The organism is Bacteroides cellulosilyticus (assembly GCF_020091405.1).
GTDB lineage: Bacteria > Bacteroidota > Bacteroidia > Bacteroidales > Bacteroidaceae > Bacteroides.
The window spans coordinates 2,770,210-2,827,880 of record NZ_CP081903.1; the positions used below are offsets into that span (position 1 = coordinate 2,770,210).

The 57,671-nt window shown below is 39.4% G+C and carries 44 protein-coding genes, 1 tRNA gene and 3 pseudogenes (2 of these 48 only partly in view); 14 read left to right on the top strand and 34 right to left on the bottom strand.

Annotation, left to right across the window (positions count from 1 at the left end):
• The 17 genes and pseudogenes from K6V21_RS09840 to K6V21_RS09920 form a co-directional block, all read right to left on the bottom strand.
• Positions 1 to 279, bottom strand: partial view of an Rpn family recombination-promoting nuclease/putative transposase gene (locus K6V21_RS09840; RefSeq protein WP_224321652.1) — the beginning only. Its footprint begins 606 nt before the window's first position; only the first 279 of its 885 coding nucleotides appear in the window; its start codon is at positions 277 to 279; the stop codon falls past the left edge of the window.
• A 334-nt stretch (positions 280 to 613) separates the two neighbouring features.
• A complete protein-coding gene (locus K6V21_RS09845; protein ID WP_224321653.1) occupies positions 614 to 3,952 on the bottom strand; it encodes a hypothetical protein in 3,339 nt (1,112 codons plus the stop codon).
• Positions 3,953 to 4,090: 138 nt separating this feature from the next.
• Positions 4,091 to 5,659: a DUF3868 domain-containing protein gene (locus tag K6V21_RS09850; protein ID WP_224321654.1), complete on the bottom strand. Its 1,569-nt coding sequence runs from the start codon at positions 5,657 to 5,659 to the stop codon at positions 4,091 to 4,093.
• 45 nt (positions 5,660 to 5,704) lie between these two features.
• Positions 5,705 to 6,646 (bottom strand): FimB/Mfa2 family fimbrial subunit, encoded by a 942-nt coding sequence (locus K6V21_RS09855; protein ID WP_224321655.1) that lies wholly within the window; start codon positions 6,644 to 6,646, stop codon positions 5,705 to 5,707.
• Complete coding sequence (locus tag K6V21_RS09860; RefSeq protein ID WP_224321656.1) at positions 6,643 to 7,200, bottom strand: DUF3575 domain-containing protein; 558 nt, start codon at positions 7,198 to 7,200, stop codon at positions 6,643 to 6,645. The genes K6V21_RS09855 and K6V21_RS09860 overlap by 4 nt, the downstream gene beginning before the upstream one ends.
• A 37-nt stretch (positions 7,201 to 7,237) precedes the next feature.
• The gene (locus tag K6V21_RS09865) at positions 7,238 to 7,654 is read right to left on the bottom strand and encodes a hypothetical protein (RefSeq protein ID WP_217718643.1); all 417 of its coding nucleotides are present in this window, start codon (positions 7,652 to 7,654) and stop codon (positions 7,238 to 7,240) included.
• A gap of 440 nt (positions 7,655 to 8,094) precedes the next feature.
• The gene (locus K6V21_RS09870) at positions 8,095 to 9,162 is read right to left on the bottom strand and encodes a tyrosine-type recombinase/integrase (protein ID WP_224321657.1); all 1,068 of its coding nucleotides are present in this window, start codon (positions 9,160 to 9,162) and stop codon (positions 8,095 to 8,097) included.
• Positions 9,163 to 9,563: 401 nt separating this feature from the next.
• Positions 9,564 to 10,340, bottom strand: coding sequence for a retron system putative HNH endonuclease (locus K6V21_RS09875; protein WP_224321658.1), 777 nt, complete (start codon positions 10,338 to 10,340; stop codon positions 9,564 to 9,566).
• Complete coding sequence (locus K6V21_RS09880; RefSeq protein WP_224321659.1) at positions 10,324 to 12,078, bottom strand: AAA family ATPase; 1,755 nt, start codon at positions 12,076 to 12,078, stop codon at positions 10,324 to 10,326. Before K6V21_RS09880 ends, K6V21_RS09875 begins: the two co-directional genes overlap by 17 nt.
• A 2-nt stretch (positions 12,079 to 12,080) precedes the next feature.
• A complete protein-coding gene (locus K6V21_RS09885) occupies positions 12,081 to 13,217 on the bottom strand; it encodes a DNA adenine methylase (RefSeq protein WP_262903783.1) in 1,137 nt (378 codons plus the stop codon).
• Between the two features lie 174 nt (positions 13,218 to 13,391).
• Positions 13,392 to 14,309, bottom strand: a complete 918-nt coding sequence (locus K6V21_RS09890; RefSeq protein ID WP_224321661.1) for a DUF5712 family protein — start codon at positions 14,307 to 14,309, stop codon at positions 13,392 to 13,394.
• A 4-nt stretch (positions 14,310 to 14,313) separates the two neighbouring features.
• Positions 14,314 to 14,897 (bottom strand): annotated as a pseudogene (locus tag K6V21_RS09895) (BfmA/BtgA family mobilization protein).
• A gap of 254 nt (positions 14,898 to 15,151) precedes the next feature.
• Complete coding sequence (locus K6V21_RS09900; protein WP_224321662.1) at positions 15,152 to 15,502, bottom strand: helix-turn-helix domain-containing protein; 351 nt, start codon at positions 15,500 to 15,502, stop codon at positions 15,152 to 15,154.
• A 130-nt stretch (positions 15,503 to 15,632) separates the two neighbouring features.
• On the bottom strand, positions 15,633 to 16,043 hold the full coding sequence (locus K6V21_RS09905; RefSeq protein ID WP_224321663.1) for an RteC domain-containing protein: 411 nt from the start codon (positions 16,041 to 16,043) through the stop codon (positions 15,633 to 15,635).
• Positions 16,006 to 16,245: a hypothetical protein gene (locus tag K6V21_RS09910; protein WP_224321664.1), complete on the bottom strand. Its 240-nt coding sequence runs from the start codon at positions 16,243 to 16,245 to the stop codon at positions 16,006 to 16,008. Before K6V21_RS09910 ends, K6V21_RS09905 begins: the two co-directional genes overlap by 38 nt.
• A 38-nt stretch (positions 16,246 to 16,283) precedes the next feature.
• The gene (locus K6V21_RS09915; RefSeq protein WP_224321665.1) at positions 16,284 to 17,138 is read right to left on the bottom strand and encodes a hypothetical protein; all 855 of its coding nucleotides are present in this window, start codon (positions 17,136 to 17,138) and stop codon (positions 16,284 to 16,286) included.
• Positions 17,139 to 17,213: 75 nt separating this feature from the next.
• Positions 17,214 to 17,780 (bottom strand): Crp/Fnr family transcriptional regulator, encoded by a 567-nt coding sequence (locus K6V21_RS09920; RefSeq protein ID WP_224321666.1) that lies wholly within the window; start codon positions 17,778 to 17,780, stop codon positions 17,214 to 17,216.
• A gap of 219 nt (positions 17,781 to 17,999) precedes the next feature.
• Here K6V21_RS09920 and K6V21_RS09925 point away from each other — a divergent pair, with 219 nt between their 5' ends.
• The 5 genes from K6V21_RS09925 (at position 18,000) to K6V21_RS09945 (ending at position 21,308) form a co-directional block, all read left to right on the top strand.
• Entirely contained in the window at positions 18,000 to 18,314 is a 315-nt protein-coding gene (locus tag K6V21_RS09925; RefSeq protein WP_224321667.1) for a helix-turn-helix domain-containing protein, read from the top strand.
• On the top strand, positions 18,301 to 18,594 hold the full coding sequence (locus tag K6V21_RS09930) for a DUF3876 domain-containing protein (protein WP_224321668.1): 294 nt from the start codon (positions 18,301 to 18,303) through the stop codon (positions 18,592 to 18,594). Before K6V21_RS09925 ends, K6V21_RS09930 begins: the two co-directional genes overlap by 14 nt.
• Before the next feature lie 53 nt (positions 18,595 to 18,647).
• On the top strand, positions 18,648 to 18,941 hold the full coding sequence (locus tag K6V21_RS09935) for a helix-turn-helix domain-containing protein (RefSeq protein ID WP_224321669.1): 294 nt from the start codon (positions 18,648 to 18,650) through the stop codon (positions 18,939 to 18,941).
• Between the two features lie 92 nt (positions 18,942 to 19,033).
• Positions 19,034 to 19,561, top strand: coding sequence for a GNAT family N-acetyltransferase (locus K6V21_RS09940; RefSeq protein WP_224321670.1), 528 nt, complete (start codon positions 19,034 to 19,036; stop codon positions 19,559 to 19,561).
• Positions 19,562 to 19,892: 331 nt separating this feature from the next.
• Complete coding sequence (locus K6V21_RS09945; protein ID WP_224321671.1) at positions 19,893 to 21,308, top strand: P-loop NTPase fold protein; 1,416 nt, start codon at positions 19,893 to 19,895, stop codon at positions 21,306 to 21,308.
• Positions 21,309 to 21,383: 75 nt separating this feature from the next.
• Here K6V21_RS09945 and K6V21_RS09950 read toward each other — a convergent pair whose 3' ends face one another.
• From K6V21_RS09950 to K6V21_RS09965, 4 genes are all read right to left on the bottom strand, one after another.
• On the bottom strand, positions 21,384 to 22,604 hold the full coding sequence (locus K6V21_RS09950; RefSeq protein ID WP_224321672.1) for a site-specific integrase: 1,221 nt from the start codon (positions 22,602 to 22,604) through the stop codon (positions 21,384 to 21,386).
• Positions 22,605 to 22,846: 242 nt separating this feature from the next.
• A tRNA-Lys gene (locus K6V21_RS09955) sits at positions 22,847 to 22,919 on the bottom strand.
• Between the two features lie 80 nt (positions 22,920 to 22,999).
• Complete coding sequence (locus tag K6V21_RS09960) at positions 23,000 to 24,130, bottom strand: AI-2E family transporter (protein WP_117724441.1); 1,131 nt, start codon at positions 24,128 to 24,130, stop codon at positions 23,000 to 23,002.
• Positions 24,131 to 24,155: 25 nt separating this feature from the next.
• The gene (locus K6V21_RS09965; RefSeq protein WP_009131905.1) at positions 24,156 to 24,761 is read right to left on the bottom strand and encodes a thymidine kinase; all 606 of its coding nucleotides are present in this window, start codon (positions 24,759 to 24,761) and stop codon (positions 24,156 to 24,158) included.
• Between the two features lie 100 nt (positions 24,762 to 24,861).
• Here K6V21_RS09965 and K6V21_RS09970 point away from each other — a divergent pair, with 100 nt between their 5' ends.
• The 5 genes from K6V21_RS09970 to K6V21_RS09990 are packed head-to-tail and all read left to right on the top strand — an operon-like array spanning position 24,862 to position 28,536.
• Entirely contained in the window at positions 24,862 to 25,491 is a 630-nt protein-coding gene (locus K6V21_RS09970; RefSeq protein WP_224322023.1) for a hypothetical protein, read from the top strand.
• Between the two features lie 13 nt (positions 25,492 to 25,504).
• Complete coding sequence (gene rsmI / locus K6V21_RS09975; protein ID WP_007219747.1) at positions 25,505 to 26,179, top strand: 16S rRNA (cytidine(1402)-2'-O)-methyltransferase; 675 nt, start codon at positions 25,505 to 25,507, stop codon at positions 26,177 to 26,179.
• A 33-nt stretch (positions 26,180 to 26,212) separates the two neighbouring features.
• Entirely contained in the window at positions 26,213 to 27,091 is an 879-nt protein-coding gene (locus K6V21_RS09980; protein WP_217714823.1) for a hypothetical protein, read from the top strand.
• A 56-nt stretch (positions 27,092 to 27,147) separates the two neighbouring features.
• A complete protein-coding gene (locus K6V21_RS09985) occupies positions 27,148 to 27,840 on the top strand; it encodes a YjjG family noncanonical pyrimidine nucleotidase (RefSeq protein WP_224321673.1) in 693 nt (230 codons plus the stop codon).
• A 51-nt stretch (positions 27,841 to 27,891) separates the two neighbouring features.
• A complete protein-coding gene (locus tag K6V21_RS09990; RefSeq protein WP_007212579.1) occupies positions 27,892 to 28,536 on the top strand; it encodes a MarC family protein in 645 nt (214 codons plus the stop codon).
• A gap of 75 nt (positions 28,537 to 28,611) precedes the next feature.
• Here K6V21_RS09990 and K6V21_RS09995 read toward each other — a convergent pair whose 3' ends face one another.
• The 13 genes and pseudogenes from K6V21_RS09995 to K6V21_RS10055 form a co-directional block, all read right to left on the bottom strand.
• The gene (locus K6V21_RS09995; RefSeq protein ID WP_217714820.1) at positions 28,612 to 29,496 is read right to left on the bottom strand and encodes a hypothetical protein; all 885 of its coding nucleotides are present in this window, start codon (positions 29,494 to 29,496) and stop codon (positions 28,612 to 28,614) included.
• Between the two features lie 35 nt (positions 29,497 to 29,531).
• On the bottom strand, positions 29,532 to 31,127 hold the full coding sequence (locus K6V21_RS10000) for a RagB/SusD family nutrient uptake outer membrane protein (protein WP_217714818.1): 1,596 nt from the start codon (positions 31,125 to 31,127) through the stop codon (positions 29,532 to 29,534).
• A 28-nt stretch (positions 31,128 to 31,155) separates the two neighbouring features.
• Positions 31,156 to 34,131, bottom strand: a pseudogene (locus K6V21_RS10005) (SusC/RagA family TonB-linked outer membrane protein); the annotation flags it as partial.
• A gap of 384 nt (positions 34,132 to 34,515) precedes the next feature.
• The gene (locus K6V21_RS10010) at positions 34,516 to 35,151 is read right to left on the bottom strand and encodes a hypothetical protein (RefSeq protein ID WP_224321675.1); all 636 of its coding nucleotides are present in this window, start codon (positions 35,149 to 35,151) and stop codon (positions 34,516 to 34,518) included.
• Between the two features lie 10 nt (positions 35,152 to 35,161).
• The gene (locus K6V21_RS10015) at positions 35,162 to 36,949 is read right to left on the bottom strand and encodes a M6 family metalloprotease domain-containing protein (protein ID WP_224321676.1); all 1,788 of its coding nucleotides are present in this window, start codon (positions 36,947 to 36,949) and stop codon (positions 35,162 to 35,164) included.
• A 67-nt stretch (positions 36,950 to 37,016) separates the two neighbouring features.
• Entirely contained in the window at positions 37,017 to 37,877 is an 861-nt protein-coding gene (locus K6V21_RS10020; protein WP_224321677.1) for a Calx-beta domain-containing protein, read from the bottom strand.
• 31 nt (positions 37,878 to 37,908) lie between these two features.
• Entirely contained in the window at positions 37,909 to 39,372 is a 1,464-nt protein-coding gene (locus K6V21_RS10025; RefSeq protein WP_224321678.1) for a RagB/SusD family nutrient uptake outer membrane protein, read from the bottom strand.
• A gap of 36 nt (positions 39,373 to 39,408) precedes the next feature.
• Positions 39,409 to 42,156, bottom strand: a pseudogene (locus K6V21_RS10030) (SusC/RagA family TonB-linked outer membrane protein); the annotation flags it as partial.
• A 721-nt stretch (positions 42,157 to 42,877) separates the two neighbouring features.
• A complete protein-coding gene (locus tag K6V21_RS10035; protein ID WP_217714810.1) occupies positions 42,878 to 43,468 on the bottom strand; it encodes a retron system putative HNH endonuclease in 591 nt (196 codons plus the stop codon).
• Positions 43,446 to 44,492 (bottom strand): AAA family ATPase, encoded by a 1,047-nt coding sequence (locus tag K6V21_RS10040; protein ID WP_217714811.1) that lies wholly within the window; start codon positions 44,490 to 44,492, stop codon positions 43,446 to 43,448. The genes K6V21_RS10035 and K6V21_RS10040 overlap by 23 nt, the downstream gene beginning before the upstream one ends.
• Before the next feature lie 300 nt (positions 44,493 to 44,792).
• Entirely contained in the window at positions 44,793 to 46,295 is a 1,503-nt protein-coding gene (locus K6V21_RS10045; protein ID WP_224321680.1) for a RagB/SusD family nutrient uptake outer membrane protein, read from the bottom strand.
• Positions 46,296 to 46,312: 17 nt separating this feature from the next.
• Positions 46,313 to 49,384: a SusC/RagA family TonB-linked outer membrane protein gene (locus K6V21_RS10050; RefSeq protein WP_224321681.1), complete on the bottom strand. Its 3,072-nt coding sequence runs from the start codon at positions 49,382 to 49,384 to the stop codon at positions 46,313 to 46,315.
• A 1,007-nt stretch (positions 49,385 to 50,391) separates the two neighbouring features.
• Positions 50,392 to 51,585, bottom strand: a complete 1,194-nt coding sequence (locus K6V21_RS10055; RefSeq protein WP_217714816.1) for a site-specific integrase — start codon at positions 51,583 to 51,585, stop codon at positions 50,392 to 50,394.
• Between the two features lie 452 nt (positions 51,586 to 52,037).
• On the opposite strand from K6V21_RS10055, the gene K6V21_RS10060 reads away from it, so the two are divergent.
• From K6V21_RS10060 to K6V21_RS10075, 4 genes are all read left to right on the top strand, one after another.
• A complete protein-coding gene (locus K6V21_RS10060) occupies positions 52,038 to 54,998 on the top strand; it encodes a SusC/RagA family TonB-linked outer membrane protein (RefSeq protein WP_224321682.1) in 2,961 nt (986 codons plus the stop codon).
• A 36-nt stretch (positions 54,999 to 55,034) separates the two neighbouring features.
• The gene (locus K6V21_RS10065) at positions 55,035 to 56,498 is read left to right on the top strand and encodes a RagB/SusD family nutrient uptake outer membrane protein (RefSeq protein WP_224321678.1); all 1,464 of its coding nucleotides are present in this window, start codon (positions 55,035 to 55,037) and stop codon (positions 56,496 to 56,498) included.
• Between the two features lie 31 nt (positions 56,499 to 56,529).
• A complete protein-coding gene (locus K6V21_RS10070) occupies positions 56,530 to 57,390 on the top strand; it encodes a Calx-beta domain-containing protein (RefSeq protein ID WP_224321677.1) in 861 nt (286 codons plus the stop codon).
• A gap of 67 nt (positions 57,391 to 57,457) precedes the next feature.
• A protein-coding gene (locus tag K6V21_RS10075; protein WP_224321676.1) for a M6 family metalloprotease domain-containing protein crosses the window boundary here: on the top strand, positions 57,458 to 57,671 show its 5' end (the start). 1,574 nt of this gene lie beyond the right edge of the window; the window shows 214 of its 1,788 coding nt (coding positions 1–214); it begins with the start codon at positions 57,458 to 57,460; the stop codon falls past the right edge of the window.

The window sequence follows — 57,671 nt, forward strand, 5'->3', positions numbered from 1 at the left end:
GGCATTGAACAACACACGTTGTTTGAACTCCGGTGACCAAATCATCTGCATTTCCACAATGAACTGTCTGCCCTGCTTATCCTTGCAACGGACATCAACAATACTGTTCTTACGCAATGGATTTTCGGGAACCATCTCCGAAGGGAGATATTCAATATCGGTTATTTCCTGATCGGCAGTCAGTGGCAGCAAGGCGTTCAAGAGGCTCATCACCAAATCGGGATGTTCGCCAAAGACCCGCTTGAAGGTCAAGTCTGCTTTAGGATTCAAATATTTCATAATTACTTTCTATTTAATGTGAACACATATACTTAAATACATTATAACCGCCCCATAATGAGGATGTTTAATGCTTGACAAAGATACGTATTTATCATCAAGAATACCAGCAAAGTATTATAAAAATCATTCCAACATGTCAAAGAACGAATGTGCTGTTGCCAGCTATGCCCAATGAAGGGATTATCATTTCAAACAGTATTCGTTCAAGCGGATTTGCAATCCGCTTGTGTTTGGTAGTAGGATTTGTAATCCGATAAAAATTAATCTTTTGATCGGATGTGATGTGTCGGGTTACAAATTCGCCAGGACGGAGCCATGCCCTACGTATTGCTCAATCATGTACCAATACATAGCAGGTTCCAAAATTGTGATCTGAGGGTTCAGCTGTATCTCCCCAGCCGTAGCTAATAACATTTCCACTAGTTTGGTAATCCAGCCCATAGCCGTTTCCTGTTCTGCTCGTACTTGTTTCTATCAAGAGATACCTATATTGGTTAATAGCAGGTAGAATATTAAAAAAGTATGAAGGTACACTCTTGGTGTTTACTGTTTTGTCATTTACACTACTAGGCAGAGATGTAAATATAGTGTTACGCACATCACTTGCAGTTGGCGTCTTCCAGCCATTTCCGACCGAGTTGGCTTTCGATCTGGCAGTACTGAGTGATACGTTTAATTCACTGACTTTGCTAAAGAACTTGCCACCTACCTTATACGCCCAATATCCGGCAGTAATCGGTAGCTTGTTATATATTGTTAGCTGATAGTCGTTGTAATATCCACTCTCATTGACGGCACTGAATGTGACTGTTCCGAAAGTATAGTTGCCTTCTGTAGTTGATCCCAACCAGGGACTACCCGGGATAGACAGGTTGAACTCGTCATATTTAGAGTTCGAGCTCCAAACCTTCGTCCGGGAAATTGATAGTATCCCTACAGAACTCGAATTCGCAGAGAAACCACATTCGGAATAAAGCCTGAATTTAGCATTGTATGTTCCATACAAAGATGCATCATCATTCACGTACAGGTAGCCATATGTATCATAACCCGTAAGGTTAAACGCATTGGAGTATCCCGATGCTCCGCTTATGGACGGACGTGAGGACCTAAACTGCATTTTAAGGTTTGTAACTTTACTTTCGTCCGATGCATTCTTTACGGGTATCGTGTAACTTTCAGTACCAGTGTAATTATTCCACGAACTGCTACCAACAGTATAATCGGTCGTGCTATTATTCACTTTGGTCGAAGACTTGTAAAACGAGCTTAGGTTCGGATCTACAAATGTGTGTCCTCCTAATGAATAAATGCGGATCTTCTTCGTAGTCGAAGAGCCCGTTTTCGTATGTTGCAGGTATACGGTATTGCTGGAGAAGGAGTTGGCAGATGGCGTTGCACCGCTTACATCTGTAATTGTAGGCGCTTGAAACACTCTTGTGATATTCACCGTCATCCCTGTACCTCCGGAAGCATTAGTAAACACCAGTTCTGTATCAGCAAAATTTTCTGCATCCTCTATCAGTCTGAAAGTAAAATTCGTCGTTAGGCTCTCCGGTGCGCTGCGTATGGCGGGTGATGTAACTACCTCCAGCCACGATGGTTTCGTACTTAGAGTAGGCTTGCTGTAATTATCCATTGTAAGGGTGAATTGCTTGTCCTTGATGATGGGCATAGTGAGGGTTGCAGTAGTAGTTGTTATATCCGAAAGCTTAATATCCGAAGGTGCGGTTGTTAATTGTAAGTTGTTGATTCGGTTGGGTAGCAACTTTACTTTGATATTTCCTATTTTAGTGTGGTCGGAGTTATTCAATACATTTACGGCAATTTCCTTTTCCGTCAGATCGGAAGCAGTCGTAGCCGCCCACTGAAAGGTGTACTCCTGCGTGGTATGCGTGCTTGAAGTCGGGGTGACAGTGATATCCGAGTTAACGGGAAGTTCTATCTTACTGCCGCCTATGGAAGTGACAGTGATCTTGCCCGTAGAAGAAGTTCCGGCACTGACTACTTGTGCCAAATAGAGTGTGCTCTCTGCTGCATTCCAGTTGCTCACCCCGCTCGGATTCATTTCACCGCCTATGGTTTCTACCTCAGGAATACCATAGGTCGTATCTATCAGTACCACTTCCTCGCTACCTCCTGCCTTGTCCATCAGGCGGAGAATACCACGGGGATAGGAGTCACCGGTATAGTTTTCTTTGAAAGAAACTTTGTACTTCACCTGCTTCGTGGTTTCTGCACGTGTGGTCGTTACAGGTATTTCCTCCCATTTCAGCCATTCGGTTTCCGCTGTACCACCGTAATAGGTAAGTTTTGCATCCACTCCAGCATTGGAACCGGTGGTAACGGTGAAGCTACTACCAGCCTTGAGTAATAGTGTAACGATATTGGTATTGGGCTCGTAAGTGGTCTCATCTACTGGTAACAAATCGGCTACGGTAATGGCTTCCAGTCCGTTGTCCGGTTCATAATCATCAATATAATCGCCAGTTTCCCAGTCCACCAGACGAATATTGGCTGTCAGTTCAAAAGGGTCAGCTTCGGTGATTTGTACTGTGTAGCGGTGGTTATGATTGATTTCAATGCGTGTGCCGTTGCCGTCGCTCACCCGTTCGAAGGGGATGCGGTAAGAAACCTCTTTCTTCTCGTCTGTCAGATTCACCGCATACAGTCCTTTCAATATCAGGAACCCTTCGTCCATTGCCTTGCACGGGTAGCAGTAGAAAGCCTTGGTGGTGGTTCCTATGTTGGCATTCAGCCCGTCAAAAGGACGGTAGGGATATGTAATCAACTGTCCGGGTGTGGCGGGAACGTCGCCTATAGCCCGAATGGGAAACAGTGTTACGCCTTGTCGTCCGTTGCCCATACTGATATCGGTAATAGTAAAATGAGACTTTACGGCATCATTCACCACGTCAAATCGCGCCACGGCACGGCTGAGCGAGACGTTCAGCCGCACGTATGTCCCCATGCTGTATTCCCGCAAGTCAACAGGCTGGCTGCTGGCACCGGACATAGGCAGCGGGGCAAGTAGGATATCCGTATTGAAACCGGTGGGCTCCAATAGCGGGGTATTCAGTTTGATGAAGTCGTTTTCAGTAGGAATACCGGGTGTCGTTACCGCATCGCCCGGCACGCCTGCCTGTTGCGAATTCTGTTGCAACGGTGTATAGCCGGTGTACTCATGTCCTGTCGCATCATTCAGTTCCGTCTGGTTGGCTACACAATAAAACTTGGTGAACAGGCCCTTGCGGGGATAGAACACCACATTCACCCTTCCGGCTGCTTCATCCGATTTCAGGTCGAGTGGGGAAATACCCGTGGGCAGCTTTCCGGCCTCCGCACGGTAGGCGAAACGTTCCTGAAATGTGTAAGGCCCTTCTTCCTTATCGCTGCCGAAAGCATAAATATCAAGACTTCCAATGCGGTTCTCATCGTCTTCGGCTATGCCGTCGCGGGTCATAGGGCGACTCTCTGGTGTACCCTGTACCAGAATCAGCTTGTTTTGTAGTGAGATTACCACCGAACGGCGGTTGGGGTCATTGGCCTGCGGGTTCTCCGGCGTTTCGGGAGTCCCGCCTGTTGTTTCCACCTCCGAGGTGCAAGCTACCGCCAAACAAGGTAGCACCGCCAATGAGAGGCGTAGCAAGATTTTAGCTAATGTTTTCATTACTTGTAGCGTTTTATGCAGTTACTATTTACTTTCATTACTCATCCCGTCATTCTGAACGTAGTGAAGAATCTCTTCTCCCTTGCATACAAAGAGCAGATGCTTCGGCTTCGCTCAGCATGACAGATACTTTATCCTTCATTCCTCCTTCTTCATCTTCTTCAAATTTTTCCTCGCCTTTTCCGGTTCTATTCCCAGCGCCTTGCGAAACCATTCCTCGGCTTTCTTCCGGTCACCTTCCAGATACGCCAGTACACCGAAGTCATTCCATGCACGCGGATCGTCCGCCACCTTATCCAGATATTGCCGGGCACTTATCGGGTCGCCCGCCATAATTACCGCTGAAGCGGCATTGATGTTTGCCAGCGCATCGTCAGGGAAGTGATAAGCGGCTATCTCATAGACTTCACGGTATTGCTCCGTGCCGGGACGGTAGAATGCGGCTACTCGATACATTTCCTGCAATGACAGCAAACGGGGATGTGTGTATATCAGGCTTGCCGCCTCTTCGATATTGAAAGCGCGGGCTTCATAACCCACCGTAACCCGTATGCGCCTTAATTGTGGGAAATAGTCTTGCAAAAGTTCCCTATATACATTTCCTCCATACATATCCATCAACTGCTTTTCGCGTCCTTCAAAGATGCCTGTCCGTGAAATAAGAGTCAATACCTCGTCACCATGCCTCATAGGATGCTGTTTCAGCAGTTCCACCAGCCCGTCCCAATCTTCTGGTATGGAAGATGCTTTATAAAGGTTGTGTCCCGGCATATACGTTGCGCACATATATTCCTTGAAACAGCGGGCGCGGTTGGAAGCAAGTATTTCATTGTCTTTGTATGTTCCGTCAGGCGAAGCATAGCCGCAAATGGAAATTTCAGAGATGCTTGCCAGATTCCCTTTGATGAGCGGTCGCATCAGGCTGTCCAGTTTCTCTAGTTCAGAATGGTTGTTGTGGAACTCCCGGCGGACATCATACACTCCTGTTGGGTAGTCTATATATAAGGTGGCACTTTCCGAACGGTGTTTTTGTGTTTCCACCTCGGGAGTAAGGTAAGTCACCATAGCCGTACATTCAGCACAGGGCATGCAGTCTGCACGACCCTTTGTTTCCCGTCGGTCGGTAGCACCCGTTTCCTGCCTTTCCACAACCGCCTGCGGAATCGCTACTTGTCCTTGCGAACCCGCTGCCTGCCCCTGTGAAATCATTATCTGCCCCTGCGGCACCCGGAAAGGGCTTGCCAAATCAAGGTCTGCCATCAGCGGCTCCACTCCGAGAATCTTCATCCGGCAACAGTCCCGTTGCTCACGCATCAGCACCAGCGAGGCATGTTCCATCCACGGACTGTAAGCGACGGACACATGATAGTTGATACTGTCTTTCCGGTTCCGGGCATAAAGCGTGCGGTAAGGAGGAATATAGCCGGGTGCGGGTTGGAGTGCCTGCTGCCTGTGATCGGCACGGGCACGCAGACGCCCGCTCACCACCACTGCCGGAAGTTCCTGCAAGCGTCCCGCACTGCGCAGCACGGGCGTAAAGCGGTAAGCCTCCGCATTCCCTGCTTTTGTATCGTCCAGATTCAACAGCAGTTCTATATGAAGACTGTCCCCTTGCGTAAAGACATGCGAACTGAGTACCGGAGTTCCGCCCGCCCATGCTTCCGCCGCCAGCAGTACCCCAGCCAATCCTCCTATTATATATTTCATCCTCTCCATCTTTTAATTTTCAATTTTCAACTTTCAATTTTTAATTTATCCGAGTCCTCCTCCTTCCGTCCAGTCCGACGCATTCATTTGCGTTACCACAATCGTCCGCCCTATGGTTACCAGCAGGTCGAATTCCTGTTCCGTGTTTTCGTCCAGACTGACAGGCAGCTTACGAAAGAATAGTTGCAGGTCTATCTCCTTCATAATCCTTTCATTGCCCCGGTAGATACTCAGCAACGGGTGCGAACCCGATGTCAGGCGGTACGTCACCAGTTCCCCCGTCAGTTCGTCATTGTAGTTCATTGCCGCCCGGGTCTGGTGCCACGTCACCGGACTGCCTATGGAGGGGAATGTGAAAGCCCCGTCACCCACAGCCAGCGGTATGTCGTAACCTGCCGGAAAACCGTATTCGCAAGGCACGCCCCGCATACGGAGCGTATATCCGCCCGTTCCTTCCGCAGGATAGTAACCGTCTTCCCAATGTACGGTTATCCGGAGTACGGCGTGGCAGTGTGTCAGGTATACGGTCCTGTTCACTGAAACCCCTGTGGCGGGAACTTCGAATGTGCCATATCCGTAATAGAGCCGTTCGGTGTTGGTCCGGTATCCTCCTGCGGGTGTTCCCGTGGCCGAGGTCATTACCAGTTCACGGATTTTTGTCACACCGGGTTGCGGCGGGGGTAGTATGTCACTTTCATATCTTTGGTTTCCCCATGCCACGAGGGTGTAGCGTCCGGGAGGTAATTCTCCCTGCCAGTATTCCAGATTGTCGCCCTGCAATGTCCAAGTATCCACCAGCACCCCGTCCGCATCGAAAAGGAACTGCCTGATATTATCCACATACATGGCGAGCTGTCCGGCATCGGGTCTTCCGGCATAACGGTAATTCAGCCGTACATTGTAGGGACACACCTGCGGCTCGTCAAAATCGAACGTGCAGGAGGTGCAGAACCAGAGTATGCAGCAGAGAATTACCATAACTTTCATCGTATGAAATAAATGAGTGACACACCGGCCCGTGTAGGCCCGAAATAATTCCTTTTATAATGTCCCATGCGCTCGCCGCAGCCCGCGCACCGGTATTTGTCATATTCCATGCGGGCGTAGCCGCCACCTATCACGGCCTCCACGGAGAAGCGGTCGCCCAGCACCCAGTGATAACCGTAGGTGATGCCCCCGCCATACAGGTCGCCCCGGTAAATGATGTCTTCCATGCCCGAAAAGAAGGGAATCTGCCCCACATTATAATAAGCGTAATGTCCGTGCACGCCGAAGAAATGCCCCTCGAATTTGCGGCAGGGCCAATATCGTAACTCCGGTTGTATCAGATAGAGGTTCAGTTTCATATCATTGCCGAATTTCCATGCATTGTAAGCGCCGTTCAGTACCATTGTGAAATGACGGTTGATGCCGGTTTCCACTCCTGCATTCGGGGTGGTGGTTCCCCATAACAGCAGGTCGGTGCGCAATGCCACACGTTGGGTAAAGGCAGCGGTACTCACCGTACAGAGTAACAGAATCAGCAGATAAAGTCGTTTCATGGGTAATTCGGATTTATATTGGCGTGTCGGATGCGGGTTACGGCATGGTTATGGCATGGTTGCCGGTCAGGCATTCACTGACAGGGAGTTCGGCTATGGAAATCTCCATCAGATAGATACGTGTCATTTGGTTGATGATACCCAGTTTACGGGCTGTTGTCCCGTAGCAAGAATAGAAATCCTCATCGCTGGGACGGTTGAAGTAGATACCTTCGCCCAATGCTTCAAGAATGGAGAGGAGGTTGATTTTATGATATTCGCAGGCAAGGCGGTAAGATTCGGGCAGGTTGTCCGGCTGGTTCTCCGCCAGCGTAATCATATGTCCTTTTGAGAGAGCCTGCAACAGATAGGCTATTTCGGAAGGGGAATAATTGAAGGAAGTGCTCAACTGATAATCCTTATATTGGATGTCGTGTAGTACTGCCAGGGCGAGTTTGGTTCTGAGTGTTAACATAGCGCTTGCTTTTTATGTAGATTATTGTCTGTTTTGTTAAGGATGTTCCGATTCCCGGTAGGAAACGGAACAAACGGCGCCGTAAGCATAGGACAGGCGGATAATACTCGTCTTCCTTTTTAAAAAGGCGGACAATTCTTCGTTTTTCCTCCTTGTATTCTTCGATTTTATAATGAGCTTCCCCCATATTGAGGTATGGGTAAGGGGAGTCGTATCTTCAAATAAAAAAAGTGAAAGCTTTCTAATCTATATAAAGGACTTTCGAGGCAGTATATCATATTATTACAGCAATATCCCATTTCTTGACATGACTTTTCCGGACAAAATCTAACTTTCAGGATAAGAGAGCTGTTTTTGTCGTGTCTGATGTTGTAAACTAACCGATTTTTTACAGAAAACAGGGAAACTTCGATAAGTATTTCCAGTTTTCCTTGTTTATCTCAATTGAAAACAGTTCCTTTACCGCCGGAATCGTTCCGTTTCCTACCGGGAATCGGAACGCCTGTATGAAGCTCATTTTTAGAGCTTTTTCTTTCTTTATCGTTCCTATTTCCTTTTCCCTTTTCTTTTTCTTTCCTCTTCCATTCCTTTTCTGCCATCGGATTCACCAATGCTGCCATCTGCAAATTTACCACTGCCAATTGTTCATCAGAGAACGATCTCAAATAAGTATGTGTTATCTCTTCCGAAGCATGGCTCAATCCTGCACTAATTTTAGCCACCGGAATATCCTCATTATATGCTAGAGTCGCCCACGTATGTCGTGCTACGTATGAAGTTAGCCTCACCTCTAATCCCAATCGTTCAGATAACCGATACAAATGTTTATTGTAAAGTCGCAAGGTACTCTCATACTGACGCCTTTCTTCTGGTATGCTTCCCGGTTGGCGTATAATCCTTAATAAATAGGGTGAATCAAGATCATCACATAAATATCTCTCAATAATTTCCCACATCCACGGTTCAAGTGTAATCGTCAACATTCTCCCCGTCTTGCTGCGGCGATAGCAAAGCACATTATCATGAATATCCGTCTTCCTCAAGTAAACTAAATCTATAAAAGGAATCCCCCTTAAATAATAAGAAAGGATAAACAGATCTCGTGCCATCACTAAACTTGGCTCCTCCAAATCTGCACCTGCCACCATACGAAGCTGTTCAATACTCAGCGCTCTCTTCTTCGTCTCTTCATACCCCATAAACACCTCACAAAAGAGCTTCTTAGCGTCTTTCACCATTCCCTGCCTCTCAGCCCCTTTACAAATAGCCCGTAACGCTCGAAAATAGCATGCCGAAGTATTTCGTGAACATCCCGACGCCCACAAATAGTGCTCAAAACCCAGAAAAAATCCTGCTGTCAAATCTTTAAAAGTTAGCAACTCGATATTAGTAAACTCTTCTAAGCTATGCAATATACTTCTGCAAGTATGCTCTGCCGAAAACTTAAACAATTCCCCCAGCCCCTCCGCATGAGCCACAATACCTTCCTTTAATGTCTTCATTCTCATCACACTGTTCTTTTTAATTAATGATTATTTCCTCCCCAACCCCACTCTCCATCATTTGTTTTGGGGTGAAAAAGAGGTAAACATCAAAAGTAAGAACAGGAAAGTTGGCTGCTTGTCATGAAACATGCATAAATACCCGTATATAGTGTATATAAACAAAAAAGTAGTTACCTACATTAGATAACTACTTAACTTTTTGTATTTCTCCTGGGATTCTCCTGAGAGAGTTACTACGCTGATATTTAAAACTTTATGTTTTTAGTTTCAAGCATATCCCATGATTTAACCCCACTGATTTTCTATGTGCTTTTGCGGTAGTTTGCTCATGGAGAACACTAGATGCAAAGATAAACATATTTGTTGATTTATCAAATTTCGAGAGCATATAGGCATTATAATTATTATAAGGTAGTAATAGCTTCTTTTACTACATCATTTAACCAATTGTGTCCAATTGCAAAATTACGAAAAGCCAAAAATTCATTATCATTATCATTGGCTTCATTAACAAAACGTCTGACCAATATATTTATAGCATGCTTTTGTTCTTCTGGAGTTGAATTATAAACAAGCTCTGAAACTATTTCTCTCTTAAATTTATCAATAATTTTTTTTCTACCGTCATTTAGATATTTACGATCTATTCTACATGTTTCTATTGTATATTTATAATCTTCGTTGTCAGAAGTTATTTTCCCATCTTTTTCAAATATCAAATAAGGACTTGGATCTGATTGCTCTGGATTTATTAACTTTGGTTGTTCTTGAAGATTATATTTGTTGGATGATATAGTATTGATGCTTTTTAAATCTTTTGTATTAGGACATTTAGCTCGCTTTCCTTTTATTGCGAAGTTTATACCTTTATAATTATTGCAGTAGTGACACGCTAATAAAAGATTATCCCAACTATATGCTAACCAGTAGTAAATTTGCTTAGGTCTAAAATGTTCAATATGATATTGTTCAACCTTTTGTTCGCAAAAAGCACATTTGTTGTTATATATAAGCACTAATCTATCTCTAATATCATCAGTTTTATATCGATCATTGTAAGGTGCTTCATTTATATAATGTTTCTTTGCTATTAGTTCTAATCTCCTTTGGTGTGTTAACTTATCATCACCAATAACTAGTGATGGTGGTATTACTGCTAAGTCTTTATCGATCTTCTTCATTTTGATATTCTTCTAAAATGCTATCTATCAAAGAGTCAATTTCGTTCTCACTAACAAAATTCTTACCTTTTTCTTTTTGTTCCTGTAACTTTGAAATAAGTTTCTTATTTATTTTATACAATAAATAAGTGTCGTTAGTATCGGAATTATTATCATCTGTGTCTAATCTGGAATCTTCCAATCCAAACAGAGAAGAAGTTACCAAAGTATTCATCATGAGATGATCTAAGTCCTTTCTATAATAGGGTTCACTCACTTTTGTTATGCCGTTCACTCTATACGTTCTAAATATAATAGAATCGTCTGATGCGCCTTGAATAATTGTAGGGCTGTGCGTCGTAAATATGAACTGTATATTTGGAAATATATTTCGTAACTTACTAACAATTATTCTTTGCCATTTTAAATGTAAATGTTGATCTATTTCATCGACTAAAACAACGCCTTTTGTTTTGAATATATCATTGCTATTCTTTTTATATAAACGATACAACAAATCACAGACAAAAATAATGATACTCCTATATCCTTCTGATAATTGATCTATACCTAGGAAACATCCTTTTTCCTCAAAAAAAATCTTACTCCCTTCAATGTGAGTTTTAACGTTTCTTTCGAGTAAATTAAATAGAATGTCTTCTAATTGTTTAGTTGCAACTTTTATTTTTAGCTTATTTTCTTCAGCTTGCTCCTCTTCCAATTTTAGATTTTTCAGCCATTGCTCTGGGCTATTTAGTGTAAGATCATTATTGAATAATGACATGAAACCATATTTTTCAGAAGGATCAGCATTATATCTTCCGCGATGTGTACCATAAGCATAAAGATTATCAAGATATATTGCATTAGAAATATTATATTGATGCCCCCACTCATCAATACCATATAGATCGCTATTATTATCCAATATATCGGATGCAATTCCTGTATCCCGCTTTTCAGTTTTATATTTGATATAATTTCCGTTAAAAGCAAGATATATTGCCATTATTATAAGTGACTTTCCGTCACCATTCTCTCCAAGAAAATATATTTCTTTTGATTTTTCAAAGTCAATATTTACAGGCTCTTTTATTGATAGAAAATTCCTGATATGTAATTCTTTAACGTAACACGCATCAAAGCTATATCCTTCAAGCCATGTTTTGAATTGATCAAAAGTTAAACTTAAAGCTTTATGAAATTCATTTTTCTCACATATACTATAAAACTCATCATTCGAGAGTTCTTTATTTGTAAATCTGGAAAACCTTTCTAATAATACTTTTTTAAATAATTTTCCAACTTTAGGATTATAATATACAACAGAGAAGTCATAAGGTACTTCATTTTTTCTCCTATTTGTCGGCTCTGTTGCTTCTGCAACCACTAAAGCACTGCGAATATTAGTAAGCTGTTTATCTTTAGAATCAATATAAAAGACACCTTTCATGTTATCTTTTGAATACTTAGTTGCAAAGTCTTTTACAACCCCTCCATGAGTAAAGATCAAAGCTAGTAATGAAAATATTTTCTTTTCTATTGGATATTTTTGAATTTCAATCCAATAATCAGGAATTGGATCATCTAGAGAGTTGATACCAAGAAATGAACGCAAAATTCTTTCATTAATTTTTGCTTCCTTATTCTTATATTTCTGTATAGTATCAACACTATATATAACATCCAATGCTTGGACTATATCATATTTAGTCCATGATGTCCTCAGTTCTGTAAAATCTATCTGAATAGAATCCATGATTATACTTTTTTATAAGATATAATAAGCTCATTCACATCTAATTGATATTCATCAGAGCGTCCCATTTTGCTGTGAATATATTCCCTTGATTGTAAATCGCATTTATATCCTTTCCCCAAGACAGAACTCCCAATGTTTAATATTTCTTCTTGGTTAATCATTCCATTATTGCTGTAGCTTAAGACTAAATGGGATTCCCTATTTTTAACCCCTTCAAATAATAATTTGAAAGCATTTCTCACCTCTTTCTTCTTATCAAAAGGGGATTGGTGTCGATCATCCCTATACCGACCTTTATACTTTATAATGGGGTGATCATATCGGACTAAAGTTTCTATAGCATGATAAAACCTTGAGTAATGAACCGTACTATATGGTGGGTCTGCATAAACGATAGAATTTTTTTCTATTACTCGAAGACAATCCATATAGTCTAGTGATGTTACTTTATATTCAAAATTAGTTTCTATATTTAATGTGGAAATCAACTCTTCAAATTTTTTAGAAAACAAATTCCATATATTTTTATGACGATATATTAAAATATCATTCATATTAGATTCAGTAACATCTCGATATTGCGCAAAATGACCTGTACTTTGTGATGCATAAGACATTGAAAAGATTAAGGCTGACAATATTGCATAATACGAAGGTGTACCAATATAATCTTCTGCTGTTGCTCTAATAGAATCTATCCATACACATTGTTCAAATGACCAATATGTACCAGAATAATATTTTGTGAATAGGTTAAAACCTATTCCAAAATCAAAACTAATCAGTTCTTGTTGAGCTTTCTCAAGTTGCTGTAACTCTTTATAGTTGGTGATTTGGGTATAATCAAATTCTAATTGAGGATATCGTTCTTTGAACTCTGCTACTAAAAAACAAACACGTTCCTCAATCTCCTGTATTTGTAGAGGCGGAATTAAACGATTTAGATTTAGCAAATACGTATTACTAAATATGGCTGAGTATTGCTGTATATCGTTTGCATGTATATTATATTCGTCTTTTAAAGATGCGGAAATTATGGATGTTCCTGAAAATAAGTCACATAGCCATTCGGAATCCACGTTTAGATTTTGAATTGATTCTGTTACATATTTCAATATTTCTCTTTTGGCTCCCATATATTTAATTAAATGGGGTATATTTTGACTACTAATCATAAACGTAAGTTAATTCTATTTCAATTATATGCAAATATAGAGAAAGTTTTCCGCTTTCTTGCTGGATTTGAGATTTTATGTATGCAAAATATAGTATCTCTTCTCATAATACTTTTAAAATTTGAACAGATACTTTTACCGTTTGGGCTTTCTCTGTTTTCTCTTTTTGGGTTTAGGCATTTGCTCTTCTAATAATGTAGAACTCAATGTAAAGTCTACTCCCAATGAAAAAATGGATAACAAGGAATCACCGCCATTGTTTTTTTGTTGATTGTTAGAATGTTTGTTTTCCATCTTGCTATCAAGATTGCGACAAATATTGTTTTCTTTTTCACTGGATTGGAGTATATCTTTTTTCTTTTCACTAGTAAAAGTTTGCGTCTGTAATTCAAGTTGTGAAGAGATAGAATCATTCTTCATTGTGTTGTGGTAGTCAAACGATTCGTAATGTTGGCGGTCGTAACCAAAGAGTTTATCAAAGCCCTGTTCCGATTGTTGGAACAGGTTCACACGGTCAAAACCTCCTTTGATTATCCCGTTCTTGGTATTCTTATGATTGGTGAGTGGTGATAGCTTCTTTTTATTGGCTTGGTCTTTTCGGTTCACAATCAAATGGCAGTGCATATTTAGTTTATTATCAGAACGACTACGGTCAAAATGAATCTTGCCATAGAACTTTATATCCGATGCTGATAGTCTTTTGTTGAAGTTCTTGGCATATTCGGGGATAAATACCTCACGAATATAGCGTTTCATCGCTTCGGATTGCTCCTGTTCGGTGTTACCCATTGCCCGAAGCTCACTTTTCGATGGGCTGACATGGATAGCGTAAAATTTAGCATCTGTTTTCAGCAGTTGCCCGATATTACTGTCTATATCCTTTATCAAAACCGATTTATAGATATTATCCTTCGTCAGATTAAAAAATCCATCGGTATAGATACCCTTTTCCATACGTTCTAAATCTTCATGCTCCATGTAATTAGCTAACTGTCGGCTACTACCAGCATTATTATATATACCATTAGATGGTGGAGCAAAGTCTATGTGCATAATCCTATGTATTTATCAGATTGCTGATTTCAACTTTCAGGTTCTCTTTTCTTTTGCTATCCATCACACCACAAGCGGACAACTCCGAATAGAGTTGTATCAGGTGAAGCAACTTTTTGTAATCCCGTTGGTGTATCTGGTAAAGTGCATTAATCTGCTTGGATTGGTTGTTTATTACATCGGCATGATTGCCGAACTGTTCGCTTAACTTTTTCAGCACGGCTGTTTGTCTCTCCTGACTGGCTTCCAATTGAGAGAGAATAAGAGTTTCCAAAGTTTTACCGATAACATCGAAACGCAAAGCGATAGAATTTGTTACTCGTATCATGGGATTCAGTTGTTCTTCCTCATAGTGACGGATGAATCGGATAATATCATCCTGTCTCTTATTTATTTTCGCCAGTTCCGATTTTACGGATTCAGGTGCTTCGGATGGGTTGATATGTGCCTTATCTATATATCTAAACGCAACTTTACAACTTCGCTCTTTTTCAGGGAATAGCGTTTGCATATCTTCTCTACCAAAGCTGCCGTTTCCTTGTCTATGGAAATGGTAGTGAATATCGTTTTTCGACTGCTGTTTGGCATGGTAATTACTTTTTTATAGAAATATGAATAGATAAATGCCTGATAATAAGCATTACAAAGAAAATGCTTATTACAGGTGTCATTACAGCGTGTTCTTGTAACACGCTAAAGCCGAAGGCTTTGCCCCGCAGGGCAAGAGGGAAGAACAGGACTTGTCCAGTTCCCTCTTGCTTCATTTAGCGAAACGAGCCGAGCCACAGGGCGAGGCGGTTTCTGCTAAATGGGGAGCGATGGCACTGCATCAGGCGGTAACATTACCCACCCTGTTTTGCAGTGGTTTGCTTATCAAATTGATTTTCTCTTTTGAACCGTTCGTAGGTTTTGCAGTCGGTATTTTCTTGAACAAATGCACGAATGTCAGAGGCACGGTAATAGGTTTTATGACTAATCATAAAGAAAGGAAGTTTGCCACTTGCCCGATACCGTTGTAAGGTTCGGAAAGATACTTTCAACAGGAAAGCTAAATTCTGATTGTCTAACAGATGGTCATTTTCATCCAACACTTTATCAGTATTGATAAGTGATTGCAGGTTCTGACCTATTTCGTTGAGTTTCTTCGATAGCTTCTCCATCCACTTGTTGAAATTTTCGTTGTCTATATACATTTTGCTTCAATTTTAAGTTGAACATTAAGATTACCAATCGATTGATGAGGCAAAGTTCGGCAAACGGACGTAAATAAGTTAGGGGGAGTAGATATACTACACCCCTAATAATTGTTGATAAGTTGCTGATTTATAGATAGCCTTTCTTTTTACTTTCTTCGGTAATGGCTTTGCGAAGTATATCCAAAAACTCGGTTCGTTTATTGGCTTTACGGCAAATTACATTCTCGTGTTTTTTGTGGATGTCCCCCAACTTGATATTGAAAAGATATTCAAAAGTTCTACCGATTTCCGTTAGTGGTGATTCTGTTCCGTTATGAGTAACTACTCTTTTGGATAAAAACATTCCGCTAACCAGTTCCATGATTTCAACAAGGTTGGTTTCATCGGTAAGATATAGGGGTGATGGTGGAAAGTTATTTTTCCGATTTTGGAACTGAATCGGGTATTTGATTCGCATATTGAGTATGCGAATTTCTGTGTTTATAACTTCTATCGCTTCATCAACAAGCAATAGCAAGGCATTTTTCCCCCGTCTCAAATCGTGAGCGGTACGATTTGAACTTGTTTAGTCCAAAGTAGAAATAACGTAATAATACTGCGTAGTCCTGCTCATTTATAGCAATGTTTGCCAAGTGGTTGGCAAGTTCTTGTAATGCTGCCGCAAAATCATTTACTGCAAACTCTTTCTGTGAGCATTCTGACAATAGCCGGAAAAACTTCTGTTCTGATAATTCTTTCATAATTCACACAATTAAAGATGTCTTTTGATTCTGATATTCTATTTCTTACTAATGATGTCATTGTATAAGTTCCCGTCAAACTCTTTATATCGAGCATCTTTATAGATTGCAACTAATTTTTTGCTATAAGCCTGAATCATCGCATTGGATTTTTGGGATAAGTTGGTCGCTAAGATTCCGCTTCCCAATATGCCTGGATTACAGATTACTGTATCTTTTTTTATGGCGTTCATAATCAATTCAGAACACGCATAATCATTAATGCCTGCTTTGCTTAACTTCTCCGATACATATTTATTGAGTTCCTGTTTCTCGTTAATCGTCATAAATCCATACCACAGCAAACACTTCATTCCCAATTTGGTGGCACTGGTTAATACATCAAGATAAGTATGTCCGTTGTTATTACGTTTGTCTATTTCATAAGGATCGATATGTAAAAACGTAGCTTTGGGAAGTGATGGCAATATTTTTAATACGCCATCAACCGAATCACAATTAAAGGTTCTAATTGGTGGTGTGACGGCTTGGTGCCTTGCAAATGTTTCGATATTCTCCAATGCCCCCTTTTCCAGATCAAAGAACAAATGCCCCTTAATATCATTATTCAATACTTTCATGGCTAATGCTGGAGAACCTAAATAGTTCCCATTTGCCATACTTTCACTCTCCAATTGATAATAAAGGGAATTTTTCAATATGTCATCTTCGTTCGCTTCGCTTAGGAAATGATAAATACCATATTCTTGTTCGGGAGTATGTGCTATTGTATAGATAGCACATGCTGAATTTGTTTCTACATATATCTGCGGTTTCTCTATTTGAAGAACCTCACAGAGAACAAGATGTTTGAGAACATCAGGTTGTTTGCCGAAATGAGTGTAAGTTTCCATAATCATTCTATTTATCATTATGGCGGCAATATTAAGCAGTAGAAAGCAAAAAAGCCTTGACGAAAGTCAAGACCTCTATTTTTGCTGTTGTTTTTTGCGGATTCTGCTTAGGGTTTCAGGAGTTACACCGAGAAAAAGTGCTATTTCTTTTAGGGATATTCGTTCTTGTAAATCGGGGCATCGTTTCATTAGTGCCTGATAACGTTGTTCGGGAGTATCACAATAGAATCTTAATAATCGTTGGTATATCTCGGCAAACATGGTTTCGGCAATTCGTCTGCCTAAGCGTTGTGTTTCCATATCTGTTTCCCAAAATTGGTTGAGTTCGCTTAATGGGAGCAAATAGACCTCGCAGTCAGTTGTTGCCTTTATGCTAACTGTTGCACTTGTTCTATTAATTAAAGAGGGATAATCACATACGAAATCATTCTCAAAACTGTAGCCAACAATCCATTCGTTGCCGTTTGTGTCTATGCGAGTAAGGCGAAATGTACCTGATGTAACAAAGCCTATATGATTCGTCTTATTGTTTTGACGAACCATATAGTCATTTCTTCTAAATGTTTTAAGGGTTCCATTCTCAAGAAAGAGTTTTTCTAACCTTGTGACATTTACACCTTCATTCGCATTAAATTTACTCATTTCAAATACTTTATAATTGCGAAGATACGAATAATAATAGCTGTATTGAATAATCTGGCACTAAAAATCATGCCGTAATGTCTTGTATCTCATATATAGTGCCAATAAGAACAACATCCTACCACTTCCAGACAGTATTGAAAACGGTTCTTGATTCTTCTTTTATTTGCCGATGAAAATAGAATCAACACGTTTTATAAACCATTTAAAATTGAAAGTATGGAAGTAGTAACCATTGAAAAGAGAACTTTTTCGTATGTCTGCGAACGGTTCACCGAGTTTGCCAAACGAATAGAAAGTTTGTGCAGCACTCATACGCAGAAAGTAGAAAACTGGCTGGATAGTCAGGAAGTGTGCCTGTTGTTAGGCTTTAGTAAACGAACGCTGCAATATTACCAGAGTAGTGGACGGCTGGCTTATTCTCAAATCGGGAACAAGATTTATTATAAGTCTTCTGATATTGAAAAAATTATTGCAGACAGTGAAACACAAAATCAATCACCCAAACAAACCATGCCTTATGAAAAGAACTAAAGAAGATTACCCGTCCTTCAATCTGTTTCCCATTGTCGGCACATGGGAAAGCATTAATCTGAATCCTACGGTTATCATCTACCGAAACGACAAAGATTATCTTCTTTCTATTATATATGTATCAGAAACGACCAAACAGGCTTCACCCGCTACTTATGAGATACAGCAAGATGGTAGCCAATATTTTATTACCATTACATCCAAACGGTTCTATATAGATTATGATCCGGCAAAAGACGTACTTAGCATTTCATCGCTGGGTGACTATCTGCGCAACTAGTCTGCCATCTAGCTATCTTGAAATCAATATTTCAATAAAACAATCTTTCAATCATGGAACTAATAAATAAAGATACCCCGCAAGTCAAAGAGTTTATTGCTTCGCTCGATTCAATGCTGAATGGTATTGGAACTATAGTAAAGCATTACAAGCCCCACCTGAATGGGGAACGTTTTCTTTCTAATCATGAAGTTTCTAAGAAACTGAATGTCAGTTTGCGAACCCTGCAAGAGTGGCGAGATACAGGGCTAATCCCTTTTATCCAAATAAAAGGTAAAATCATCTATCGCCAAAGTGATATTGATAAGCTGCTCCAAAAGCACTACTTTGAAAGCTGGAAAGAATAACTATCTAAAAAAGTATGATTTCCACTATCTTAAAAGGAAAGCTCTTTTATTAAGGTGGAAATTATACCTTTGCATCCCAAACAGTTGAAATTATGAAGTTTGTAATAGAATCCGGTACGACTGCCGACATTGACGAATTAGAAAAGTTATATGATGATCTGAATGATTATCTATCAGCTACAACCAATTATCCCGGATGGATAAAAGGCATTTATCCTATTCGTGAAGATGCGGTTGCTGGCATAAAAAATAATACTCTTTTTGTTGTCAGGCATGATGGAAAGATAGCTGGCTCTATTATCTTAGACCATCATCCCGATGAAGCCTATAATAATGTAAGGTGGAAAATTGAAGCTGACTATAGCCGTATTTTTGTGATACGCACTTTTGTAGTGCATCCCTCATTCTTGAAAATGGGTATTGGTCGTGCTTTGATGAACTATTCGTTTGAATTAGCTCAACAATCAGGCATAAAATCCATTCGTTTGGATGTGTATGAAAATAATCTTCCGGCAATCTCCCTCTATGAGAAATGCGGCTTTGAATACATCCATACCGTAGATTTAGGCTTTGGCAACTACGGGCTGAACTGGTTCAAACTGTACGAGAAACTTGTTTAAACGCTATTCAAGTGAAAGACGTTTTCCTCATGCTAGCCCCAAAAACATTGTTTTTCAGAATTTAATTTGAATCATTTACTTTTCCAGTGAAGTATTTAGTCTGTGCAAGTCTTTAGATGAAAATACGCTCGAAATGTAATGAGAGGAAGATTTTCATCTAAACCGAAGGCTCGGACTTGAACTGGCTAAATACGGAACTTACCTTTGTCAATGTTCATATTAAGTTCTGGAAAACTTATGCTACTTAAAATTAAATCATTAAAATGCGCTATATTTGCTGTGATATTTATAGATCTTGAATATTTATTTCTAACAATATAATAATACGTTTATGAAATGTAAACTGCAAAAACTAGATATACCAGATGAGAATCCTTTCTTAAACTGTAAGTTGGGCAGAGAAAAATATGCAGATATATTGAAAGCAATTGTTTTGACTTACAATGAGGGTTGTGTATTAGCTATAAATGGAAAGTGGGGAACCGGGAAGACTACGTTTGTTGAGATGTGGGCAAAATATTTGAAACTAGATGATTTTCATACATTATATTTTAATGCATGGGAAAATGATTTTATTTCAGATCCGATTGTTGGTTTGTTAGGTGAACTAAAAAAGGTAAGTTCACAAAAGAAGAAAGAAGATGCACTTTTATCAGTCATAAGCACAGCAGGAAAAATAGTTCTGAAAGCAGCCCCTGCAATAGCTAAAGGAATACTAAAAAAATATGCAGGTGAAGATGTTGTTGATATTTGCTCCGATAGTATAGAAGAAGGAGCTTCTTTATTAAAGGAAGAAATTGAAAGCTATGAGAAGCAGAAATTATGTTTAGAGCAATTCCATGCCGAATTATCGAATTTTGTGTTAGATATTTGCAACGACAAACCTTTGGTTTTCATTGTTGATGAACTAGATAGGTGTAATCCTTATTATGCTGTAAAGGTATTAGAAAGGATAAAACATCTTTTCAATATACCTAATATTGTATTTGTTATATCCATAGATAAACAACAATTAAGTAATTCTATACGAGGATATTATGGTAGTGATTTAATAGATGCAGATGAATACTTAAAGAGATTTATTGATATTGAATATACCTTACCAGATCCTGATGTAGATAAATTCAGTAGCTATTTATATGAATTTTATGATTTTGATGCATTCTTTGGAACAGAAGAAAGGGGGCAATATTTTAAACGAGATAATGAACAGGATAACTTTCTCAAAATCGCTCAAGCTCTTTTTAAACATAAGAATTTAACTTTAAGGCAAATAGAGAAAATTTTCACAAATACTCGGTTGTCATTAAAAATGTTTTCGCATAATGAATATGTTTGTCCTGATGTACTTTTCTTGCTAACTTATTTTCATATATGCGAATCGGACTTATATGAGAAGATATGCCATAAGAATTATGATATTCAAGGTTTGGTAGATCAGCTAGAAAATAGTATTCCTCAATGCATATTTAAAGTAGATGAATCATATAATAAGTATTGCAATCGTTTTTTCTTATTTACTATTGCTCAGTTAATAGCATGTTATGCGGTCGAAGGATATGCTCACGTTTCATTGATAACAGACAAAGAACCAAATAAAAATCGTGAACTTTTATTTACTACAAAATTTATGGATAATAAGACTTTAGTTGAAGCTCTAGAATGGACAGAACATCAATATAGAGGAATTTTTGCTTTATCACATATTACAAATAAGATAAGCCTATTAGAAAATTTTAAAAACTGAGGTTGTATTTATTTTGTATAATGGCAGTCCATCCTTTTGTTTTGAAGTGTGAAAGGACAGACTGCCAGATAATAATTATATAGCCAATTCCGATAGACAGCTATTTACCTTTTGCATATCCTTGAAAATATTCTGATCTAGTACCCGTGCATAGTGTTTGGTGACGCTTGTATCTGCATGACCTAACATTTTAGCGACATTCTCCATGCTCACGCCATTCGCAAGGCAAATGCTTGTGGCATAGCTATGACGGGCGGTATGAGTACTAAGATTTTTATGAATTCCGCACACATCGGCAATTTCCTTCAAATAACTGTTCATGCGTTGATTACACAATACAGGTAAAAGTTTTCCGGTACATTCTGCCACATTTTTATACTTTTCAAGTATAGAAGCTGCCACAGGTAACACAGGAATATTACACATAATTTTTGTCTTTTGGCGGTTCTTCCTTATCCAAAGTTCCCCTTTGTTGTCTTTTACCAAGTGTTCAGGTGATAAATCTTTCACATCGCTGAACGCCAAACCTGTAAAAATGCAAAAGACAAAAACATCCCGTACCTGTTCTACTCGTTTAATTGTGAACTCTTTAGCGAGAATGATTTTAATCTCGTCCATTGTCAGAAATTCAGGATCGGTTTCTTCCAGTTTAAAGCGGTAGTAAGCAAACGGATCTTTCTTTATCCAGTCGTTTTCTAAAGCAATGCGGATGATCTTCTTCAAATTCTTCAATCGGGTGATAGCTGAATTCTGCGCACAACCTTTTTCAATCTTCAAAAAAGCATCAAACTTAGAAATAAAGTTGGCTTCTAAGTTATTTAGGGCAATATCCGATAACTGATATTCTTTCTTAATGAATTCTTCCAAATATCGGGTAGTGGTTTCATATCGTTGAACGGTCTTACTTACGAAGTCCTTACCGATTAGCTTACGGCTTTGTTCGTTATGCTCTCTGAATACCTGCAATAGTGTTTTGTTATCTTCGTCCACACCATAAAACAACTTCCTCACAAGATCAACGGTGATAACCTTGCCGGAAGTTTCCAGTTCTCTATAAATTTGGTGTATGTGCGAACGTGTGATTTCTAAGTAGTGGTTCAGTTCCACCGACATACGGTCTTTGCCTTTTGAATTCTCTTTTGCCTGATTCCATAGGTTTACGGGACAGCTTCTTTTGATAGAAATATCTACCATACAGCCGTTTACAGTGATTCTCATACACACGGGTGCTTCTCCGTTCTTTAATAATTTGCCTTTCTTGATGAAGAACAATACAGAAAATGATTTTCGAGCCATTTTTACATCGTTTTTAAAGTTACAAAACTATGTATTCTCTTCCAAAGTAATCCTACGCAAAATGCTATGAATCAGTGAGAAAGATGCAAATTCGTGGGACTTTTTCGAACTAAATTTTAGTCCCACGATTTATCCACCGATAATATGCTTGAAACGGCTATTTTCTGCTACCTATTAGAAAAAAGAAATCCCTGATAATGTCTGATTATCAGGGATTTGCTTGATTTTTCTTGTTGTTTCAGTGATCCGCCTGGGGCTCGAACCCAGGACCCCAACATTAAAAGTGTTGTGCTCTACCTGCTGAGCTAGCGAATCAAACCTTTATTGCTGTTAAGCGGGTGCAAAGATAGGTACTTTTATTTAATCTGCAAGGAATATAAGGAAAAAAGTTTGCATTATTTTTCTTTAGTACCCTCTATTGGCTGATCCTCAGTAGATTCCGTGCGATAAATATTTTCTTGATTAATGATGTATCGTTGATAATAGGAGAGCATCAGCGTGGTAAGCGGTAAGGCTATGATCATCCCCAGCATACCCATTAACGAGCCCCAGACAGAGAGGGAGAGTAAAATAATGGCAGGATTCAACCCGGTAATCTTTCCCATGATGCGAGGCACAAGGTAACCGTCTTGTATGATCTGTACCACTATGAATACAGCCGTTGCCGAAGCTATGATAATCCAGAAATTATCGCCGGTATCCGCAGCTTTCAGAATGGCGAGCATGATGGTAGGGACAAAACCGATGATTTGCAGGTAAGGCACCATATTCAGCACACCAATGAACAGCCCCAAGCCAATAGCCAGAGGGAAGTCGATAATCAGAAAGCCGATACTGAATAAGATACCTACGCACAAGGCTACTAATGCCTGTCCGCGGAAATATCTGTTCATGCCGTCTTTTACGTCGTTCAGTATGCCGGTCACTGTGTGCCGGTATTTCTTGGGCATGAGATGTGTCCAGCCTTGGGATATACTTTCGTAATCGAGCAAAATAAACACTATATATAATAGTATAAGGAAGACAGTGAAGAACCCGAATAAAAGGTTTATGGATTCCGAGACTAATGCCCACAACTTGGGAACGGTCACTTTAAGGGCATCCAATATGTTTTCCTGACTAAACATCTGCTCTAAGATACGCATGTCGACATTCTGCCGGATAAACTCGGAGAGGGTAGTGGGCACGTTGCTTGCGGTATGGGTAGTGCTGAAATATTCTATTAGTAAATCCTTCACCCGCAAGAATTCCTGAATCATGGGCGGCACAAGCAGATAGAACGCAGCCCCTCCTATAATGGTAAGAGTGAATAAAGCACAGAAGATAGAAGCAATTCTGTTCTTTAGCCGTAGCTTATATTGGAAAAAGGATACTAACGGATATATCAGGTAAGCAATCAGCCATGCCAGGAAGAACGGAAGCAATACTCCACTCAACCGCTTCAGAAGCATCAATATACCGATGATAATGGCACCGAGAATGACGGCACGGATAAAACTGTCGAATGTTATCTTCTTACGTTCCATAAGGCTTATGCTTTTTTATTTGTTGTCAACTGCCAGCCGCTTTCTGGTCTTCTTTCACTGCCCGCAGATAACATTCACGGCAGAGGGGTTCGTATTCGGCAGTTTCTCCCAGAAGTACTTGCTTGTCATTCTTAACGGTACGGTGAGAGAAAGATGCCAGTTGCCCGCACTTCACACAGATGGCATGAACTTTAGAAACTTCGTCGGCAATGGCACACAGGCCGGGCATCGGTCCGAATGGAAGTCCGCGGAAGTCCATATCCAGACCGGCTACAATAACGCGTACGCCATTGTTGGCAAGCTGATTGCAGACATCGATCAAACCGCTGTCGAAGAATTGTGCTTCATCGATTCCTACCACATCTATTTCCGAAGTGAACAGCAGGATGCTTGCCGAAGAATCTATCGGGGTAGATGCTATGGAGTGGCTGTCGTGTGATACCACCTCTTCTTCCGAATAGCGGGTGTCGATGGCGGGTTTGAATATCTCTACACGTTGTTTGGCAAACTTGGCACGTTTCAGGCGGCGAATCAGTTCTTCTGTCTTGCCAGAGAACATGGAACCGCAAATAACTTCGATTCTTCCTCTACGATTGGTTTCCTGTATATGGTCTTCCGAGAATAATACCATTGTTCTAAAATGTTTATTTTAGCCGCAAAAATAACACTTTTAATGGCTTTCCGATATTTTTTCATTATTTATTTCTACATTTGCGGCATTAACATTTGTGATGCGAAAGGAAATGCAGACATTATTGGACGACATAGAACTGGATATTCAGGAACTGAAATATTTAATGCAAGTTCTTGCAACAGACGCCAACCCTACATTGAAGGTAGTAGCTAAACGGAATATACAGCAGATGCGTGCACGACTGGATGCTTTGCAGAAACTGCTGGACGAAACTCCCGTAGAGGTAGTTGCCATTCCTGAAGCTCCTGTCGCTCCAGTGGTTATTCCCGAACCGGTCGCAGCTCCTGAACCGGTTAAACCGACTCCTGTAGAACCGGTCGTTGTTGAAATCACTAAGCCGGTAGAGATCGTATCTCCCAAGCTTGAGTCCAAGCTCAAACCCGAGTCTGAACCGTCCGCAATAATATCTTCTGCATCGCCTATTTTAGCAGAACGGATAAAACCGGCTACTGATCTGCGGCATGCTATCAGCCTGAATGACTCATTCCGTTTTGCCCGTGAGATTTTTGGTGGTGATACTGCCCGTATGAATGAAGTGATACGCCAGTTGGGTGCTGCTCCTTCATTGGAAAAGGCATTGGAACTCTTTTCTTCTACCGTTAATCCTGATGAAGAGAATGAAACGGTGGTTGATTTTATAGAACTTCTTAAGAAATACTTCAGTTAAAGCAGTTACGGATATGGGAAAACTTTATGTAGTGCCTACTCCGGTAGGAAATTTGGAAGATATGACATTTCGGGCTATTCGCATTCTGAAGGAGGCGGATTTGATTCTTGCCGAAGATACGCGCACTTCCGGAATCTTACTGAAGCATTTTGAAATAAAGAACGCAATGCAATCCCATCATAAGTTTAATGAACATAAAATGGTGGAAAGTGTTGTTAATAGAATAAAGGCAGGTGAAACTGTTGCGTTAATATCGGACGCAGGCACACCGGGAATCTCTGATCCGGGCTTTCTGGTAGTGCGTGAGTGTGTTCGCAACGGTATCGAAGTACAATGTTTGCCGGGGGCTACAGCTCTTGTGCCGGCTTTGGTTGCTTCGGGCTTGCCAAATGAAAAATTCTGTTTCGAAGGTTTTCTTCCGCAGAAGAAAGGACGTATGACACGTCTGAAGATATTGGCAGAGGAACGCCGGACCATGGTGTTTTATGAGTCTCCCCACCGCCTGGTGAAAGCGCTGACTCAGTTTGCAGAGCATTTCGGTGCGGAACGTCAGGCATCTGTATCCCGGGAGATCTCGAAGATGCACGAAGAAACGGTGCGTGGCAGTCTGACTGAATTGATTGAACATTTCACAGCCAATGACCCGCGTGGAGAAATAGTAATAGTAGTAGCAGGAATAGACGATTAAATAACTTCATTAACCAACGTAAAATAAAAGCGTATGAAAAAGTTAGCAGTTTTAATTGTATGTGCGGCCGTTATGGCATCGTGCGACGGCTTGTCAGGTGGAAGTAAAGACCAACTGAAAGCTGAAAATGATTCTCTTTTGATGGAACTTACTCAGCGTAATGCTGAACTGGATGAAATGATGGGTACTTTCAATGATATCTCTGAAGGCTTCCGCCAAATCAATGCCGCTGAGAGCCGCGTAGACTTGCAGCGTGGTGCGGTTTCAGAAGGTTCTTTATCAGCTAAGCAGCAAATAGCCACTGATATTGAATTTATCCAGAAACAAATGCAGGAAAACAAAGAGCAGATTGCAAAGTTGGAGGCCATGCTGAAAAGCAGCAAGACCAATTCTGCACAAATGAAGAAAGCGGTAGAATCTCTGACTCAGGAATTAGTTGCCAAGACTCAGCGCATTGAAGAGTTGCAGGCTGAACTTGCTTCCAAGAATATCCGTATTCAGGAATTGGATGCAGCCGTAACCGGTCTGTCAGCCGACAAAGAAGCTCTCTCTGCTGAAAACGAGGCTAAGGCTAAGACTGTAGCTGAGCAGGATAAGGCACTGAATACCGCTTGGTTTGTTTTCGGAACAAAGAAAGAACTGAAGGATCAGAATATTCTGACAAATACCGGTCTCTTCCAGAAAAAGCAAGTGCTTAAGGATAGTGATATCAATAAGGATTACTTTACTCAGGTTGATATTCGTACAACGAAAGAAATTAAGTTGTATTCCAAGAGTGCAGATGTCTTGACCACTCATCCGGCAGGTTCTTATGCTTTGGAGAAAGATGATAAAGATCAGCTCGTTCTGAAGATTACGAATCCGAAAGATTTTTGGAGCGTATCCAGATACCTGGTTATCCAAGTAAAATAACTTAATTAAATTATAAGAATGGCAGGGAAGGGTTATCTCTGCCATTTTCTTTTTATATGCAGTACAAGAATATTTTTTTCGACCTGGACGATACTCTCTGGGCCTTTTCTTTTAATGCCCGTGATACATTTGAGGAAATGTATCGCAAATATGAATATGATCGTTATTTTCGGTCTTTTGAACATTTCTATGAACTCTATGAGAAGCGTAATATCGAATTGTGGGCAGAATATGCAGATGGAAAAGTGACAAAGGAAGAATTGAACCGTCAACGTTTTCTCTATCCGCTGGAGGCAGTAGGAGAGGGGGATGCAGCTTTAGCGAAAGCTTTTTCTGATGACTTCTTTGCGGTTATTCCTACAAAAAGCAGATTGATGCCCCATGCGCAGGAAGTGCTGGAATATTTGGCACCTAAATATAATCTTTATATCCTCTCCAATGGATTTCAGGAACTGCAATGCCACAAAATGCGTTCTGCCGGAATTGACCATTACTTCAAGAAAGTAGTTCTATCAGATGATATTGGTGTCTTGAAGCCATGGCCCGAGATTTTCCATTTTGCCATGTCGGCTACCCAGTCTGAACTGCGTGAATCGTTGATGGTGGGTGATAGCTGGGAAAATGATATAACGGGTGCTCAGAGAGTAGGCATGCACCAGGTATTCTATAATGTAACGGGACGTACCGAGTTTCCATTTAAGCCTACTTATCAGATTACAGATTTGAAAGAGTTGCTCCAATTGTTGTGACATTGAGGGATTAGTTGTAATTTTGTCAGCGTAAACACATAATTTGCAGCTATGGATACTATTTTACCTTTCGCTTTGCTTTGTTTCACTTCTTTCTTTACGTTGACAAATCCTCTCGGGACTATGCCTGTCTTTCTGACCATGACCCATGGAATGACGGATAAGGAGCGACAGTCTGTAGTGTCTCGTGCTACATTAGTAGCTTTCATCACGATTATGGTCTTTACCTTTGCTGGTCAGTTCCTGTTCAAGTTCTTTGGGATCTCTACAAACGGTTTTCGTATAGCAGGTGGTGTCATCATCTTTAAAATTGGTTTTGATATGTTGCAAGCACGTTATACACAAATGAAATTGAAAGATGAAGAGATTAAAACTTATGCCGATGACATCTCCGTCACCCCTTTAGGGATTCCGATGCTTTGCGGTCCCGGTGCTATAGCAAACGCCATTGTCTTGATGCAGGATGCCCATACTATCCAAATGAAAGGTGTACTGATTGGTATGATCGCCTTTATCTACTTGATTACATTTTTTATCTTGCGTGCCTCTACGCGGCTGGTAAAAGTGTTAGGGGAAACGGGAAATAATGTGATGATGCGCCTGATGGGACTTATTCTGATGGTAATTGCTGTGGAGTGTTTTGTGAGTGGGGCAAAACCGATATTGGTGGATATTTTGAAAGAAGGCCTGATATAAAACTGCCCCCAAATGTCAGGTTAGACATTCGGAGGCAGTTCTTATTATTTAAGATGTTCAGTTATCGTATGATTATCACCATGGATAATTTACGTTCCAGATAAATGCTACGGTCTGATACCAACCCAGACTAACACTGCTTCCACCTTCATCATAACCTACCAGGGCTTCGATTATATAGAGGTTGCCATCGTTTTCGAATGCACAGTTGTTCTTACCCGGTGTGTAGGCAAAGTAATAGTTGCCGTCGTCTGCACTCGCTTCACCCATTTTCTGAACCGTAGATGGGAATCCGACAGGTGCCCCATTAGCGGCATTAACAATGAACTGGATGTGGTGTCCCTTTTCCAAAGTCACTCCTGTTGCACCGGCTTCTGTTTCAGAATAATAGTAAGGACTTACCAGTCGGTACAAACCATTCCCGCCTTCTGCCTTTTCTATATCCACTTTCACACCGTCACCTACCAAACCGTTATCGTCGATGGTTCCTGACCATGAAGTATAGAACTGAGCGCTACCGGCTGCTACCCAATTGTACAACTTGCTTAAATTAATTGTTGTGGTAGAATTTCCTGATACAGAGGTATTATCCTTTGCTATGGAAAGAGTAGCTTTATAAGAAACACCTACTTGAATGTCGCCTACTGCAATCGTATAAATGGCAGTATTGCTACCATCTGCAAATGTTACCTCAGCTGGTCCGCTCAATGCAGGATCGTTAAATTTTGCATCTACGGCAATGGTCGATGCACCTACATTGGTACTGCGTGTCAGAGAAACCTTGATTTCAGTCAACGTTTCAGTACCTGCTACGGTATAGGTTTGTTCGCTCTGGTCGAACGTATATTTCACTTCGCTGTCTATCGGGGCTTTGTCCCAATAACCATCGGTGCTACAGCCGACAAACATGACAGCCGCTACCGACAGCGCTATGGATAGAATTGATTTATTGAAATTCATATAATGCTATTTTTACAGTTTGTTACCTATATTCATTAGTTGTCTGTAACCGGAGACGGAATTGACGTTACCGGATTATTGTCTGATGCCGAGATCAATGAGTTACCTTGTTCTTCACTTTCGGGGATACGGTAGATCAAGGTGTTATCACCAGCCGGCACGTTAAATACATAAGCGGCAGGGAATCCGGCTCCACGACGGTCGATACCTTTGTTCAGTCGCAGAATATCAAAATAAGAAAGGCCCTCACCCCAAAGTTCAATACGGCGTTGCTGCCATACTGCATCCTGTACAGCTGTTGCACTGGAGGCGGTACAAACATAGGCAGGGTCACGATAGTCATTTACAAATTTTTGTAAAGTAGCTGCTCCGGTTGAAGGATTTCCACCCATAGCTTGTGCTTCTGCCAAAATCAAGTACATTTCTTCCACACGCATCAGAGGAATGTCGCTTGCGTTAGTGCTTTGAGCCATTACTCCCTTATAAGGACCGTATTTCATTTGAGTATAAGCAGGGCATCCATATTTCGTAGCTTGGGCTACTTGTGCTTCATTCAGATTGTCAGAATGCTTATTGGCATCAAGCCACCATCCTTTACGAACGTCTGTATCAGGAATCTCGTTATACAACTTCTTGTTGATCATACGCCATGATCCTACTGAAGCGTATCCATAATTCAGTGATCCCATATGTGAGGGGAAATTCACAATACCGGAAGTTACTACACGGTCTGTTTCGGCAATTATAATAGCCCACATCCAAGAGTGGTCACTACTCTCCGTAAAGCCAGGAGCACCTGCTTCTTCGCGGCTATAAGGAGCACCGCTACCACTGATGGCTTTTTGAGCGTCTTCAGCTGCCGCAGTCCAATTTTGCATGGTCAGATTGACACGTGCACGTAAACCATAAGCCACTTCCTTGCTGATGTAGCGCTTATCGGTACCGCGGGTTTTGTCCGTAGCCTCTAATAAAGATACAGCCTTATTCAGGTCACTCATGATCTGGTCGTAAACTTCCTGCACGGTAGACCGGGCGCAACCGTTAGCAGCAGCCTCATTGGCATTCTCGTTTGTAATCAGAGGAACACAAGGTTTGCTTTCATTCCCTTTATAAGTATGCTGATACATCTGGGCCAATACAAAATAGTCGAATGCGCGTATAGACAAAGCCTGTGCCAGGTAGTACTTCAGAGAGCTATCTTCCGTAGCCGGGTCGATGGTACTCACTACTCCATTAGCAGTATAGATCTGGTTGTACATTGTACGCCATAATATGTTTGTCGGGCGATAGTTAAAGAAAAGATCCTCAAAAGTCATGGAACGGGTAAACCAGTTATAGTTTATATCTAAACCAACCATATCCGTGCCACGGCTGTCCAAGTTCAGCATAATTGAACCATAACCGAAGTCGTCGTGTCCAAAAGAAGTGGGGATGGCATTGCCATATACACTGAACATCGCAGTGATACCCGTTACACTTGCCGATACCATTTCTGGGTCGTTTTTAACAACTTCTTCTTTCTGGTCGCTTGTAACAACAGCACCCAGCGGTTCGGTATCCAAATCATTACACCCCACAAGCAATACACTTGCAAGTGCCGATGCGAATATTTTAAATTTTATATCTTTCATTGTTATTCTGCTTTATAGTTAGTATAGTTTAGAACGTTAATTTCACTCCTGCCGAAATACTGCGTAATGCACCATACGTAGAGGTGGTAGATGATACATAACCTTGACGTGGATCTAATCCCTTACGTGCAGCGAACAATGCAACATTGTCAGCGGCACCATAAACTCTAAGTGATTCTATTCCCAAGTTGCGTACGATTCTTTTCGGCAATGTATAACCTAAAGTAATATTGTTAATAGACAAGTAGTTGGAAGAAACGATCCAGCGGTCGGAGCTTGAACCTGCATCATAGTTTTCGGTTGCACACAAACGAGGAACATCTGTATTCGGGTTCTCTGCCGTCCAGGCTTTGGCAATGTCCTTATGCCAGTTGTAACCGGCATTACTGTTGCTGCCACCATGCATCAAGTCTTGATAAGTATAATCCCACAGTTTACCACCCAGCTGATAAGAGAACTGGATAGAAAAATCAAAACCATAGAAATCCAAGCTGGTACCAAAACCACCATAGACGGTCGGAAGCAAATCACCGGTAGCTTCTTTGCAATTAGAAGCGACAGCATAGTCGGCTGTTGTATAGGCGTTTCCTTCATCATCTTTCGCCCAGAACAAAGATTGTCCGGTAGTGGGGTCAACACCTGCATATTTCACTAGATAAAGTTGGTACATAGATTCACCTTCGCGATAAATACGTGAACCACTGATTAATTCACCATTCAAATCAGGATGCAGCTTATTTACTTTATTTTTCAAGAAAGTAGCATTCCCAAAAATGTTCCACTTCAAATTATTGATATCAATCGGAGTATAATTCAATTCAATTTCTACACCCGAGTTAGTCATCGAACCAATGTTCATTGGAATGGAACTGTAACCGTTGGAGTTTGCTACCGGCTTATTATAAAGCATGTCGCTAGTCTTACGGTTGAAATATTCTATTGTACCTTCTAATTTATGGTTGAGCAGTGTGAAGTCAGTACCTATATTGAAGGAGTTACTCTTTTCCCAAGTGATGTCTGGATTACCTTTGTAATAAAGTGTACCATCCGAGAATATACCATTAGCACCGGTCATGGAGTATTGATCCAGATATGGATAGTAGTTTGCATAACCGTTTCTCAGTAATGCATCGTTACCTTGCTGACCAAACGAAGCCTTTAGCTTCAACATATCAATCCATTCTGTGTTTTCCAAGAATGCTTCTTTGCTGATAACCCATGCGACACTGGCCGACCAGAAGTTACCCCAACGCTTGTCAGGATGGAAGCGGGAAGAAGCATCGCGGCGGTAAGAAGCACTGGCAAAGTATTTTTCATCAAAGTCGTAATTGATTCGACTGATAATGCCTCTGGTAGAATATTCGTCACGAGCACCACCACCACGTTTGTTATCGATAGTGTTGTTTACCGTGAAATCATAATCCTTATAAAGATTCTGCCCGGTTGCATAACTATATTCATAGCGGTAGTCATAGCTCTCATAACCTAACAGAACATCGAAATTGTTCATGCCGAAGCTTTTCTTATAGGTAGCCAGGTATTGCTGGTTGAAGGCGGATGTACGTATGTGTTCTTGTTGTGCAGTACCACCGTAACTTGCAGACTGTCCATAATACTTGTTACCCAAAACATTATAGCGTGTATTATCGATATAGGCACCCAATGAACCAGTTAGTTTCAGTCCTTCAATTGGGGACAACTCGATGAACCATTTACCGTTAAGGATATCCATTAGGTATTCTTCCTTATTATAAAGCAAGTCACCTTTGGGGTTTGACATGGACATAAAGTTACGCGTGCTGTTTGTACTGCTACCATCACCGTAATCATAAATCTTGTTGCCCGAATTCTTGTCGTAAGCCAGTGAACCATCAGCGTTACGTACATACATCGGATAAACTGGAGCAATATTGTTTGCCAGCAAGAAAGCATTTCCTGAAGAAGCTGTAGCTGTTTGGTCGCCCGGATACTTGCTCTTAGAGTTAGTATATCCTAAGCTGGTGCCGAATTTTAACCACTTCTTTGCTTGGTAGTCTACATTCAAACGTGTAGAAATACGATTGAAACCTGAATTTTCAATAACACCGTTATCTTCCAGGTAACCGGCAGAGAAATAGTAGTTCAAACGATCTGTACCACCTGATACGCTCAAGTTATACTCTTGACGCATTTGACTGGAGATCGTTCCATCTGTCCAATCATCCGGGGTATAGTAATATTGTCCGTCACTATAGCCCAACTTCGCATTTGGATTGATTTTACCATCCATACCGATAAGACCCTCACCTTGAGGCAACGTATATATTTGGTAACCGATTGCCAGGAACAACTGTGCATTAGCATAAGTGTGCGCTGCTTCTGGAGTACGTCCTAATTTGTAATAAGCGGCATTGTAATGAGCTTTATAGAGAGTTTCCATGTACGTGGCAGGGCTTTCCATCACATCGTATTTACCTACTTGACGAGAATTGCTACCCCAACGTGCATCTACAGATACACGTGCGTTACCGTCCTTACCTTTTTTAGTGGTTACCAAAATAACGCCGTTAGCACCACGTGCACCATACAAAGCAGCTGCGGCAGCATCTTTCAGTACTGTCATTGTTTCAATATCCTGTGAATTGATAGAAGAAATATCACCATCAAAAGGAATACCATCTACTACGTATAACGGATTGCTGCTGGATGCCATAGAACCGATACCACGAATACGTACTGTGGCTGAAGTTCCTGGCTGACCGTTGCTGCTTGTGGTTTGTACACCGGCTACACTACCAGACAGTGCGTTGGTAATGTTGGATACCTGGCGCTTTTCTAATTTATCTGCCTTTACAACACTCGCAGAACCGGTAAATGCAGACTTCTTCGCAGTACCGTAAGCTACCACTATAACTTCGTCAAGCATCTCTGAATCCACCTTCATAAAGACCTTCATAGTAGGTTTAATAGCCACTTCTTGTGTCTGCATACCAATGTACGAAACCTGCAAAGTCTTCGCAGAACTACAATATACGTATAATGTTTTATATCAGATAAATATGAATATTTAGAGAACTATGATATTTCATAGAATAATAATGTATATAATTGATAATAAGACATATATGTTAATACCACTAGTCTATGTGCATTCTAATGTTCTACTATATATAATCCCATCATAATGGTTAATATGCTTATATTTAATAAGATAAAGATTTTAATTCTTACATTTGTTTTATTGGCTCATCTATTTTAGTGTTCCTAGAAATAGAATATGTAAGAATAGACTACTTTTACTAAAATGATTAAAACACAAATACAGAGGGTATGCTCATGTGAATATCCCCCTGCATTTGTGTTTCAATTATTTATCTTTATCTATATATTAGGAAGTATGTAAATGTAATTATAGTGAAGAGATATATCGAATAATCGAAATGATTCCATCATTATTATTTTTCAGCTTATTCTTTTTTTGGAAGTCGCTTATTTCTTTTTTTAATTCTGGAAATATCTTTGTAATTTCCTTTATTCTCCTGAAATGCTTGTTTTGACCATTAATCGCTATTGCATATACAGTATAAGGCTCAGCTTTATAATTTTCCGGCAACTTCAATTGATATATCTCCCCTCCGGTGTTAAGCGATGAAATGTTATCAACAGCTGTTGTAGAAGAACTACCATAACCTATATTCTGAGTTCCGGCACTCAGCCGGCAACGGTAAGAAGCATATAGAGGGTACTTCCCTGTCAGCAATACTTCTTCAAAGCCCTTTCCTGAAGGGATGAATTTCCTTGAACTAAAGTATATTGTATCAATTTGACTGATAGGATATAGTGCTTTCTTTTGCCCATCAGTATCAGAGTAGACCATTTCTTCTGTTGCCTTGTTATAATTTAGTTTCATCGAAGATTTACCTCCTCCTTTTTTGAGGATGACGGCTTCCATTTCATTTGGAAAAACAAAATGCTTAACAGTCTGAGCTTCTAATGAGAGGAAACAGATATTACTAAGCAGTAAAAAGACAATGTATTTTTTCATAGTAACATTTTTATTTAATTATCATTTTCTTGATGTATTCACCTAATGAGGTGTTGACACGCATAATATAAATGCCACTTGATAAGTCCGTTATAGGAATCTGGTTCGATAAGTCGGTAATAGTCTTAACGACTATTCCTTGCATATTGCAAATTTCTATTTGACTTATTCCTTCCGCATTCTTTATAATCAAATACCCGTCTGCATACACGACCACATCTTCTTTTTCCACCTCATGGATATCAGTTGTTATTATTTCAATGTCAAAAGAAGCTATATCCCCATTAATTTCAATATTACTTAATCGTAGTCCTCCATCTTCTCCATTGGATAGGAAGGGAGTTGGATAGGTGTGATTCGTAATCACAGGACCTTTAGTAGTAGGATAAGCAGCTTCATCAATATTTCCATTACTTTCCAATGTACCATAAGGACGATAGATATATACCTCATCGGGTGGTCCATTCCTATTTCCTTCTGTAACTTTGGTATTTATCAAATAAACCAATATTCCGGAGCGAGGGATATTTTTTTCATAAATGCCTTCTTTTTTCCTATATTCAACAACATAATATTCATCAGGCGACGTAGATGCTATCTTGTAACATACATTTTCAGGCCCTTTAGCAAGAGCTACGACATTAAAACGTCCTGATGCCGTGATTTGTGGCATATCTGTAACCCACATTTGCCCACTGTATTTCCATTTCATATAAGCTCCCATGTGGCACCATCCATTGTTCATTAGATCCCAGTTTCCCACTGGATCTAAATATTTGGCATCATCATTATAGTGATATAGGTCCGGAGCCCCTAAAGCATGAAACATCTCATGGCAAAGAGTATTGGTAGTTACTTGATTTTCCGGCTGAAAGACGTAGTCCATAACCCTCTTGTCGTGAATATAACATTCTCTAGTGTAGAGTGACCAACGATGTGCCCACAACAAATCACTCCACCCATCACTTCTTCCTTGTATGACAAAACAGATGTTATCCACATAGCCATCATTGTCACTGTCTATCTCTTCTGCTGTGAGAGTTTGCTCTATTTCACTTCTCAAAGCATCAATTGCATTTACCACTAAACTGTGTTCACGTGCAACGGTCTCCGTGCTGCTACTATAACCCTCCGGATTCGTAGTTGCATTATATGCCCGGTAAAAGCCACGATTTCTGTAATCAACATAACCAGTTGTAACCGTTCCCATATCGTCTGTAGCCGGAAAATGGTATGATTGAATATCTAATTGCCCATAAGAAACCTCATCATAATAGTGCTTTAGAGATCCTGCGCTATTAGTCATGCTATTTAATCGGGCATCATATACACTTCTTTTAGTTAAGAAAGTCTGTTGGTCTTTGAAAGAAATGTATATAACAATATTGTTTATTATCCCCTTATGGGTCGAACGGGTTTGCGACTGTTCCTTCAATGATATGGTGGAATATGTTTTGAAGTATTCCATCCTTTCAGCATATGCTTTCGTACTGATGCCTATATTGGGTAAAATGCCTGCCAAAAGTGGAATAGGCTGGTCCGCTCTATAAATACTAGGCACTATTTTCTTTCCATCTGATGATTGAATTCCATAATAATAGTAACCATCATCTCCTGCAATAATAGTATAACCATTTTCATCATGAAGCCTGTGGAAAAATTCATCTCCCGAAGCATAGAGTGATAATTCAGTGTCATCGGGTTGCAATACTAATGTTTTTAGATTTCTGACGGGAGCTGCATGACTTTCTAAAAGAAAGAAAAGCATACTGATAAACACTAAAAAAGGCTTTTTCATAACAAACAGGTATTAGATAAACAAAAGGCCGCTAAAAACAGAGCGGCCTTTCGAGATTATTTATTAATTATTTCTTCGTAAGCACAATTGTTCCGGGCAGGAATAAATCAAGTGCTCCCGCAACTGTTCCATCTTCGACTGCTGCTATATACATGCCTTCTTCAAATGTGATAACACCATGATCAAATGTAGCAGAATGCGCTTGGGTTGTACTATATTTGATTTTATCACCTTCAATAAAGGCGCAGTATGCAATAACATCATACTTAGAATATTTACCTATATTTTGCGCTGCAGCTATTGTCAGTTGATACTCGCCATCTACTTCTTGAACTTTCACTGGGAATGTACCATACCCTAAATCCATCATTAGAATATAAGTATCTTCTTCAGAAGCAGAAATAGCGACTTCAAACTCAATAGGTCCATCATAATTGCTGGTACAGGATAATACATACTGCCCGATTATAGCAGATAACGGATGATCATCATCAATAATAGAAACGGAAATACTGTTCTGCACACTCTTCAAGAGCTCCGGTGAAACAGAAGCAATTGAAATCGTGAAAGTCTTGGTACCACCAGCAAATTCATCATTATCAATAGGAGTAATAGTCACGTATTGCGTTCCGGGCTCCGAAAATGTTAAAGTCTTCGTATCAACAGTAAAGTCTTCCCCTTCTACAGCAGGAAGTGCAGAACCCTCTGATGAAACTGTAAGATTTACTGTTACGGAGAGTGCTCCCGGAAGAGCGGCAAGGGTAATAGGAATCTGAATTGATTCACCATCTTCATTAACTTTGGCTGTCGAGCTGGAAAATGCAACATGCGCCATATCCGAAGTAAATGAAGTAGGTTCATTATCATCACAGGAAGTCACAGCTAAAAGTAACCCCATCGCCAAACTGAAATATTTAAATATCTTCATTGTATTCTTTTATTTAAAATGTATGTACTAATCAATATTGGTTTTGTACCATATTGGGGTTTGCGTTTATTTCACTTTGCGGAATAGCCAATAACCAGAAAGGACTTGAGGCCGAAACTTCCTGAGTTGCAGCAGGGTTACCGGTACCATCTGCATAGTGTCCTTTACCATCTCTGACTAGCTCTTCACCTCTGCGCTTTAAAGTATAAAAGCGATCGCCTTCAAATGCAAGTTCCAAACGGCGTTCCAGTTGAATGGCTCTTTCCAGTACTTGTCCACTTTCGGTTCCATCTTCAAAACCCTTATAACGTTTTGCGCGTACCAGATTGAGGTCAATTAAAGCCTTACCCTGTTCATTTGAATTATAGTAAGCTTCTGCTCGCGTCAAATACATTTCTGCAACGCGTACTACCGGAAGGTCTACAACACCGGCTTGAGCTTCACCGTCACGTCCATTATATTTCCAGGGAACTAAATATGATTTATCTTCCAGCTGTACACTTTTAACTTCTGCCCTACGTGCATCGTTCGACTGATAAAGTTGTCCAAGGTTATAAGACACACAGTATTCAGACTTGTATGAAGTAACAGCACCTTGTCCCCATGCGGCTCCTGGTTGATAGTTATCACCAGCAGTTACTGCAAGACGGAATAGAACTTCCGGTCTTTCCATTGAAGTAGAAAATAATTTTACGAAGTCATCAGGTTCACACAAATCAGAACCATCTCCTGTGATTGCCTTTCCTGCACAAGCTATGGCATTTGCATTATCTCCCATAGTCAGATATACACGTGCCAGCAATGCATTGGCCGACTTTTTATTCACACGGCTATTGTTGTTGGCATTGTATGCATCCTCCATTAAAGAAATCCCCTTAGTCATATCACTTACTATATAAGAATATACCTCTTTAACCGTATTGCGGGATGGAGTTGTGATTTCCGAGTTTGTTTTATAAGGAATGCCCAAGGAGGTTTCATTAGCCTTCTTATAATCGGTGGCAAAAGAACGTACTAAATCAAAATGAATATAGCCTCTCAACACTAAACATTCTGCCAACAAATTCTTTGCAGCCGCTTCATTTTCAGTACCTGCAAAGTCATTCGGTTCCTGTTCTAATTTCTCGATGACAACATTAGTACTTAAAATTGCATTGTATGCTTGCGACCAAAAGCCTTCAAGTCCGTAAGTATTAGAAGAGAACTTAAAATCTGCAAATTCGTTGTAGGTTTTACGTCCTTCATAGTTCAATACCATATTGTCAGACATTGCATCCATAACAATCTTATTGAACAGCCCGCAGTAATATTCCGTTCTCATACTTTCATAGGCTCCTAAAGTAGCCATGTCATAGTCATTCAATTCCTCTAAAGCATTTTTATCAGACAATTCTTTATCTGAATTTACTTCAAGGAAACCGGAACAACCGGTAACTGATGTTAGTAAACAAGTCGCTAACATACAGGGGAAAAAGATTTTTCTTATTGCTTTCATAAATTCTATCCTTTTAATTTGTTTGACACTTCATGCTTAGAATCCTACTTCAATACCAAACATGATTGTACGTGCTGCCGGGAAATTGTAGTCGTTGATACTACCGGAGGCAACTTCAGAAGTTTTATAGTTAGGCGCATTACCTATTTCAGGGTCCGAACCTGTGAAATTGGTAAATGTCAACAAGTTCAGTCCTTGTGCATAAACTCTAGCATTACTAATACCTACGGATTTCAATAAGTTCTTAGGCAATGTATAAGAAAGAGTCACATTCCTTAAACGAATATAAGAGCCATCTTCCAAGAAACGAGTTGTACTATATACATTATTGTTTCTGTCTTGGCGGGGTATGTTTGTCACATCACCAGGATTCTTCCATTGCTTATAGAGCAAATCCGTATGCTGATTCTTTGTTGCATTTTTACCATCACTATTCATGAAGTAAGATACATTGTTATAGATATAACCACCAATTGCATAATAAAAATCTGCACTCAGTTCCAAACCTTTCCAGCTAACTCTGGTGCCAAAAGAACCGAAGTATTTAGGGTCCGGAGTCTTATCAGAAAGAACCACAGCATCATCTCCATTATACACATTTGTTATTTGACCATCTTTGGTATAGTAAAGAGCATCACCGGTTTGGGGGTTAACGCCGGCCCAACGAACCAATTTATAGGTATTAAGCCTTTCGCCTTCTGTGATAATTCCGTTGTAACCGGTCTCAATGTCTTGTCCTTCATAAAGTTTAGTAACCTCATTCTTATTATAGCTGAACATACCGTTTAAGCTAAACGTCCAGTCATTTGTACGAACGACATCACCATTTACTGCAATTTCCACACCGGAGTTCTTCATTTCTCCAACATTGTCGATACGACTTGAGAAACCTGTAGTTTGAGATAAGTTCGTAGCCAACAACATATCTGTTGTTTTACGATTATAATAGTCAAATGTGGCGTTCAGGCGAGAATCAAAGAATGACACATCAAAACCTACAGAAGCCTGGAGGTTCTTTTCCCAGGTTAAATCAGGATTAGCTAAACGCTTTGGATACGAAGTCGATAAATTGTTGTATGAACCATAACCATAAACGCCTTGTGCTGCATAGTTACCGATGGAGTTATTACCGGAAGTACCCACACTACCGCGTATTTTTAGTTTATTGATGAACTCCACATTTTCCATGAAGCGTTCTCTTTCCATGTTCCAGCCCAAACCCACAGCCCAAAAGGTACCATATTGATTATTGGTTCCGAAACGAGAAGAACCGTCACGACGTACAGCACCATCAATAATATATTTGCCATCATATGTATAACCGGCAGTTGCCATAAAAGACAATAGTCTGGATTGTGAAGTATATCCATCTACTGCATTAGGAGAAGCAGCGATATCCATTGCGTCTAATTTACCATTTGGGAAACCGTCACCACTAGCAGAAAAAGTCTTATATTCTGTTGCAGACGCTTCTTCTGCAAGCACTAACTTAACATTATGAACAGAATTAAATGTTTTATCATAAGAAAGCATATTTGTCCACACCCATTGATAGCTATGTGTATATGCATCATGACGATATCCTTTGCTGTCCAATACCGCAGACAAGCGAGACTCAGGTTTATTATACTGATAGTCAATAGCTTGATTATAATCAATACCCAATACAGTTGTATATTTAATCTCATCCCAAATATTCCATTCCAGATTTGCGGCTGCAACCGCCTTGATATTACTAGTGTTGGACGGGTTATTATAGATATTTTCAAAAACATTCAATTGATAATCCCAGGTAGCATCTATAGCATATGAACCATCGTCATTATAAGGTTTAGTATACGGATTGGCACTATATACATAATTGAATGGGTTTAATACATTACGGTCAGAACGTACGGTTCCTTCTTTTGAAACACCTACGGATGTATTAACTCCAAATTTCAGCCGATCATTAACCTTATGTTCAAGGTTGATACGTCCATTGCCACGAGTTAGATATGAGCCTGGAATAATAGCATCCTGATCGAAGAACTGTGCCGAAACATAAAATTTGGTAGCCTCAGTACCACCATTCATGCTCAGTTCATATGATTGAGTAAATCCAGTGCGGAATACCTCATCAATCCAGTTAGTATTAATGGGGTAATTAGCTATTTCTTCATCCGTCATGCCTTTCCCTTTTCCTACTCCCAACTGACGTTCATAAGTCAGTTTCTCTTGAGTATTCATAAGGTGTTCGTCGTTTCTAGTTCTGGTAGTGATACCGAACTGTGCTCTCAGATTAAATACAGCTTTTCCGGTCTTACCTTTCTTAGTAGTAATTAAAACGACGCCGTTAGCACCACGAGATCCATAAATGGCAGTTGCCGAAGCATCCTTCAAGATAGACATATATTCAATATCCTCTGAATTCAGAGCGGAAAAAGCACTTGCAGATACAGGAATGCCATCAATTACATACAGAGGATCTGTGCCGGCATTGATAGAACTAGTACCACGAATCTTGACGTTAGCTCCAGCACCAGGACGACCGCTAGTCGCTACTACTTGCACACCAGCTGCTTTACCTTGCAGTGCCTGGTCCATACTATTCACAGGAACTTTAGTCAGTTGGTCCGCTTTTACAATCTCAACAGATCCTGTCAGTGAACTCTTTTTAGCAGCACCATAGGCAACTACTACAACTTCATCAAGCATCTCAGCATCAGATTTCAGAATGACCTTTACCTTCGACTTAATAGCTACTTCTTGAGTCTGCATACCAATATACGAGATTTGCAATGTATTCGCAGAACTATGCGTTAGCTATATTGTTGATATATAGCGATATATTAATAATACAGGAACTTATTATTCAATAGTAGCAATTTGTAATATATTGATTAATAAATATCTAAAAAAAGTAATATGAATTTATATCTACCCAAATTATACTAAGCCAGTTACATAATCGTTTAGTTAATAGCGTTTTGACGTTTGCTTAATAGTGCAAATGAACTATAGAACGAGTACTATGCGTTTAATCCCATATTGAAATGTAAACAATAATCATTTTCTTAGTTCGGACTATGCAAATTCACAATAACAATACGGGAGTCTTATATATAGTTTGGATTTTTTTATTGTGATGCCAGTTTTTATAACTAAATATAATGTTAAAGTCTCTACCTTCGCAAGTATTTAATGATAGCATAGGCCAAAGCGATAAATAGAATATATTCCTGTCCATATAATCGACCTATATATATTCTATATGAATTCTTCTCTGTGCCCACAGTGTAATAACCTTAAAAAGAAAGGTGAAAAAGAAAAATAGAACAAAAGTACTTAAATCACATTGTAACAATCGATGATATCTGCATAAGGTTATAATGTATAAACTTAATAAATACGCCAAAAGATTCAATCGTAATTGAAGTTTTTGCTATATTTTCCAATGGATTAAATTATGATTGAATATAAAGAGCTACATATCACGTCCTTTACATATCAATAGAATAGAAGTTCATAAATTCTCATGCAATTCCCTATATAATTGCTGTATCATGGATTCAAATTCTCCAAATGACAAAAGCATTTCTTCTTCCGTAAGATAGTCTTTCATTTTAAGTAGGTTTATAATTGCTGTTTTCCGGCGCTCCACAAGGCTTCTCTCATTCAGATTAAAAGTAGATATCGTTTTCTCTCCTTTAATACTACTTTCAACAGGCTGCACGTTTCCGGTTAAGCTGAATTCAATATATCTTGCCGGCCGTTCTTCTACCGGATTTAGCAACTCCTCATAATCCGTTTTTATCTTGATTTGTTTATCCTTGTATTTGGCTCCATATCTTTCTGAATTACATGATACCAACATATTGTCGTAATTGAAAGTTTCTTCGGGATATAAATTACGAGTATGGTAATGATCTATATGACAGTCTTCTATCGTATTAATACGAATTTCGGTGTAAGCACAGAGATGTCCTTGTTCTTCCAATATGTATTTCCGTAACTGTTGGCGAATAGAACTTATATCGTCCCAAGTTTTAGGCTGTTTGTGAATAACGAATCGGGTTAGTAGCTCTGGGGGATTACCCTTTGTTAAATGTTTCATGTCTCTTCTTTTTACGTATAACTTCCATCCGAATAAGGACTAAATCCCGATCTGAATATCCTATTGTTTCTTCCAAAAAAGAAAGTCTCTTCCTAAACTCATCGCTTTGATACTCATCTTCTTCAAGCATTCGGTTCAATATTGCTAATTCACTCTCAACCTCAGGAACTCTTAAAAGATCTACCCCCTGTATTTCTGTCAACACCTTTTCTACGGTCCATCCATACGGTCCATCTAAACAAGTTTCCGCTTTAATATAGTCACTGGCATCACGAGTGAAAATACGGATTTCTTCTCTATGGACAGAGGATATAATTTGTGGTGAATGGGTAGCAAGAACAAACTGGCAATTCTTGATTCGGGCACAACGGCGAAGTACAGAAACAAACCGTGTCTGCCAGGATGGATGTAAAGAACCTTCTGGCTCATCAATTAGAATAACACGTCCCTCTGTATTGTCCATGAATAAAGGAAATGCTTTGGATAAAATCTGTTGTTCCCCGTCTGATAAACCCTCAATTCCGAATTCATTGCCATTGGAGTTAGTAAAAACAAGCTGTTTGTTTTCAGTAATCCCTTTAAACCGTACTTGCAAATTAAATCCGGTGAATATATCTTCTATTAAAGACTGAATTTCACGATATGCTTCAAAACTGGTTTTTCCTTGTACATAAACAAACTTATCAACATATCTGATAATCTCATTTTGGAGCTGGGTGATCGAGCTTTCATTCTCCGCTTTGTAAAAAAGCACATTTGAAAATGCTTTTTTATAAGAATTATTATTTAAATCATCAGGAAACACAAATGTTTCGGTCTTTCCAGCATCCTCTATTGTTATGTTGCCTTGAAGCATGTCCTTAGGGCCATTTATAGAAATGACATCTCTAAGCAGAGTTGTCTTTCCATTGCCGTTAACTCCCGTGATCACAACCAACTCTTGAATTTTACCTGCATGACAAAAATCAATATCAAAGTTTTGGAAAACTTTGTAGGCATCAATGTGGATATGTTTAAGCTTCATAAAATCAGTATTTGTTTATAGCTTTTGCGAAGATACATAAAAACACAAGAATTTCAATCGTTGAAACCTTTTTCTTTCTTTTAAAAATATGTCAAACTTGATATTACTTTTGATAGTTCATTGAGATAAAGAACTTTCTCCCCTGATATATAGACTAGTCAAACAAATAGAGACCGCCCACTTCCCAGTGAACGGTCTCAAAAAACACTTTATTAAAAAACACTTAGACTAAGCGTCTAAGAATAGCTTATAGAATGTAACGCTTGCCATTCTAAATTTCCAAAGTATAATATAAAAGGATTACTCACCCAAATTGGGATTATTAGTAATCTCTCTTTCCGGAATGTTGAATGTCAAACGCTTGTCATCATAGCTATAGGTGCTACCCGGCAGCATTGCATCTTCTGCGCAACGAGTAATTGACTTCTTATAACGCTTCATAGTTAACAAACCACGTCCTTCAGCCCACAGTTCAAGACGCCAGTTGAAGTATATCACATCTAATAATGCATCTTGATTCATTGCAGCTACTGTTGTTGCCGCATCAGCATCACGTTCATCCAGCAATGCCTTTAAAGAAGCTCTGGCAGCAGGCAAGTTGTTTTCGCGTGCATTAGCTTCTGCATTAATCAGGTACATTTCGGCAACACGCATATAAACTTCATCATCGTACCATTCACGATTACCCATAATACGTTTAGAATTATAGAACTTCCACCAATTAGTCAACTCATATTGTTCACCCTCTGCATTATGTTCAGTAAACCATTTTTTGCGAATGTCCGAAGCCGGGATTGAGTTATACAACTCCGTATCGATTAACTTCTCTCCACCTGCATAGGAATAGCTATAAGTAAACAAGTCCATGTGTCCCCAAAAAGTAGGAAGTGCCGGAGAGTTGCTTGTTGTCAAGTCAATGGCCCACATCCATCCTGGAATGCTGACAGATGCAAATCCTGAATTAATAATTTCAGTTTTATTCATCAAGGTATATTGTTTAGAGTCAATAACCTCTTGAGATAATTTGGCAGCATTCTTATAATCACCCATAGTCAGATAAACATATGCCAACATGCCTTTTGCTACCGATTGATCAATTTGATCTTTTGCACCTGAAGGGCGTTTAAACCCGTCTAACAAAGGAATCGCATCAGTTAGATCTTTCACAATCAGTGCATAGACATCTTCTACCGAAGACTTCTTCACAGCTTCTGATGTTAATTGCGTACGATAAATGGGAATAGCCAAAGTTGTTTTATCTTCTGTATAAGGTCTTGCATATAGGTTTACCAAGTTAAAATATGAATGAGCTCTCAAAGCTTTAGCCTGCGCATAATATATCTGACTCTCTTCACCTTCGGGAGTGACATCATCGCCACCTGCCGCATCCAGAATTTCATTCGTTGCTTTGATGAGCTTATAATAATATCTCCAGAACTGGTAAGAATAATTAGTAGCCGTAGTCGTGGTACAAGTTAGCGATCCCGCAGCTTCAAACCATCCATAACCCTGTTGCATAATAACCATATCCCCACTCATCAAGTCGGTTGCAATATCTACCGATTTCTGGCCAAAGTCATCGTGGCCACCTGTGCCGCCTGAATTCATGGCAAATGTGGTAGAATACGTGCCCAAAGCTTGTCCCATTAAGATATTAGGGTTCCACTTCGCTACTTCCTGCAAATCTCCAGAAGTAATGTAATCTGATGGATTCTTTTCCAGGAAAGAATCGCCACAACCGCTCAATAGGAGTGATAATCCTAAAGCCGCTACCGGAATATAATTTTTTATATTGAATTTCATAATTCTTGTTTTTAATGTTAGAATTGAATTTTGATACCTCCCATAATTGTACTTAACGGAGCATACTGGCTTCTACCGGATTCGCCGGAGTCATTTTTGTTATCATCGTTCACATTACCACTGTTTCCTGAAGATGCCATAGAAACATATCCCTTACGTGCCGACCAATACAATAAGTTGTCACCTGAAACAAAGAAGTTCAAATCAGAAAGATGCAGTTTGGCAACAATACTCTTTGGCAGCGAATAGCCTATTCTTACGTTAGCAAGGTTCAGGAATGAACGGCTTGTCAAGAAACGTGTAGAACTTGCATTTGCGTAGTTAGTGCCATCGGCACCACCACCATAGTCGTTAGATAAACTTGGAACATTAGTTATATCACCCGGTTTCTGCCAACGGCTTTCAATATCTTTATGCCAGTTATATGAACCCGACGTGCCGCTATGCATTATTGCCGCATAGTTATAGTCGTAACCATAGCCACCAATTCCATAAGAGAAAGTTGCATTGAAGGTAATTCCCTTGGCATATAAGTCGAATCCAAAGCCACCCTGTAATGTAGGGATACCGGATTTATCCACAAACTTCTTGGTAGCTTTATCCCAATCGCTGGTTTTTTCTACTTCAAGCTTATTAATTGTATTCTTAGACTTGTAAGTTTCCATATCAGTAATCAAATCCCTTTCGCCGTTAGCTTTTACATTATAATATTGGTTGTATAATGCGAAACCTGTTTCCGGATCGACGCCTGCATATTCGCGGATGTAGAAGTCATACAATGAATGACCTTTTGCCCAACCATAATATGTACTGATTTCGATAGGCTTTTCCATGCCGGTTGTTTCATCAATAGGCATTTTTGTCATTTCATTTTTATAGTAACCTCCATTCACGCGGAAATCAAATTTATAATCTTTCTTTTTCAACAAATGCGCTGTCAATGAAAATTCAACGCCTTTATTTACCAGTGCTCCATCGTTTACCGGATAAGATGCATATCCCAAAGAAGGAGCAACCTGCTTCATAAACAACATATCGGTTGTTTTCTTGTGGAAGTATTCTACTTCACCTTCCAAGATATCGGCAATATTAAATTCAATACCGGTATTAATAGTAGTACTTCTTTCCCAGGTCAAATTGGGATTACCTTTGAATTTAAAGCTGAATGTAAATTCATCATTTAAGTTATCAATCGTATAAAGGTCTTCATAAGGATAGTAACCGGCAACAACCGGGCTCGTTATAAAGTCCTGGTTACCCAACACACCCCAGCTCAACTTGTATTTCAAATTTTTCAGCCAAGAAATATCTTTCATGAAGTCTTCATTAGTAATAGCCCAGGCAGCACCTACCGAACCAAATATACCCCATTTATTTCCTTTGGCAAAACGTGAACTACCATCTGCGCGAACTGTCCCATGAAGGAAGTATTTATTGTCGTAGTCGTAACGGAGCTGACCGAAATAACTTTCAATGGAATATCCATATGTATATGATTCCAGATAATCCATGATTACTCCATTACTCCATTCTGTATTATCCGGTCTGACTATTTTAGATTTACCTCCATAAGCAACAGATTTCTTACTGGATGTTGACTCGTGAGCTACGAAAGCATCAAAATTGTGTTTGTCAAAACTCTGCCCCCAGGAAAGTATCTGGTTAGCTGTGAAATTCAGGTAGTTAGTCTGATATTTTACAATCTGTCCCTTGCCTGCACTGTCACCGTAATAAGGATTGGTAAGTTCATTCTCTGCCGAACCTAAATATTGCAAACCAACATTTGCGGTCACTTTAAAGAATTTCAGGAATTTAGCTTCAAAAGAACCATTTCCGTTGAATTGATGTGAAACAATCTCATCCTTATCTAATAACAATGCACCTGCCGGATTGATACCGGAGCCGAAAGGACGCTGATATCCGGCATTCATACCATAATCATATTTGTTTCCACCAATATTTGTATCTTTCACGATATTTCCATCTGCATCACGTTCGAATACAGGGAATAGAGAAGGCATACCATTAATAAACTGGAAACCGTTATTCATACTGCTGTCCGATTGTCCAGGTTTATTAGTTTCCATATATGCATATGCCATAGATGTTGTAGCCTTCAACCATGGAGTAATCTGGTTGCTCATGTTGTTACGAACATTAAAGCGCTGATAATCTGAAGAAATGTAATAACCTTCATCTTTCAAATAACTAAAAGCAGTGTAATGGGTTAGTTTTTCATTGCCACCGGATATTTTTACGCTGGCATCCAACTTCTGACCTGTACGGAAAATATAATCGTCCCACTTTTCAGGAGTGTATTTACGTGTAATTCCACTATTAAAACGTCCTGTAGCTGGGTCAATCAACTGTGCACCATCCGCATTCCACATATTATAGATGGGAGCAATACCATATTGTGCCTGGAAAAGATTTTTAGATGCCCATGCGGCAGATTGTGTGGCATCCATACCGCCTCTGTTGCCTGCATAGTTTTTCAAACCTTCCCAAGTAAGCTCTGTAAATCGTTCAGGACTGTCGATTACATCATATTGTGGGATTAAGCGCATATTGGCTCCATATTTAATTTCTGCCTCAACATGCGTTTTGCCCTTTTCGCCTTTTTTAGTTGTAATCAAGACTACACCATTTGCTGCGCGTGAACCATAAAGCGCTGTAGCGGTAGCATCTTTCAAAACTGTCATAGAAGCGATATCACTGGGATCAATACCACTCAAATCAGCTTCAAACGGAATGCCATCTACTACGTACAATGGAGAACGGCTTGAGTATGCAGAGCCTAAACCACGAATACGAATACTTGCATTTGAACCGGGTTGGCCAGAGGTAGACATTACCTGAACACCAGCAACTTCACCACTCAAAGCTTTAGATAGTTCCGTTGGGTTTTTTAGTGATATCTTTTCCCCTTTAATCTCAGTAGCAGAACCTGTGAAAGATTTCTTCGTAGCAGTACCGTATGCAACTACTACAACTTCATCCAAAAGCTCTGTGTCTGATTTCATCATTACCTTCACATGAGGTTTAATCATTACCTCCTGTGTTTGCATACCAATGTACGAAATTTGCAATGTTTTCGCAGAACTATGCGTGTTTTATTTGGTTGATATATAGTATATTATGTATTTATTGGAACTTGTATTTTTTTACGATAAAAAACATATATCTTTGATTTATAACTAACTAAATAATAGTAAAATGTGCTATGCATACTTATATTATACTATATTATAAGGTTAAATATGCAATTATCAATATGTTATTGTTTTACTTGAGGGTGCATGTGAACTATAAAGCAAGTACTATGAGTTTAAACCTATAAGAAAATGTAAAGAACAATTAATATTTCAATTTAAACTTTATAAAGTCTCTACATTGATAAGGGGATCTTATATGTAGCCTACATTTTTCATTGTTCAATAGCTCATACCTCTAAGCATAGCATCAATGCTTTTCCTATCACAAGTGTTTTGATGATAGTATGGGTAAAACGATAAATGGAATTAAAATATTTGTATACAAAATAGTCTTTGATACTATAATTTTCACTCCTGATTATCAAAAAGTTACAAAAAGTTTATTCTCTGCTTACAAGAAGTTAAGAGTTTGTTGACAAGAAGTTGACTCCTTGTCAACAAACTCTTAACTTCTTGTAAGCGGGATATATGAGCTTTTTTTATTTGTTTACATTGTGCTTAAAGAAGCCGGTACTAATGAAGTTTTAAGAGCGGTTTATTAGAATGCACATAACTATATTCCAGTTAAAAAAATCAAGTAAGATTCGGGGAAGAATAGGAAAATTCTAAGGGAGAGGAAAAGGGGATTATCCAGCTTCATAAAATGAATGAAAACGATAAGAAACATTTTTCTCTGAATATAATCTTATCACCTATTAAATCCATACTTTTCAATTCAACAAATATAAAAAGAGGGAAATGAGAATATGGAAAATAAGAAAAATAGAACAAAAATATAGAAAGTATTTTAGTTTATAAATTCTCTAAGTATAAGGTGTAACCTATTTATTCAATATCCTTAAGGTTTCATGATAAGTGGTTACACCTTACTTTAGCAGGATTTATTTCCCTTTTTTGCGATGAGCCAACGAGTGGTTTTTCTCCAAATCACTTATTATTGTCATATCCATTACATTGGTATATATTTGCGTGGTTTTCACACTCTTATGCCCTAATAACTTCTGTACGGTTGTAATATTTACGCCATTATAAATCAGTAGCGTTGCATTAGTATGTCGCGCAGTATGGAATGACACTCTTTTAGGTAGCCCAGCTAATCGGGCAATTATAATCAGTTCTTTGTTCACATTCGAATTGTCCCTCAAATGAAAGAAGTCTTGTAGATTTGCCTGGTATTTGTTCAAAATTTGAATCCCTTTTCCACAGAATAATAAATAGATTGGAAGCCGGACTTCCGTGCCTGTCTTGATGGATTTATATATCAACCAGGTCTCCTGATGCATCTCTACAATGTTCTCAGGCTTCATATTGACAAAGTCGGAATACCTCATACCAGCATAACAACAGAACAAAAAAGCATCCAGTGTTTTCTGGTATTTTGTATGTCTTCCTGTCAGTTGCAAGGTTTCCAGTTTCTCTAATTCTTCCGGCGATAAATGGGTATGCCTGTTTTCTACAGTCTTTATTTTATATTTTCTAAAAGCATACTTCTGTATATCCATATATTCCTTATTAATAGCTACATTGATATGGCGCTTTAAATGTTTCATATGCTTGGCTATCGTGTTGACATGATATCCTTTAGATTGAAGGTAGTACTCGAAAGAGGATATAAATTCAAAAGTCATTTCAGAGAAGGTCACCCCCTTCTTGAAGTCTTGTAGCAGTGCAACGGTAGACAGATGGTTTCGTTTCGTACTCTCTTTCAAACCAGAAGTCATTATTTCCTGCCTGAAGAAGGGGATAAACAACGATTTATCCTCTTGCTCTTGCTTCTCTGTCAGTACATCCTTCAATACATCCAGAGTTATAGGCTTCCCCTGCTGCCAAAGCTCAAGCTCACGCTTTTCTATCATTGCCATAAATTCGTAAATCAATCGATTTAAGGCATCTGCATTGGGATGGTTTTTTACTAGTAGTTTTTTCGCATCCCACTGATCGGGTCTCAAGTAAACTTTGGTCGAGAAATACTTCTTCTTCCTGTTTAGATAGGCCTCTACTTGCACCAGAGCCATTCCCCTTTTATTAAGGCTCTTTTTGCGGTTGTACACTAAACTGTAAATAATCTTGTTCATCTTTAGTCGTTTTAGTTAATACTATGAACAAATAAGACGATATAATGTGCTACATAAGAATTAAATAAGACTTAATATCTGTAAAAGTTCAATCTACAAAGCGATTTTTGTTTTGTATTTCCTTTATAAAAAAGGTAAATCTACGTAAAATGACTTTCAATTTAATCTTAGCATATCACCTTTTTAACTCTTTTTGTTTAAAAGTAGCCATCAGCATTAAGGAATGCGACTCCAAAGAGTACTTCAGAGTGATAGCATTTACATAGTCATTTAGGTTTTTTTAGTACGAAAAATCTGCTGTTAAGCATAAAATAAGCTTTTTGGTTAACAAATTGATAGATTTACAAGGTTTTTTCAACAAAATAGTTGTTCGTTTCAGTTTTATTAATATATTTGCATTTTGTTAGAGTAAAGAAACAATTAATGTAAAGTTAAACTTTAAGAGAGAATTTATGAAAAGAAAATTAATGCTGTTATTGGCCTGTCTTTTTGTTGGAATAGGCCTAGTAACTGCCCAAACTCAGACAATCACGGGTGTTGTGATTTCTGAAGAAGATGGGCAGCCAGTTATTGGAGCCTCTGTATTGGTAAAAGGTACTCAATTAGGTACTATTACTGGTGTAGATGGTGATTTTACTTTACCGAACGTACCAAGTTCTGCGAATACATTGCAAATCTCGTATATTGGTATGCAGACTCAAGAAGTAGCTATTAAGTCGAAGGTAAAGGTCATTCTGAAATCTGATGCTGAGATGCTTGATGAAGTTGTAGTAGTTGCCTATGGTGCTGCTAAAAAGAGTTCACTGACAGGATCTGTTGAGATTGTAAAAGCGGACCAACTGACTAAAGTTCCTGTGAATAGTATGGACCAGGCACTGCAAGGTAAAGCAGCTGGTGTGCAAGTAGTAGCGACTAGCGGTCGTCCTGGTGCTGGAGCTAACGTCAAGATTCGTGGTACTAGTTCTATCAATGCCGGCACAGATCCTCTGTATGTAATTGATGGCATTCCTGTATCTGCAAGTGCTTTTTCCGCTCTGAATTCAGAGGATATTGAATATATGTCTATCTTGAAGGATGCTTCGGCAACTGCCATTTATGGATCTCGTGGTGCTAACGGCGTCGTTTTAATTACTACTAAGAAAGGTAAGACCGGAAAAGCTGTATTTAATCTGAGAGCACAGTTCGGTATCACTACCAGAACTAGAAACGACGAACACCTTATGAATACTCAAGAGAAACTGACTTATGAACGTCAGTTGGGAGTAGGAAAAGGGAAAGGCATGACGGATGAAGAAATAGCTAATTACCCCATTAATACTAACTGGATTGATGAGGTATTCCGCACTGGATTTACTCAATCATATGAACTGAGCATGAATGGTGGTACTGAGGCTACCAAATTTTATGTTTCGGCACAGTTCTTCGATCAGGATGCTATTATTCCAGGCTCATATCTAACTCGTGGCAATGGACGTATCAACCTTGAACATAAGGTTAATGATCGGCTGAAATTTGGAGTTAATACATCCGTAGGTGTTTCAAAAGAAGGAACCGTACGTTCTGACCGTAATGTATTAAACCCATTCAATTATGTATATAGTGCCAATCCGTATACTAAACCTTATAATGACGATGGTTCATATGCTATAGATGCTACCTGGGATTATCAATTGAATGTTTTTGAAAATATCTATAATAACCCGTCCAACACTAGTAATATCAAGGCGGTTGCAGCCGCAAATCTGGAATGGAATATTTGGGATGAGATTAAATATACAACTGTATTGGGTATTGATTATAATCAAGCTATTGACTATCAGTATAATAAACCTGAGTCTCGCTTGTCTGCGGTATTGGACAGCAAAGGATATCGTCATGATGCATATACACATAGCTATCAATGGGTGTGGACAAATATGCTTTCTTATGATAAAACATTTAATTCTGTTCATAATGTTAAGTTAGTGCTTGCAGAAGAAGCGTCTGCAACAGAATATAAGACTTTTTCTGCTAGTGGTGACGGTTTCCCAAATGGTAAATTAGACGCAATGGATATCGCTGCTTCTCCTAATGCAGTAGATGGATATACTTCACAATCCAGACTATTGTCTTTTATGGCAACTGCCGGTTATACATATGATGGCAAATATATTATTGATGGTGCTGTACGTCGTGACGGTTCTTCTCGTTTCGGAACCAATAATCAATATGGTACCTTTTGGGCTGTGGGTTTGGGCTGGAACATGGAAAGAGAACGCTTCATGGAAAATGTGGAGTTCATCAATAAACTAAAAATACGCGGTAGTGTGGGTACTTCCGGTAATAACTCCATCGGTAACTATGCAGCACAAGGCGTTTATGGTTATGGTTCATACAACAATTTATCGACTTCGTATCCAAAGCGTTTAGCTAATCCTGATTTAACCTGGGAAAAGAACCTCCAGGCTTCTGTAGGTTTTGATGTGTCATTCTTTGATTCTCGCCTGAACGCCACATTTGACTATTATAATCGTAAAACAACAGATATGTTGTTGGCTACGAACTTATCTCAAACTACAGGTTTCTCAAGTCGTATCGACAATGTTGGAGAAATGAAGAACTCCGGTGTGGAAATTGCAGTAAATGGTGATGTCGTTCGTACAAATGACTGGACGTTTAGCTTAAACGGTATGTTCAGCTATAATAAGAATGAGGTTACTAAACTTTATGAAGGACAAGACATTGAGACCGGTTACAACGGAATTATCACAGAAGGCGAAAGGCTTAATACCTATAAATTGGTTCGTTGGGCCGGCGTTAACCCCCAAACCGGTGATGCTCTTTACTATACCAAAGATGGTCAAATAACAAATGTGTATAATGGAGATGATGCTGTGGTTCTTTCTGATAAGACTCCGGACCCTAAATACTTCGGTTCTTTTGGCACCAGAGTTAGCTGGAAAGGTTTGGAACTGAGTGCAGATTTTTATTATGCAATTGGTGGTTATATCTATAACAATGTATCTTACTTCATGAATAGTGATGGTAAAAATGCAACAAAGAATCAGCATACGGATTTGCTCTATAAGCAATGGAAGAATCCTGGTGATGTGACAAACATACCCCGCCAAGACAGAAACAATAATGTATATAGTACAACTCGTTTCTTGGAAGATGGCTCTTATATTCGTTTAAGGAATGTGACTCTTTCTTATACATTGCCTAAGAACTTATTGAAATCCGTAGGTATTAGTAATGCTAGAGTTTATGCACAAGGACTGAACTTGTTGACATTTACCAATTTCACAGGTTCGGACCCTGAAATAGGTAATGCGCCTAACTATAAAACTTCTGAAGTTGCCTCCGGTAGTATCAACGACTACAATTTCCCGGCAGCACGTACAATCATGTTTGGTATTGAAGTAGGATTCTAAGCATGAAGTGTCAAACAAATTAAAAGGATAGAATTTATGAAAGCAATAAGAAAAATCTTTTTCCCCTGTATGTTAGCGACTTGTTTACTAACATCAGTTACCGGTTGTTCCGGTTTCCTTGAAGTAAATTCAGATAAAGAATTGTCTGATAAAAATGCTTTAGAGGAATTGAATGACTATGACATGGCTACTTTAGGAGCCTATGAAAGTATGAGAACGGAATATTACTGCGGGCTGTTCAATAAGATTGTTATGGATGCAATGTCTGACAATATGGTATTGAACTATGAAGGACGTAAAACCTACAACGAATTTGCAGATTTTAAGTTCTCTTCTAATACTTACGGACTTGAAGGCTTTTGGTCGCAAGCATACAATGCAATTTTAAGTACTAATGTTGTCATCGAGAAATTAGAACAGGAACCGAATGACTTTGCAGGTACTGAAAATGAAGCGGCTGCAAAGAATTTGTTGGCAGAATGTTTAGTGTTGAGAGGCTATATTCATTTTGATTTAGTACGTTCTTTTGCCACCGATTATAAGAAGGCTAATGAAACCTCCTTGGGCATTCCTTATAAAACAAACTCGGAAATCACAACTCCATCCCGCAATACGGTTAAAGAGGTATATTCTTATATAGTAAGTGATATGACTAAGGGGATTTCTTTAATGGAGGATGCATACAATGCCAACAACAATAGCCGTGTGAATAAAAAGTCGGCCAATGCATTGCTGGCACGTGTATATCTGACTATGGGAGATAATGCAAATGCCATAGCTTGTGCAGGAAAGGCAATCACAGGAGATGGTTCTGATTTGTGTGAACCTGATGACTTCGTAAAATTATTTTCTACTTCAATGGAAAGACCGGAAGTTCTATTCCGTCTTGCAGTAACTGCTGGTGATAACTATCAACCAGGAGCCGCATGGGGACAAGGTGCTGTTACTTCATACAAGTCTGAATACTGTGTGTCTTATAACCTTGGACAACTTTATCAGTCGAACGATGCACGTAGGGCAGAAGTTAAAAGTGTACAGCTGGAAGATAAATCATATTTAGTTCCCTGGAAATATAATGGACGTGACGGTGAAGCTCAAGCCGGTGTTGTAGACCTTCCGGTAGTACGCGTTGCAGAAATGTATTTGACGCGAGCAGAAGCTTACTATAATTCAAATGAACAGGGTAAGGCTTTAATTGACCTCAATCTGGTACGCGCAAAACGTTATAAGGGTTTTGAAGATGGAACCGAAAGTGGACAAGTACTGGAAAGAGCCATTCAACTGGAACGCCGTTTGGAACTTGCATTTGAAGGCGATCGCTTTTATACTTTAAAGCGCAGAGGTGAAGAGCTAGTCAGAGATGGTAAAGGACACTATGCAGATGGTACCGGTAACCCTGCTGCAACTCAGGAAGTTTCGGCCTCAAGTCCTTTCTGGTTATTGGCTATTCCGCAAAGTGAAATAAACGCAAACCCCAATATGGTACAAAACCAATATTGATTAGTACATACATTTTAAATAAAAGAATACAATGAAGATATTTAAATATTTCAGTTTGGCGATGGGGTTACTTTTAGCTGTGACTTCCTGTGATGATAATGAACCTACTTCATTTACTTCGGATATGGCGCATGTTGCATTTTCCAGCTCGACAGCCAAAGTTAATGAAGATGGTGAATCAATTCAGATTCCTATTACCCTTGCCGCTCTTCCGGGAGCACTCTCCGTAACAGTAAATCTTACAGTTTCATCAGAGGGTTCTGCACTTCCTGCTGTAGAAGGGGAAGACTTTACTGTTGATACGAAGACTTTAACATTTTCGGAGCCCGGAACGCAATACGTGACTATTACTCCTATTGATAATGATGAATTTGCTGGTGGTACCAAGACTTTCACGATTTCAATTGCTTCTGTTTCACCGGAGCTCTTGAAGAGTGTGCAGAACAGTATTTCCGTTTCTATTATTGATGATGATCATCCGTTATCTGCTATAATCGGGCAGTATGTATTATCCTGTACCAGCAATTATGATGGACCTATTGAGTTTGAAGTCGCTATTTCTGCTTCTGAAGAAGATACTTATATTCTAATGATGGATTTAGGGTATGGTACATTCCCAGTGAAAGTTCAAGAAGTAGATGGCGAGTATCAACTGACAATAGCTGCAGCGCAAAATATAGGTAAATATTCTAAGTATGATGTTATTGCATACTGCGCCTTTATTGAAGGTGATAAAATCAAATATAGTACAACCCAAGCGCATTCTGCTACATTTGATCATGGTGTTATCACATTTGAAGAAGGCATGTATATAGCAGCAGTCGAAGATGGAACAGTTGCGGGAGCACTTGATTTATTCCTGCCCGGAACAATTGTGCTTACGAAGAAATAATTAATAAATAATCTCGAAAGGCCGCTCTGTTTTTAGCGGCCTTTTGTTTATCTAATACCTGTTTGTTATGAAAAAGCCTTTTTTAGTGTTTATCAGTATGCTTTTCTTTCTTTTAGAAAGTCATGCAGCTCCCGTCAGAAATCTAAAAACATTAGTATTGCAACCCGATGACACTGAATTATCACTCTATGCTTCGGGAGATGAATTTTTCCACAGGCTTCATGATGAAAATGGTTATACTATTATTGCAGGAGATGATGGTTACTATTATTATGGAATTC

What these genes read in the sequence shown, in the direction of transcription:
- K6V21_RS10015 (WP_224321676.1), bottom strand. Translation starts at nt 36,949, where the DNA reads ATGAAAAAGCCTTTTTTAGTGTTTATCAGTATGCTTTTCTTTCTTTTA.
- K6V21_RS09945 (WP_224321671.1), top strand. Translation starts at nt 19,893, where the DNA reads ATGAAATGTAAACTGCAAAAACTAGATATACCAGATGAGAATCCTTTC.
- K6V21_RS10065 (WP_224321678.1), top strand. Translation starts at nt 55,035, where the DNA reads ATGAAAGCAATAAGAAAAATCTTTTTCCCCTGTATGTTAGCGACTTGT.
- K6V21_RS09855 (WP_224321655.1), bottom strand. Translation starts at nt 6,646, where the DNA reads ATGAAAGTTATGGTAATTCTCTGCTGCATACTCTGGTTCTGCACCTCC.
- K6V21_RS09890 (WP_224321661.1), bottom strand. Translation starts at nt 14,309, where the DNA reads ATGCACATAGACTTTGCTCCACCATCTAATGGTATATATAATAATGCT.
- K6V21_RS09940 (WP_224321670.1), top strand. Translation starts at nt 19,034, where the DNA reads ATGAAGTTTGTAATAGAATCCGGTACGACTGCCGACATTGACGAATTA.
- K6V21_RS09950 (WP_224321672.1), bottom strand. Translation starts at nt 22,604, where the DNA reads ATGGCTCGAAAATCATTTTCTGTATTGTTCTTCATCAAGAAAGGCAAA.
- K6V21_RS09885 (WP_262903783.1), bottom strand. Translation starts at nt 13,217, where the DNA reads ATGGGAGCCAAAAGAGAAATATTGAAATATGTAACAGAATCAATTCAA.
- K6V21_RS09990 (WP_007212579.1), top strand. Translation starts at nt 27,892, where the DNA reads ATGGATACTATTTTACCTTTCGCTTTGCTTTGTTTCACTTCTTTCTTT.
- K6V21_RS09920 (WP_224321666.1), bottom strand. Translation starts at nt 17,780, where the DNA reads ATGAGTAAATTTAATGCGAATGAAGGTGTAAATGTCACAAGGTTAGAA.
- K6V21_RS09860 (WP_224321656.1), bottom strand. Translation starts at nt 7,200, where the DNA reads ATGAAACGACTTTATCTGCTGATTCTGTTACTCTGTACGGTGAGTACC.
- K6V21_RS09915 (WP_224321665.1), bottom strand. Translation starts at nt 17,138, where the DNA reads ATGGAAACTTACACTCATTTCGGCAAACAACCTGATGTTCTCAAACAT.
- K6V21_RS10070 (WP_224321677.1), top strand. Translation starts at nt 56,530, where the DNA reads ATGAAGATATTTAAATATTTCAGTTTGGCGATGGGGTTACTTTTAGCT.
- rsmI (WP_007219747.1), top strand. Translation starts at nt 25,505, where the DNA reads ATGGGAAAACTTTATGTAGTGCCTACTCCGGTAGGAAATTTGGAAGAT.
- K6V21_RS09870 (WP_224321657.1), bottom strand. Translation starts at nt 9,162, where the DNA reads ATGAGAATGAAGACATTAAAGGAAGGTATTGTGGCTCATGCGGAGGGG.
- K6V21_RS10055 (WP_217714816.1), bottom strand. Translation starts at nt 51,585, where the DNA reads ATGAACAAGATTATTTACAGTTTAGTGTACAACCGCAAAAAGAGCCTT.
- K6V21_RS10025 (WP_224321678.1), bottom strand. Translation starts at nt 39,372, where the DNA reads ATGAAAGCAATAAGAAAAATCTTTTTCCCCTGTATGTTAGCGACTTGT.
- K6V21_RS09850 (WP_224321654.1), bottom strand. Translation starts at nt 5,659, where the DNA reads ATGAAATATATAATAGGAGGATTGGCTGGGGTACTGCTGGCGGCGGAA.
- K6V21_RS09930 (WP_224321668.1), top strand. Translation starts at nt 18,301, where the DNA reads ATGAAAAGAACTAAAGAAGATTACCCGTCCTTCAATCTGTTTCCCATT.
- K6V21_RS10000 (WP_217714818.1), bottom strand. Translation starts at nt 31,127, where the DNA reads ATGAAAGATATAAAATTTAAAATATTCGCATCGGCACTTGCAAGTGTA.
- K6V21_RS09845 (WP_224321653.1), bottom strand. Translation starts at nt 3,952, where the DNA reads ATGAAAACATTAGCTAAAATCTTGCTACGCCTCTCATTGGCGGTGCTA.
- K6V21_RS09965 (WP_009131905.1), bottom strand. Translation starts at nt 24,761, where the DNA reads ATGGTATTATTCTCGGAAGACCATATACAGGAAACCAATCGTAGAGGA.
- K6V21_RS09970 (WP_224322023.1), top strand. Translation starts at nt 24,862, where the DNA reads ATGCGAAAGGAAATGCAGACATTATTGGACGACATAGAACTGGATATT.
- K6V21_RS10035 (WP_217714810.1), bottom strand. Translation starts at nt 43,468, where the DNA reads ATGAAACATTTAACAAAGGGTAATCCCCCAGAGCTACTAACCCGATTC.
- K6V21_RS09985 (WP_224321673.1), top strand. Translation starts at nt 27,148, where the DNA reads ATGCAGTACAAGAATATTTTTTTCGACCTGGACGATACTCTCTGGGCC.
- K6V21_RS09880 (WP_224321659.1), bottom strand. Translation starts at nt 12,078, where the DNA reads ATGGATTCTATTCAGATAGATTTTACAGAACTGAGGACATCATGGACT.
- K6V21_RS10010 (WP_224321675.1), bottom strand. Translation starts at nt 35,151, where the DNA reads ATGAAAAAATACATTGTCTTTTTACTGCTTAGTAATATCTGTTTCCTC.
- K6V21_RS09875 (WP_224321658.1), bottom strand. Translation starts at nt 10,340, where the DNA reads ATGAAGAAGATCGATAAAGACTTAGCAGTAATACCACCATCACTAGTT.
- K6V21_RS09980 (WP_217714823.1), top strand. Translation starts at nt 26,213, where the DNA reads ATGAAAAAGTTAGCAGTTTTAATTGTATGTGCGGCCGTTATGGCATCG.
- K6V21_RS09960 (WP_117724441.1), bottom strand. Translation starts at nt 24,130, where the DNA reads ATGGAACGTAAGAAGATAACATTCGACAGTTTTATCCGTGCCGTCATT.
- K6V21_RS09900 (WP_224321662.1), bottom strand. Translation starts at nt 15,502, where the DNA reads ATGTATATAGACAACGAAAATTTCAACAAGTGGATGGAGAAGCTATCG.
- K6V21_RS09910 (WP_224321664.1), bottom strand. Translation starts at nt 16,245, where the DNA reads ATGAAAGAATTATCAGAACAGAAGTTTTTCCGGCTATTGTCAGAATGC.
- K6V21_RS09925 (WP_224321667.1), top strand. Translation starts at nt 18,000, where the DNA reads ATGGAAGTAGTAACCATTGAAAAGAGAACTTTTTCGTATGTCTGCGAA.
- K6V21_RS09995 (WP_217714820.1), bottom strand. Translation starts at nt 29,496, where the DNA reads ATGAATTTCAATAAATCAATTCTATCCATAGCGCTGTCGGTAGCGGCT.
- K6V21_RS10045 (WP_224321680.1), bottom strand. Translation starts at nt 46,295, where the DNA reads ATGAAATTCAATATAAAAAATTATATTCCGGTAGCGGCTTTAGGATTA.
- K6V21_RS10020 (WP_224321677.1), bottom strand. Translation starts at nt 37,877, where the DNA reads ATGAAGATATTTAAATATTTCAGTTTGGCGATGGGGTTACTTTTAGCT.
- K6V21_RS09935 (WP_224321669.1), top strand. Translation starts at nt 18,648, where the DNA reads ATGGAACTAATAAATAAAGATACCCCGCAAGTCAAAGAGTTTATTGCT.
- K6V21_RS09865 (WP_217718643.1), bottom strand. Translation starts at nt 7,654, where the DNA reads ATGTTAACACTCAGAACCAAACTCGCCCTGGCAGTACTACACGACATC.
- K6V21_RS10060 (WP_224321682.1), top strand. Translation starts at nt 52,038, where the DNA reads ATGAAAAGAAAATTAATGCTGTTATTGGCCTGTCTTTTTGTTGGAATA.
- K6V21_RS10040 (WP_217714811.1), bottom strand. Translation starts at nt 44,492, where the DNA reads ATGAAGCTTAAACATATCCACATTGATGCCTACAAAGTTTTCCAAAAC.